The sequence below is a fragment of the Cupriavidus sp. C3SS-1 genome, assembly GCF_057073755.1.
In genome coordinates this window covers 1,635,247-1,691,542 of sequence record NZ_CP172700.1, presented here as the reverse complement: position 1 = coordinate 1,691,542, position 56,296 = coordinate 1,635,247, and the positions used below count along the sequence as shown (strand labels likewise).

At 67.9% G+C, this 56,296-nt stretch carries 49 protein-coding genes and 1 pseudogene (2 of these 50 running past the window's edge); 28 read left to right on the top strand and 22 right to left on the bottom strand.

Annotated features, from left to right (window positions below):
- Positions 1-356, top strand: partial view of a Bug family tripartite tricarboxylate transporter substrate binding protein gene (locus tag ACIGJC_RS23850; RefSeq protein ID WP_483711871.1) — the 3' portion only. Its footprint begins 622 nt before the window's first position; 356 of the gene's 978 nt are visible here — the last part of the coding sequence; its start codon lies off the left edge, out of view; its stop codon occupies positions 354-356.
- Between the two features lie 95 nt (positions 357-451).
- Here ACIGJC_RS23850 and ACIGJC_RS23845 read toward each other — a convergent pair whose 3' ends face one another.
- Entirely contained in the window at positions 452-2,194 is a 1,743-nt protein-coding gene (locus ACIGJC_RS23845; protein WP_483711870.1) for a sigma-54 interaction domain-containing protein, read from the bottom strand.
- Positions 2,195-2,370: 176 nt separating this feature from the next.
- Between ACIGJC_RS23845 and ACIGJC_RS23840 the strand changes: the two genes are divergently transcribed.
- From ACIGJC_RS23840 to ACIGJC_RS23820, 5 genes are all read left to right on the top strand, one after another.
- Positions 2,371-3,918 (top strand): acyl-CoA carboxylase subunit beta, encoded by a 1,548-nt coding sequence (locus ACIGJC_RS23840; RefSeq protein WP_483711869.1) that lies wholly within the window; start codon positions 2,371-2,373, stop codon positions 3,916-3,918.
- 65 nt (positions 3,919-3,983) lie between these two features.
- Entirely contained in the window at positions 3,984-7,298 is a 3,315-nt protein-coding gene (locus ACIGJC_RS23835; RefSeq protein WP_483711868.1) for an acetyl-CoA carboxylase family protein, read from the top strand.
- Positions 7,299-7,350: 52 nt separating this feature from the next.
- Positions 7,351-9,813, top strand: coding sequence for a CaiB/BaiF CoA-transferase family protein (locus tag ACIGJC_RS23830; protein WP_483711867.1), 2,463 nt, complete (start codon positions 7,351-7,353; stop codon positions 9,811-9,813).
- 45 nt (positions 9,814-9,858) lie between these two features.
- Positions 9,859-10,881 (top strand): Bug family tripartite tricarboxylate transporter substrate binding protein, encoded by a 1,023-nt coding sequence (locus ACIGJC_RS23825; RefSeq protein WP_483711866.1) that lies wholly within the window; start codon positions 9,859-9,861, stop codon positions 10,879-10,881.
- A 117-nt stretch (positions 10,882-10,998) separates the two neighbouring features.
- The gene (locus ACIGJC_RS23820) at positions 10,999-11,754 is read left to right on the top strand and encodes a TetR/AcrR family transcriptional regulator (RefSeq protein ID WP_483711865.1); all 756 of its coding nucleotides are present in this window, start codon (positions 10,999-11,001) and stop codon (positions 11,752-11,754) included.
- Between the two features lie 27 nt (positions 11,755-11,781).
- On the opposite strand, the gene ACIGJC_RS23815 is transcribed toward ACIGJC_RS23820, so the two are convergent.
- Positions 11,782-13,113 (bottom strand): DUF1254 domain-containing protein, encoded by a 1,332-nt coding sequence (locus tag ACIGJC_RS23815; protein WP_483711864.1) that lies wholly within the window; start codon positions 13,111-13,113, stop codon positions 11,782-11,784.
- Positions 13,114-13,363: 250 nt separating this feature from the next.
- Here ACIGJC_RS23815 and ACIGJC_RS23810 point away from each other — a divergent pair, with 250 nt between their 5' ends.
- Complete coding sequence (locus ACIGJC_RS23810) at positions 13,364-14,344, top strand: Bug family tripartite tricarboxylate transporter substrate binding protein (protein ID WP_483714371.1); 981 nt, start codon at positions 13,364-13,366, stop codon at positions 14,342-14,344.
- 43 nt (positions 14,345-14,387) lie between these two features.
- Here ACIGJC_RS23810 and ACIGJC_RS23805 read toward each other — a convergent pair whose 3' ends face one another.
- From ACIGJC_RS23805 to ACIGJC_RS23785, 5 genes and pseudogenes are all read right to left on the bottom strand, one after another.
- Positions 14,388-15,041: a DUF2894 domain-containing protein gene (locus tag ACIGJC_RS23805; RefSeq protein ID WP_483711863.1), complete on the bottom strand. Its 654-nt coding sequence runs from the start codon at positions 15,039-15,041 to the stop codon at positions 14,388-14,390.
- Entirely contained in the window at positions 15,034-15,684 is a 651-nt protein-coding gene (locus ACIGJC_RS23800; RefSeq protein WP_483711862.1) for an OmpA family protein, read from the bottom strand. The genes ACIGJC_RS23805 and ACIGJC_RS23800 overlap by 8 nt, the downstream gene beginning before the upstream one ends.
- On the bottom strand, positions 15,681-18,818 hold the full coding sequence (locus ACIGJC_RS23795; RefSeq protein ID WP_483711861.1) for a DUF802 domain-containing protein: 3,138 nt from the start codon (positions 18,816-18,818) through the stop codon (positions 15,681-15,683). The genes ACIGJC_RS23800 and ACIGJC_RS23795 overlap by 4 nt, the downstream gene beginning before the upstream one ends.
- 10 nt (positions 18,819-18,828) lie before the next feature.
- Positions 18,829-19,560: a DUF3348 domain-containing protein gene (locus ACIGJC_RS23790; RefSeq protein WP_483711860.1), complete on the bottom strand. Its 732-nt coding sequence runs from the start codon at positions 19,558-19,560 to the stop codon at positions 18,829-18,831.
- 179 nt (positions 19,561-19,739) lie between these two features.
- Positions 19,740-21,532, bottom strand: a pseudogene (locus tag ACIGJC_RS23785) (cytochrome c biogenesis protein DipZ).
- Positions 21,533-21,738: 206 nt separating this feature from the next.
- On the opposite strand from ACIGJC_RS23785, the gene ACIGJC_RS23780 reads away from it, so the two are divergent.
- The 4 genes from ACIGJC_RS23780 (at position 21,739) to ACIGJC_RS23765 (ending at position 24,788) form a co-directional block, all read left to right on the top strand.
- Complete coding sequence (locus tag ACIGJC_RS23780) at positions 21,739-22,482, top strand: response regulator (protein ID WP_483711859.1); 744 nt, start codon at positions 21,739-21,741, stop codon at positions 22,480-22,482.
- Positions 22,483-22,517: 35 nt separating this feature from the next.
- Positions 22,518-23,786, top strand: a complete 1,269-nt coding sequence (locus tag ACIGJC_RS23775) for an ATP-binding protein (protein ID WP_483714370.1) — start codon at positions 22,518-22,520, stop codon at positions 23,784-23,786.
- Positions 23,787-24,002: 216 nt separating this feature from the next.
- Positions 24,003-24,602, top strand: a complete 600-nt coding sequence (locus tag ACIGJC_RS23770; protein ID WP_483711858.1) for a thioredoxin family protein — start codon at positions 24,003-24,005, stop codon at positions 24,600-24,602.
- 51 nt (positions 24,603-24,653) lie between these two features.
- Positions 24,654-24,788, top strand: a complete 135-nt coding sequence (locus tag ACIGJC_RS23765) for a hypothetical protein (protein WP_483711857.1) — start codon at positions 24,654-24,656, stop codon at positions 24,786-24,788.
- Positions 24,789-24,865: 77 nt separating this feature from the next.
- Here the strand turns inward: ACIGJC_RS23765 and ACIGJC_RS23760 are convergent, their stop codons facing one another.
- Entirely contained in the window at positions 24,866-25,159 is a 294-nt protein-coding gene (locus ACIGJC_RS23760) for a GYD domain-containing protein (RefSeq protein WP_483711856.1), read from the bottom strand.
- Positions 25,160-25,407: 248 nt separating this feature from the next.
- On the bottom strand, positions 25,408-25,920 hold the full coding sequence (locus ACIGJC_RS23755; RefSeq protein ID WP_483711855.1) for a MarR family winged helix-turn-helix transcriptional regulator: 513 nt from the start codon (positions 25,918-25,920) through the stop codon (positions 25,408-25,410).
- A gap of 136 nt (positions 25,921-26,056) precedes the next feature.
- On the opposite strand from ACIGJC_RS23755, the gene badH reads away from it, so the two are divergent.
- Genes badH through aliA form a run of 4 tightly spaced genes read left to right on the top strand, consistent with a single transcriptional unit; the run spans position 26,057 to position 30,528 of the window.
- Complete coding sequence (gene badH / locus ACIGJC_RS23750; protein WP_483711854.1) at positions 26,057-26,824, top strand: 2-hydroxycyclohexanecarboxyl-CoA dehydrogenase; 768 nt, start codon at positions 26,057-26,059, stop codon at positions 26,822-26,824.
- A 42-nt stretch (positions 26,825-26,866) separates the two neighbouring features.
- Positions 26,867-27,649: a 2-ketocyclohexanecarboxyl-CoA hydrolase gene (badI, locus tag ACIGJC_RS23745; RefSeq protein WP_483711853.1), complete on the top strand. Its 783-nt coding sequence runs from the start codon at positions 26,867-26,869 to the stop codon at positions 27,647-27,649.
- Between the two features lie 29 nt (positions 27,650-27,678).
- On the top strand, positions 27,679-28,830 hold the full coding sequence (aliB, locus tag ACIGJC_RS23740; protein WP_483711852.1) for a cyclohexanecarboxyl-CoA dehydrogenase: 1,152 nt from the start codon (positions 27,679-27,681) through the stop codon (positions 28,828-28,830).
- Between the two features lie 48 nt (positions 28,831-28,878).
- Positions 28,879-30,528 (top strand): cyclohexanecarboxylate-CoA ligase, encoded by a 1,650-nt coding sequence (gene aliA / locus ACIGJC_RS23735; protein WP_483711851.1) that lies wholly within the window; start codon positions 28,879-28,881, stop codon positions 30,526-30,528.
- A gap of 73 nt (positions 30,529-30,601) precedes the next feature.
- Here aliA and ACIGJC_RS23730 read toward each other — a convergent pair whose 3' ends face one another.
- The 3 genes from ACIGJC_RS23730 to ACIGJC_RS23720 form a co-directional block, all read right to left on the bottom strand.
- Positions 30,602-30,904 carry a DUF2917 domain-containing protein gene (locus ACIGJC_RS23730; RefSeq protein WP_483711850.1) on the bottom strand — a complete coding sequence of 101 codons (303 nt, stop codon included), beginning with the start codon at positions 30,902-30,904 and terminating at the stop codon, positions 30,602-30,604.
- A 36-nt stretch (positions 30,905-30,940) separates the two neighbouring features.
- Positions 30,941-31,864 carry an alpha/beta fold hydrolase gene (locus ACIGJC_RS23725; protein WP_483714369.1) on the bottom strand — a complete coding sequence of 308 codons (924 nt, stop codon included), beginning with the start codon at positions 31,862-31,864 and terminating at the stop codon, positions 30,941-30,943.
- Between the two features lie 189 nt (positions 31,865-32,053).
- Positions 32,054-32,662 carry a TetR/AcrR family transcriptional regulator gene (locus tag ACIGJC_RS23720; RefSeq protein WP_483711849.1) on the bottom strand — a complete coding sequence of 203 codons (609 nt, stop codon included), beginning with the start codon at positions 32,660-32,662 and terminating at the stop codon, positions 32,054-32,056.
- A gap of 297 nt (positions 32,663-32,959) precedes the next feature.
- On the opposite strand from ACIGJC_RS23720, the gene ACIGJC_RS23715 reads away from it, so the two are divergent.
- The 4 genes from ACIGJC_RS23715 (at position 32,960) to fahA (ending at position 38,273) form a co-directional block, all read left to right on the top strand.
- Entirely contained in the window at positions 32,960-33,334 is a 375-nt protein-coding gene (locus tag ACIGJC_RS23715; protein ID WP_211946536.1) for a helix-turn-helix domain-containing protein, read from the top strand.
- Positions 33,335-33,843: 509 nt separating this feature from the next.
- Positions 33,844-35,547 (top strand): FAD-dependent oxidoreductase, encoded by a 1,704-nt coding sequence (locus tag ACIGJC_RS23710; protein ID WP_483711848.1) that lies wholly within the window; start codon positions 33,844-33,846, stop codon positions 35,545-35,547.
- A 57-nt stretch (positions 35,548-35,604) separates the two neighbouring features.
- On the top strand, positions 35,605-36,924 hold the full coding sequence (gene hmgA, locus ACIGJC_RS23705; RefSeq protein ID WP_483711847.1) for a homogentisate 1,2-dioxygenase: 1,320 nt from the start codon (positions 35,605-35,607) through the stop codon (positions 36,922-36,924).
- An 80-nt stretch (positions 36,925-37,004) separates the two neighbouring features.
- Positions 37,005-38,273: a fumarylacetoacetase gene (fahA, locus tag ACIGJC_RS23700; protein ID WP_483711846.1), complete on the top strand. Its 1,269-nt coding sequence runs from the start codon at positions 37,005-37,007 to the stop codon at positions 38,271-38,273.
- Between the two features lie 15 nt (positions 38,274-38,288).
- Here fahA and ACIGJC_RS23695 read toward each other — a convergent pair whose 3' ends face one another.
- From ACIGJC_RS23695 to ACIGJC_RS23655, 9 genes are all read right to left on the bottom strand, one after another.
- Positions 38,289-38,684: an ApeP family dehydratase gene (locus ACIGJC_RS23695; protein WP_483714368.1), complete on the bottom strand. Its 396-nt coding sequence runs from the start codon at positions 38,682-38,684 to the stop codon at positions 38,289-38,291.
- Between the two features lie 67 nt (positions 38,685-38,751).
- Positions 38,752-39,579, bottom strand: a complete 828-nt coding sequence (locus tag ACIGJC_RS23690; protein WP_483711845.1) for a beta-ketoacyl synthase chain length factor — start codon at positions 39,577-39,579, stop codon at positions 38,752-38,754.
- Positions 39,576-40,781, bottom strand: a complete 1,206-nt coding sequence (locus tag ACIGJC_RS23685) for a beta-ketoacyl-[acyl-carrier-protein] synthase family protein (RefSeq protein ID WP_483711844.1) — start codon at positions 40,779-40,781, stop codon at positions 39,576-39,578. The genes ACIGJC_RS23690 and ACIGJC_RS23685 overlap by 4 nt, the downstream gene beginning before the upstream one ends.
- 41 nt (positions 40,782-40,822) lie before the next feature.
- Positions 40,823-41,617 (bottom strand): polysaccharide deacetylase family protein, encoded by a 795-nt coding sequence (locus ACIGJC_RS23680; protein WP_483711843.1) that lies wholly within the window; start codon positions 41,615-41,617, stop codon positions 40,823-40,825.
- 85 nt (positions 41,618-41,702) lie between these two features.
- Complete coding sequence (locus ACIGJC_RS23675) at positions 41,703-44,135, bottom strand: MMPL family transporter (protein ID WP_483711842.1); 2,433 nt, start codon at positions 44,133-44,135, stop codon at positions 41,703-41,705.
- Positions 44,132-44,740: a LolA-related protein gene (locus ACIGJC_RS23670; protein ID WP_483711841.1), complete on the bottom strand. Its 609-nt coding sequence runs from the start codon at positions 44,738-44,740 to the stop codon at positions 44,132-44,134. The genes ACIGJC_RS23675 and ACIGJC_RS23670 overlap by 4 nt, the downstream gene beginning before the upstream one ends.
- Before the next feature lie 4 nt (positions 44,741-44,744).
- Entirely contained in the window at positions 44,745-45,716 is a 972-nt protein-coding gene (locus ACIGJC_RS23665; protein ID WP_483711840.1) for an LpxL/LpxP family acyltransferase, read from the bottom strand.
- Positions 45,710-47,431 carry an AMP-binding protein gene (locus tag ACIGJC_RS23660; protein ID WP_483711839.1) on the bottom strand — a complete coding sequence of 574 codons (1,722 nt, stop codon included), beginning with the start codon at positions 47,429-47,431 and terminating at the stop codon, positions 45,710-45,712. Before ACIGJC_RS23660 ends, ACIGJC_RS23665 begins: the two co-directional genes overlap by 7 nt.
- A 13-nt stretch (positions 47,432-47,444) precedes the next feature.
- On the bottom strand, positions 47,445-48,158 hold the full coding sequence (locus tag ACIGJC_RS23655) for a COG4648 family protein (protein ID WP_483711838.1): 714 nt from the start codon (positions 48,156-48,158) through the stop codon (positions 47,445-47,447).
- 252 nt (positions 48,159-48,410) lie between these two features.
- On the opposite strand from ACIGJC_RS23655, the gene ACIGJC_RS23650 reads away from it, so the two are divergent.
- From ACIGJC_RS23650 to ACIGJC_RS23635, 4 genes are all read left to right on the top strand, one after another.
- A complete protein-coding gene (locus ACIGJC_RS23650; RefSeq protein ID WP_483711837.1) occupies positions 48,411-48,671 on the top strand; it encodes a phosphopantetheine-binding protein in 261 nt (86 codons plus the stop codon).
- A gap of 40 nt (positions 48,672-48,711) precedes the next feature.
- Positions 48,712-49,461 (top strand): 3-oxoacyl-ACP reductase FabG, encoded by a 750-nt coding sequence (fabG, locus tag ACIGJC_RS23645; protein ID WP_483711836.1) that lies wholly within the window; start codon positions 48,712-48,714, stop codon positions 49,459-49,461.
- A 13-nt stretch (positions 49,462-49,474) separates the two neighbouring features.
- Positions 49,475-50,275, top strand: coding sequence for a glycosyltransferase family 2 protein (locus ACIGJC_RS23640; protein ID WP_483714367.1), 801 nt, complete (start codon positions 49,475-49,477; stop codon positions 50,273-50,275).
- Positions 50,276-50,409: 134 nt separating this feature from the next.
- Entirely contained in the window at positions 50,410-50,913 is a 504-nt protein-coding gene (locus ACIGJC_RS23635) for a cupin domain-containing protein (RefSeq protein ID WP_483711835.1), read from the top strand.
- Positions 50,914-50,953: 40 nt separating this feature from the next.
- Here ACIGJC_RS23635 and ACIGJC_RS23630 read toward each other — a convergent pair whose 3' ends face one another.
- Entirely contained in the window at positions 50,954-52,381 is a 1,428-nt protein-coding gene (locus ACIGJC_RS23630; RefSeq protein ID WP_483714366.1) for an aminotransferase-like domain-containing protein, read from the bottom strand.
- 276 nt (positions 52,382-52,657) lie between these two features.
- Between ACIGJC_RS23630 and ACIGJC_RS23625 the strand changes: the two genes are divergently transcribed.
- The 5 genes in view from ACIGJC_RS23625 to ACIGJC_RS23605 are tightly spaced (at most 23 nt apart) and all read left to right on the top strand, a layout consistent with a single transcriptional unit that may run on beyond the window.
- Positions 52,658-54,250 carry a cbb3-type cytochrome c oxidase subunit I gene (locus ACIGJC_RS23625; protein WP_483711834.1) on the top strand — a complete coding sequence of 531 codons (1,593 nt, stop codon included), beginning with the start codon at positions 52,658-52,660 and terminating at the stop codon, positions 54,248-54,250.
- Between the two features lie 23 nt (positions 54,251-54,273).
- Positions 54,274-54,951, top strand: a complete 678-nt coding sequence (locus ACIGJC_RS23620) for a cbb3-type cytochrome c oxidase subunit II (RefSeq protein WP_483711833.1) — start codon at positions 54,274-54,276, stop codon at positions 54,949-54,951.
- Positions 54,914-55,516, top strand: coding sequence for a c-type cytochrome (locus ACIGJC_RS23615; protein ID WP_483711832.1), 603 nt, complete (start codon positions 54,914-54,916; stop codon positions 55,514-55,516). The genes ACIGJC_RS23620 and ACIGJC_RS23615 overlap by 38 nt, the downstream gene beginning before the upstream one ends.
- Positions 55,516-56,142, top strand: coding sequence for an SCO family protein (locus ACIGJC_RS23610; RefSeq protein WP_483711831.1), 627 nt, complete (start codon positions 55,516-55,518; stop codon positions 56,140-56,142). The genes ACIGJC_RS23615 and ACIGJC_RS23610 overlap by 1 nt, the downstream gene beginning before the upstream one ends.
- Positions 56,129-56,296, top strand: partial view of a hypothetical protein gene (locus ACIGJC_RS23605; protein WP_483711830.1) — the 5' end (the start) only. The gene runs 408 nt beyond the window's last position; 168 of the gene's 576 nt are visible here — the first part of the coding sequence; it begins with the start codon at positions 56,129-56,131; the stop codon falls past the right edge of the window. Before ACIGJC_RS23610 ends, ACIGJC_RS23605 begins: the two co-directional genes overlap by 14 nt.

Here is a 56,296-nt window from a genome sequence, read left to right as displayed (position 1 = left end):
TCGTCGCCGCGCTGCCGCATATCCAGGCCGGCAAGCTGCGCGCCATCGCGGTCGGTTCGCCGCAGCGCGTGGCCATGCTGCCGGACGTCAAGACGATCGCCGAGCAGGGCTTCAAGGGCTATGACGCGGTGTCGTGGGGCGGCCTGTTGGCGCCTCCGGGTACGCCGAAGGACATCGTGGACCGCGTCTCGACCGAAGTCGGCAAGATCCTGGCGGACAAGGATGTCCAGGACAAGCTGCTGAAGGCCGGCGCTATCGCCAGCTATCAGAATCCGGCGCAGATGGGGCAGCGTATCCGCCAGGATTACGCCAAGTGGGGCAAGGTGATCCGCGAGAAGGGGATCGCGGTCGAGTAAGGGGTGTTGGGGGTGTCATTACCAACACCCTCAAAATACCCGTATGTTTGCTCCCCTCTCCCACGCAGTGGGAGAGGGGAGAAACCCGTCAGCCTTCACCGCCCCGGCCCGCGCTCCAGAATCTTGTACAGATGCGAGCGCGAGATCCGCAGTTGCTCGGCGGCACGCTTCTTGTTGCCGCCATGGCGCGCAATCGCGTCAACCACAGCCGCATAGGCAAGCTCGCTCATGCCCCCAGCCGCCTCGTTCACCGGCAACGTCGCCGCTGAGGCAGGCACGCCAATTGCGTCAGCATCTTCATGCGGATACGCCCGCGCCAGCGGGTGCACCGCCGCATCGCTCTCCACACCCGCCAGCCCGCGCGCCGCTTCGCCGCGCGCAAAATCCACGACGCGCAGCGTGCGGCCGTCGCAGAACACCAGCGCTTCCTCGATGCGCTGGCGCAACTGACGCACGTTGCCGGGCCAGGGCTGGCCCGCGAGATGCCGCGCCACATCGAGATCGATCTTCGGCAAAGGCACGCCGTTGCGCGCGCAGAACGCGCTGACGAAATGCTGTAGCAACGCGGGAATGTCCTCTCGCCGCTGGCGTAGCGCAGGAATGCGCAGCACCACGCCGCTGAGCCGATAGTAAAGATCGAGACGGAACCGTCCCGCATCGATCAGCGCGGGCACATCGCGATTGGTGGCCGAGATCAGCCGGAAATCCACCCGCTGCGCGCGGCGGCTGCCGAGACGTTCGACCATATGGTCTTCCAGCACGCGCAGCAGCTTGACCTGCATCTCCATCGGGATGTCCGCGACCTCATCGAGGAAAACAGTGCCGCCGGCCGCGAGTTCGAGCTTGCCGGCCTGTCCCTGGCGATGGCTTCCGGTGAAGGCGCCGGGCGCGTGGCCGAACAGTTCTGATTCGATCAGCGTGGCGGGCAGCGCCGCCAGGTTGAGGCTGACCAGCGGGCGTTCGCCCACCGGTTCGCGTCCGGCACCGTGGATGGCGTTTGCCACGAGCTCCTTGCCCGTGCCGCTTTCGCCGAGGATCAGCACCGGCACGTCGAGCCGTGCCACGGTCTGGATCTCGCGGCGCAGGCGCTGCATCGGCGCGCTTTCGCCGATCAGGCCCAGCGCCGGCTGCGTGTCGCGCAGGCCGTCCAGTTCGCGCTGATAGCGTGCGACCTGCGAGCGCAGTTCGGACAGCTCGTCGTGCATGCGGACCATGGCCTCCGGACCCTTGAACAGGACCTGGCCGATGGCCCCGACCACCTCGCCGTCCTGCCGGATCGGAATGCGGTTGACCACGCGCGTGATGCCGTTCATCTGCTGCAGCTGCCCGATCTCCGCCTTGCCGCTCGCCGCCACCTGCGGCAGCCGCGAATTCGGGATGACCCTGGCGGCCGGGCGCCCGATGCCTTCACCGGCGTCCAGACCCAGGAACTTCTCGTGTACGGGACTGATGAAGCGCACGCGGCCGTCCCGGTCTGCCACGGTGATGGCCTGGTAGGGGTCGGTCAGGAAGTGGTCGAGGATCGCGCTGGCGAAAGGCACCGTGCCAAGGAAGTCGAACAGCACCGCGTGCGTGTCCGCGCGGTGCAGCAGGATCAACTGATTGCCGCCGTCCTCCAGGCACAGGCCGATGTAGCGGTGCTCCCCTGCGTCCACCGGAAACAACCGGCGGCCATGAGCACGATCCGTGGCCCGGTCACAGGCGGTCTCGGCGGCATCGGCCGTGGCGGAGTCGGCACAGACGCCGACCGCTGCGACACGTACACCATCCGAACCGCGAACCACGGCGCCAAGCGCACGGGCGGCTGAGGTTGTCCCTTGTGTTGCTGTTGAGGACATGGGTTGTCTCCGCGTGTGTCCTCACTGCGGACACATTCTGTCTTTGTAGCGGACATCTTAGATGCCATGAAGAAAATCCTCAATGAAATCAAGACGAGCCGGAGTGTCTTCAACATGGCACGGGTCGTGCGGTAGTGAACGCGACACATCCATCTTGAAGACCCCCGGAGACAACCGTGACCTGGCAACCCGAAATCGACGAACTGGCCTACCGCCGGCGGCTTGCCGAGCGCATGGGCGGCGAAGACAAGGTCGCGCGCCACCGCGAGGCCGGCAAGTTGACTGTGCGGGAGCGCATCGCCCGGATCGCCGATGAAGGATCGTTCCGCGAGGTCGGCGGCCTCAGCGGCAGCGGCCGCTATGACAGCAATGGCCGGCTTGTGGACCTTGTGCCCTCCAACCTGGTTATGGGCCGCGCGCAGGTCGGCCGACGGCCGGTCGTGCTGGTCGGCGACGATTTCACCGTGCGCGGCGGCGCCAATGACGGCGCGGTGGGAGACAAGCTGATCCACGCCGAGAAGATGGCGCATGACCTGCGCCTGCCGATGATCCGGCTGGTCGACGGCACCGGCGGTGGCGGCTCGGTGCGCAATATCGAGATCAAGGGCCATACGCTGATCCCCACCATGAAGGTCTGGCAACACGTGGTGCAGAACATGTCCGTGGTGCCGGTGGTGTCGCTGGCGCTCGGATCGGTCGCGGGCATGGGCGCGGCACGCGTTGCCGCCAGCCATTACTCGGTGATGGTCAGCGAGACCTCGCAGCTCTTTACCGAAGGCCCACCCGTGGTGGCGCGTATCGGCCAGCAGCTCACCAAGGGCGAGCTGGGCGGCAGCCATATCCACACGCGCAATGGCGTGGTGGATGACGAAGTCGCCAGCGAGCAGGAGGCTTTCGAACACGCACGCCGCTTCCTGTCCTACCTGCCAGCGTCGGTCCATGAATTGCCGCCGCGCACCCAGTCCACCGATGATGCCGCGCGCCGCGACGAGTGGCTGCTTGCCGCCATTCCGCGCGATGGCCGTGCCGTCTACAAGATCCGCCCGATCGTGCAGGCGCTGGTGGACGACGGCTCCTTCTTCGAGACCGGCCGGCAGTGGGGCTGCGCCATCGTGACCGGTCTGGCGCGGCTGGACGGCTGGCCCGTGGCGGTGATCGCCAGCGACCCGTACTTCCACGGCGGTGGCTGGGATAGCGCCACCGCCGAGAAATTCACGCGCTTCGTCGACCTGGCGCAGACCTTCCACCTTCCCGTGGTCAACCTGGTTGATACCGCCGGCTTCCAGATCGGCCTGGAAGCGGAGCAGGCCGGGACCATGCGCCATGGCGTGCGCGCGCTGGCCGCGGTGTACCAGGCGACCGTGCCGTGGTGCTCGGTCATCCTGCGCCGGGCGTATGGCATGTCCGCCGCCGCGCACCAGCACATGGGGCGCTTCAACTGCCGCTACGCCTGGCCTTCGGCCAACTGGGGCGCGATGCCGATCGAAGGGGGCCTTGAAGTCGCCTACAAGGCCGAGATCGAAGGCGCCGACGACCCGGTGCAGAAGCGCGCCGAGATCGAGCAGCGCGTGCGCAGCCTGACCTCCCCATTCCGCAGCGCGGAGGCCTTCGTGATCGAGGACATCATCGACCCGCGCGAAACCCGCACGCTGCTGTGCGAGTTCGCCAACCTGGCCGCGCCGCTGCGCGAAGCCGGCATCAGCCGGTTCGGCATCCGGCCCTGAGCAAGATTCACACACCGTTGGACCGGCCGCAGAAGCCGGGCCGCAATCTGTACAAGGAGACCGAATTGAAGAAGCTGCTGATCGCCAACCGCGGCGAGATTGCATTGCGCGTCCTGCGCGCCGCACGTGACCTGGAAATCGCCACCGTCGCGGTGTATTCGCAGGACGATGCCAGCGCGCGGCACCGCATGCTGGCCGACGAGGCCATTGCCCTCGACGGCTGGGGGCCGGCCGCGTACATCGACATCGCGGGGATCATTGCCGCGGCGAAGACTTCCGGCAGCGATGCGATCCATCCGGGCTATGGGTTCCTGAGCGAGCGAGCGGACTTTGCACAGGCTTGCGTCGACGCGGGCATCACCTTTGTCGGACCGACCATCGAGCAACTCGCCCTGTTTGGCGACAAGGGCCGGGCGCTCGAACTGGCGATGGACAGCGACGTCCCCGTGATGCCGGCAACGCGCGGCAGTGCATCGCTCGACGAGATCACCAGATTCTTTGACGCGCAGGGCGACGCCGGCGTGGTCATCAAGGCGGTCGGCGGCGGCGGTGGCCGCGGCATGCGCGTGGTGCGGCGGCGCGAGGAACTGGCCGAAGCCTATGCACGCTGCCGGTCCGAGGCGGCCTCCGCCTTTGGTGTCGATGCGCTCTATGCCGAGCGGCTGGTCAGCCGCGCGCGCCACATCGAAGTGCAGATTGCCGGCGACGGTGCCCATGTCATTGCGCTGGGCGAGCGCGACTGTACCTTGCAGCGCCGCTTCCAAAAGCTCGTCGAAATCGCGCCAAGCCCTGTTCTCCGGCCGCAGTTGCGCGAGGGCATCATCAAGGCCGCGCTGCGGCTCGCACGCCGCGTGAACTACCGCAGCCTTGGGACCTTCGAGTTCCTGGTCGAGGAAACCGCAGCGGGCGAGCAGAAGGACTTTGTCTTCATCGAGGCCAATCCGCGCCTGCAAGTCGAGCACACGATCACCGAGCAGGTCACTGGCGTGGATCTCGTAGCGCTGCAGATCGGGCTGGCTGCGCGACGCACGCTTGGCGAGCTTGGCCTCGACGCCGCCGCGCCACCTCAGCCGAAGGGCTATGCAATCCAGGTCCGCGTCAATGCGGAAATCACCGATGCACAGGGCCTGGCGCGGCCAGCGCATGGCCGGCTGGAACGCTTCGACCCGCCTTCCGGTCCCGACGTGCGCGTCGATTCGCATGGCTACACGGGCTACGAGCCGTCGCCCAACTTCGATACCCTGCTGGCCAAGCTGATCGTGACCAGCGCGGCCCCGAAGTTCGATGCCGCGGTACGACGCCTGCAGCGCAGCCTTGCGGAGTTCCGCATTGTCGGCGTGCCGACCAATATCGACCTGCTGCGCGCACTGGTGCAGCGCGATGACTTCCTTGCGCAAGACGTGCATACGCGGCACTTCGAAGCGATCTTGCCGGAACTGGCGGCATCGGCCGCGGCCATCGCGGACGCCGGGCGTGCGCACGAGGCGATGCTTGGCGGCGCAGCGCGCCCAGCGTCGCACACGCCCCGCGCATCGGAGCCCGAGGAAGAACTGGAAGACGGGCTGGTCGCGATCCGCGCGCCGTTGACCGGCCGCGTGGTGGAGATCTCCGTCGCAATTGACGAGATCGTCAAGCCCGGCCAGACCGTGGCGGTGCTCGATGCCATGAAGATGGAGCACGCGATTGCGGCCGAGTGCGGCGCACGCGTGGTCGACCTGCGGCTGGAGAAAGGCGCGCTGGCGTCGGAAGCCCAGATCCTGATCGTGCTGGAGCAGGTTGAAGCCGATGGCGTATCGGTTGTAGCGGCTCAGAAGGTCGATCCGCACGCGATCCGCGCGGACCTGCAGCGCGTGCTGGACCGACATGCCATCCTCGAAGACGCGGCGCGCCCCGACGCTGTCGCCCGGCGCCGTTCTCGCGGCCAGCGCACCGCCCGCGAGAACGTGGCCGACCTGTGCGATGCGGATTCCTTTGTGGAATACGGCGCGCTGGCGCTCGCGGCGCAATCGTCGCGCCGCACCAGAGAGGACCTGATCGCCAACACGCCCGCTGACGGCCTCATCACCGGCATTGGCAGCATCAATGGCGCGCTCGTCGGCACGGACCGCGCGCGCAGTGCGGTGATGGCGTACGACGCGACGGTGCTTGCCGGCACGCAGGGTAAGCGCAATCACATCAAGACCGACCGCATTGTCGAGGTCGCGCTGCGCGATGAACTGCCGCTCGTACTGTTTGCCGAAGGCGGTGGCGGCCGTCCCGGCGACGTGGATTTCCCCTCGGTGTCCGGCCTCTACCAGCCGTCGTTCGCCGCGTTCGCGGAGCTGAGCGGCGAGGTGCCGGTGGTCGGCATCGTGTCGGGCCGGTGCTTCGCGGGCAATGCCGCGTTCCTCGGCTGCTGCGATGTGATCATTGCCGACAAGTCCGCGAACATCGGCATGGCTGGGCCGGCGATGATCGAAGGCGGCGGCCTCGGCATCTTCCGTCCCGAAGAGGTAGGCCCCGCGCCCGTGCAGTTTGCCAATGGCGTGATCGACGTGCTGGTCGAGAACGAGGCCGAAGCCGTGCAGGTCGCCAGGCACTACCTGTCGATGTTCCAGGGGCGCGTCGAACACTGGAGCGCGCCGGACCCGCTGGCGCTGCGCCATGTCGTGCCCGAGAACCGCCTGCGCGTGTACGACACCCGCAAGGCCATTGAAGGCATTGCCGACGCGGGCAGCGTGCTGATGCTGCGCGGCGGCTTCGGCGCCGGCATCCACACGGCGCTGGCGCGCGTGGAAGGGCGGCCCGTGGGCATCATGGCCAACAACCCCTATCACCTTGGCGGCGCCATCGATGCCGATGCGGCCGACAAGGCGTCGCGTTTCATGCAGCTGTGCGATGCGCATGGGCTGCCGATCGTCTCGCTGATCGACACGCCGGGATTCATGGTCGGCCCCGAGTGCGAGGCGCGTGCGCAGGTGCGCCATGTATCGCGCATGTTCCTGACGGCGGCCAAGCTGCGCGTCGCGCTGCTGGCGGTGACCTTGCGCAAGGGCTATGGCCTGGGCGCGATGGCCATGGCGGGCGGCGGCTTCCGCTCGGCGAACTTCACCGTGTCGTGGCCCACTGGCGAGTTCGGCCCGATGGGTCTGGAAGGCGCGGTCCGGCTGGGCTTCAAGAAGGAGCTGGAAGCGGTGCCGGACGGCCCCGAACGCAAGGCGCTGTTCGAGCAGCTGGTCGCGCAGTCGTACGAACGCGGCCACGCGATCAACACGGCTGCGGCGGTGGAGATCGATGCCGTGATCGACCCGGCCCAGACGCGCAAGTGGATCGCGCAGGGCATTGCGTCGGCCGAGGTGCGCAGCCGCCGCGAACGCCGCGGGTTCGTCGACGCGTGGTAAGCGCGATGGCAGAGGCATCACGGTATCCGTCCATCACAGCCAGGGAGTTTCCATGATCATGAAAGAACCTGACCCGGCGCAGCTCGCGCTGGGCGGGCTGCGCGTACTCGAGATCGGCACCGGTGCGGCGCTGGCGTACGCGGGCAAGCTGTTCTCCGACTTCGGCGCCGAAGTCATCAAGGTCGAAAGTCCGGCGGGCGACGCGTGGCGGCAGATGCCGCCGCTGGTCAGCGTGCCCGGCGCCGCCCAGCCGGAAAGCGCGCTGTTCGCGTGGCTGAACACCAACAAGCGCAGCGTCACCGCCGATGCGGCAGACGCCGATGACAACGCATGGCTGGCACACCTCGCGCGCACTTGCGACGTGGTGCTCGACGCGCGCGCCCTGGATGAAGGGCCGGGCATCGTTGCCACGCCGGTCTGGTCAGGCGCGGCCGGCGGCCATGAGCCGGTCGAGGTAGCCCTCACCTGGTTCGGGGAGAGCGGCCCCTACAGCGGGTATGCGGGCGCGGAAGCTGTGTGCCGGGGCCTTGCCGGCGCGATCCACGGCAGTGGTCCGCCAGACGGTCCGCCCCATATGCCGCACGACGTGCAGACCGCGATCGTGGTCGGCCTGAGCGCGTTTTCGGCCGCTGTCGCCGGTCTTATCGGCAGCGCGCAGGGCAGCCGCCGGTACGTGCTCAGTGAACACGAATGCGCCTTCAGCGTAGTCGAGATGGAGGCCGGCATGGTACCCGACAAGCGCCACCCGTTGCGTCGTCTTGGCGTCAACCGCTTCTGCGGTACGCATCCGGCCGGCATCTTCGAGACCGCGCAAGGCTGGATCGGCATCTTCACGCACACGCTGCCGCAGTGGAAGGCGCTGTGCGACGCGATCGGGCGCCCTGAACTCGGCGGCGATCCGCGCTTCGCGAACGGCCAGGAACGCATGGCGCGGGCGGACGAGATCGACGATCTGCTGATTCCGGCCTTCCGGACGCGTACGGCAAGGGAATGGTTCGAGATCCTCGGGGACAAGAAGCATCCGACGGTCATCGTGCCGACGATGGACGAGTTGCTGCGCCAGGACGTCCATCGTCAGCGCCATGCGTTCGTGCCGGTCGAAGCCGCGGGCGTTACGTTTGAAGGCCCGGTCGTGCCGCTGCGTCTCGATGCAGCGGGACCGTTGCATGGCGGTCCCGCGCCAATGAAGGGGGCTCACGATGCCTTCTATCGGGCAGCCGGACTGGATCATCAGCCGCACCGGACACTGCGCAGAACCTCCTGCGCGGAGCTGCCCTTGCAAGGTGTGCGCGTGGTCGACCTGACGATGGGCTGGGCGGGTCCGCTTGCATCCCGGACGCTGGCCGACTTCGGCGCGGAGATCATCAAGGTCGAGAGCACCGGCTATCCCGACTGGTGGCGCGGCGCAAACTTCACCGAGGAGTTCTATCGCGAACGGCTGTACGAGAAGAACACCAACTTCAACCTGATGAACCGCAACAAGCTCGGCATCACGCTGGACCTGACGCGGCCCGAGGGCAGGCAGTTGCTGCTCGACCTGGTGGCGGGCGCCGATGCCGTTATCGAAAACTACTCGGCCGAAGTCCTGCCGAAGCTCGGGCTCGACTACGAGGCGCTGCGCGCCGTCAACGAGCGCCTGGTCATGGTGTCGATGCCAGCGTTCGGGCTTGGCAACGCGTGGAGCAACACGCGCGCGTATGGCGGCACGCTGGAACAGGCCAGCGGGCTGCCGCTCCACACCGGGCACCCGGATGGACCGCCGGCCATGACGTCCTACGCCTACGGCGATCCGATCGGCGGACTGAATGCCGGCGCCGCGATGCTGCTCGCGCTGTTCGCGCAGCAGTCGACTGGCAAGGGCCGGCATCTCAACCTGTCGCAGGTCGAGGCCATGTTGCCGATGGCCGTACCGTTCATCATCGAGCAATCGGTCAGCGGCGCGGTATCGCCGCGCCAGGGCAACCGCCATCCGTTGAATGTGCCGCACGGCTGCTTCCGTTGCGCGGGCGACGATGCGTGGATCGTACTGACCGTCACTGATGCGGAATGGCCCGGCCTGTGCCGCGCCATCGGCAGCGACGATCTGGGTGCGGATGCGCAGCTTGCCCACGCAAGGGGGCGCCGTGCGCAGCAGGACAGGATCGACGCAGCCATCGCGGCGTGGAGCGCGGGCCGCGATCCGGAGGACGCCATGCGCGTGCTGCAGCAGGGCGGGGTTGCCGCAGGCGTGGTTCGCCCCATGTCGCAGGTGCTGCAGGACGCTCACCTTCGCGCACGGGGCTTCTGGCGTGACTTGCAGCGCGCCCACAGTGGCACGTACACCGCCAGCACACCGTGGTTCCGCACCTGCCACGACGCCATGCCGGTCCGCAGCGCGTCGCCGACGCTGGGGCAGCACACCGAAGAGGTGCTCGCCCGCGTGCTGGGGCTCGGCGCGGCGCGGATCGCGGAACTCGAACGCATGGGCATCACCGGCAAGACCGCGCAGCCGAAGTCATCAGGCAAGGCCGCGTAGGTCGACAAGGCATTCAGGAACACCCAGCAAAAACAGGAGACAAGCATGCAGGAACTCAATTTTTCTATGCGCTGCCGCCGGGCGTCAGGCCGCTTCAGAGTGGCTGCTGCCGCGCTGGTCGCGTTGACTTGCACGATCGCGGGGCCGGCCGCCGCCCAGAGTGCGAACTGGCCGAACAAGCCCATCCGGATGATCGTGCCGTTCCCGGCCGGATCGTTCACCGACACGGTGGCGCGCGTGCTGTCCGAGCACCTGAGCAAGTCGCTCGGCCAGCCGGTGATCGTCGACAACAAGGCCGGCGCGAACGGGCTGATCGGCGTGGCCGAGGCTGCCCGCGCGGCGCCGGACGGCTACACGCTGCTGGTCACCAATTCCAGCAGCATCACCATCAACCACCAGGTCTACAAGAAGAGCAACTACAAGCCGAAGGACTTCACGCCGGTCACGCTGGTGCTGGAGGCGCCGTTCATCCTCGTCACGAATCCGGAGTGGTCGCAGAAGAACGCAGTCGGCACGTTGCCGGAGCTGGTGAAGTTCGCCACGCAGAATCCGGGCAAGATCAGCTACGGCTCGGCCGGTCCCGGCAACATCGCGCACCTGAGCTTTGCGATGCTGAATAACCGGACGAAGATCAAGACCACGCATATCCCATACAAGTCCGCCGCCCAGGCGGAGATGGCCGTGATGAGCGGGGAGCTCGAGACCGCTTTCGACACCTGGAGCGCGCTGCCGCAGATCAAGGTCGGCAAGCTCAGGCCGCTCGCCGTCAGTTCGTCCAAGCGCATGACGCAACTGCCGGATGTGCCGACGCTGGAGGAGCTTGGCATTGCGCCGTTCAACGTGACGTTCTGGATCGGCATGCTCGCCCCGGCCGGCACGCCGCCGCAGATTGTCCAGAAGCTCAATACCATCACGCATGGCCTGCTTGAGGACAGCAAGGCGAAGGCGGCGCTGGGGCAGCAGGGCGAGGTGGTGATGATCGACCCGGCCACGTTCGCGAAGCGCATCGAGAAAGAGGACGCGAGCTGGGGAACCGTGATCCAGCGAGAGGGGATTACGCTGGAGTGACCCCCGCACGGCAGTCAAGGCAGCGGCTCAAGGGCCGCCGCCTTCATATTGCCAAAGCGATTGCCTGAACTCTGTCCAACTCCGATAATCATTCACCTCCCATCCAGATTCCCAGGCATGAGCCGCATCCGCACCCTGAGTTCCCTCGTTGCCGAGGCCGGCCAGCCGGCTCGCAGCAAAGCCAAGGCCGTGCCGGCGGAGCCTGCGCCGTCGGCCGGCCCGCAGCAAAGCGAGACCGCGATGCGCATGCTGGAAATCGCGGAGCGGTTGTTTGCCGAGCACGGCATCGAACAGGTGCCCCTGCGGCAGATCGTGGTCGAATCCGGCCAGCGCAACCGCTCGGCATTGCACTACCATTTCGGCTCGCGTGAAGCACTGGTTGCCCATCTGCTCAATATGCGGCTGGCCCATATCAACGTGCTGCGCAACGCCCATCTGGACGAAGTCGAGGCCGACGGCAAAGCGGGCGACGTCCGCGCGATCGTGTATGCGTCGATCAGCGCGCTGGCCGATACCGTCGTCACGACTACGTGGGGAGGAAGCTACCTGCAGGTTGCCGCGCAGACCATGTTCAGCCCGACGCTGTTCAGCGCGGACCTGCTCGACAAGAACGCGCTGACCGGCCTGGTCCGCACGCGGAAAATGATCATGGCGGCATTGCCTGATGTGCCGGCGAAGGTGATGGACTACCGCCTGATGTGGTTCAACCACGGCACGGTCTTCTCGCTCGCGGACTGGTACCAGCGCGCGCGCGGCGAACACCGCGCGCCGCCGGTCGACGAACTGGCCGACTATTGCACTGCGGGGCTCACCGGGCCCGTGACACGGACTTCCGGCGGCACCCGCCGCGGCGGCAAGGCGCGCACGGACTGAGCGGCAGCGGCGACCCCGCTACGGTCTTTACGACACGCCGTTGACGCGCCGGATCGGCGGATAGGCGAAGCTCTTGTCCAGGTGCGACTGGCGCGGCACGTACAGCCGCAGCGTGACGTAGAACGGCTCGGCGGGCGCCGGCAGCCAGTTGCCCCGCAGCGCCAGCGCATCCGGCGCGCGCTCGCCCAGGAACAGGCGCAGGCTCCCATCCGCTTCATGACGCAGGTCCGGTGAGCGGTCCCCCAGCGAATACCGGCACAGCGCGTTCTCCACCAGCATGCAGTCGGACTTGCGGTAAACCGTGAGGGACCAGAACGCGTCCACCTGCGGCAGTCCGCTGGCAGGAAAAACCAGTTCGTAGTCGCAGCGGCCATCCAGTGGCTGCCCTTCGCCATCGCAATCCGCGATCAGGTACATCGCTTCTTCCATGCCCAGCGCGCCGATGTAGTTGCGCGCGACCAGCGCACGTTCCAGGTAGCGTTCGCCGAATGTCGACAGCAACTCGACCGGCAGCGACCAGCCGCCGCCGAGGTCAGACGGAATCGGCGCACCCAGTTCGGCCTCGAGTTCGGATAAGGCAGCGGCCATTGCGCTGCGCTGTGCCTCATCGGGTTCCATCGCGTCGCAGTCTGCGCCGATGCCGACGGCTGCAAAGCGGGCCACATGGACCGCCTGGCTGGCCGGCGGCGGGTTGTCGCGCAGCATCCGGTTGACCACGGCGGTAAAGCGCAGCGGGTCGCCCACGCGCTCGCCGGGCTGCATGCCCACGTCGAACGCGCGCGCGGCCGGCGTGCCGTCGAGGCGCGTCAGGCTGACGGCATCCTGCAAGTGATGCACGGCTGGCAGGTCCGCTTCGCCATCGACCAGCCAGCGGCCGATCATCCAGACTGCGTCGGTCGGGCACGCCAGCGGCTGCATGCCGGGCGGGATCTCGCCTTGCCAGCGCGGCCCGTGGAGCAGATAGCGGCCCGCGCCGGTGCCGGTGGTCCGGCTGCCGACCGCATCGAACGGGTTGGTGTAGGCGTCGAGCAGGCCGAGCACGTAATAGCGCCCGCCCGTGTCCGGCACGCTGAGGCAGACCGGTCCTTCGGACAGGTCGAGCCAGGCGTTGGTATAGAGCGTGTCGTTGTTGGGCGTAACCACCTGACGGTGCTGCGGCCCAAGCAGGACGCGCGTGTGGAAAAGCTGGTTGACCCAGCGCAGCGGGGTGTCGGGGGTGTCGCCGGCAAAGACCCCGTCGGGGCCGCGGCGCGGGCACGTTGCGGCGCGCATGCGTGCCATCTCGTAAAGCGGATAGGTGTACACGACGGCATCGCGCAACAGCGCGGCGCGATCGGAAGAGGGATGCGGGGCGTTCATGGCGATCAGGTTCCCAGGCGATTTTAATCTATCGTATTAAACGGTCGGGGACAGCTTAGGCGGCGGGCGCTGATGCGGGCATTGGGGTTTCCACCATCCCGCTCGGCGCAATCGCTCTGCTACATTTTCCGTCAGTGATTAATGCGTCGTATTAAAATGGGCGGCCCGGCACTGCCGGCGCTGCCCTGCCAGTGGAGACAGCATGACGATTCACAGCGCAGTCAGCGCCGTCCGGCGCCGTACCTTGTCGATGTCCATGCGCACGCTGGGGGCGGCGGCCCTGGCGCTGACGCTGCTGCCGTGCGCGGGGCAGGCCATCGAAGCTGCCTATCCAGCCAAGCCGATCCGCATGGTGGTGCCGTATCCGCCCGGCGGGTTGACCGATACGCTCGCGCGCACGGTGGCCGACGGCTTGTCGCGCCGGCTGGGCCAGCCCGTGGTGGTCGAGAACCGCGCCGGGGCAGGCGGCGGCATCGGTACCGATTACGTCGCCAAGTCGGCACCGGACGGCTACACCTTGCTGATGACGATTCCGGGGCCCATCACGGCCAATATCGTGCTCTACAAGCGGCTGCCCTATGACCCGCGCACCGACTTGCGGCCGATTTCCGACGTGGCCGTCGCGCGCACGGTGATGGCTGTGAACGCATCGGTGCCAGTGAAGACGGTGGCCGAACTGATTGCCTATGCGAAGGCGCACCCGGGCAAGCTGGTGATGGGTTCCTGGGGGCCGGGCACTCAACCGCATACGATTCAGGCGTATCTCGGCAAGACTTACGGGATCGACATGCTGCATGTGCCGTACCGGGGCGAGGGACCCATGATCACGGACCTGCTCGGCGGCCAGGTGAACCTGACGGTGGGCTCGGTCACTTCGCTGAGGCAGCACATTGCCGATGGCCGGCTGCGGGCGCTGGCGGTAGTAGGCGCCAGCCGTGCGCGCGCGCTGCCGGACGTGCCGACTTTTGCCGAGGCCGGCTACAAGGACAGTGCATTCGCGCTGGTCGGCCCCGTGACGCTGATGGCGCCTGCGAAAACACCCGATGCGCTGATCGAGCGACTGGGCCGCGAGGTCAGCGCGCTGGTCAGGAGCGCCACGGTGAGCAAGAAGATCGACGAGATGGGGGCGGAGCCGCTGGGCAACTTGCCTGGGGAAGCGGTGAGCGCCTACAAGGCATATTTGCCGGTGGTTCTGAAGCTGACGGCGGACACGGGAGTGTCGCTGGAGTGATTCGCGTGCCGGCACACCGCATGCGCCGGCGATTGCCAGCCGCTTATTTGCGCGCCCTGGCGCGCACGGCTTTCTTCACCACGCCGGCACGGGGCGCTTCCTTGACGGCCGCGGCGCCGCCGCCATGCATCTGTTCCAGCCACGTCAGCGCATCGACATAGGACAGGAACTGCTCGAAGTATGCGGGCGACATCTCGCGCATCAGCGTCAGCGAGCGATGCACGAGATGGCTGGAATTGAGCGGACCCGCATGCTCGGGCACCCGCTCCAGCGATTGCTGCAACTGCTGGCTCGCGCTGACGCGCGTCCAGGTATCCCGGAAGTAATCGATCAGCTTCGGCTCGGCTCGCAATGCGTCGCGCGGAGCGCTGCGCGGCGCTGCGCCAGGAGCTGGGGCAGCATCGGGCAGCGGGGCCTGGCTCGCGATGTAGTCGACTACCTCCGCCAGCGCGCCGCGCGTGGGCAGGCGTGGTCGAGGCGCATCGCCGGTGTCCCGGGATGCCTCGCTTTCCACGGCCGCACCGTATGCGCTGACCAGTTCGGACAGCCGGCCTTCGAGCAGGCGGCGCGCATCGCCACTGTGGCCAGCCGCGCGCCGTGCCATCGCTTCGATCAGGCGAAACCGGACCGGGTCGACGCGGTCGGCGCCGCGTTCGCGCCAGGCGGCCAGCGTGTCGAGCACGGCGTCGTTAGCCATGCGGCTTCCCCGTGCCCATGGACACGCGCGGAACGGGGGCGATTTCCACCCGCCGGTTGCGGGCGCGGCCGGCTTCATCGGCGTTCGACGTTACCGGCTGCTCGGCGCCGAACGCGGCCGAGAACACTGAGGCGGCCGGGATGCCCGCATCGATCAGCGCGCGCGTCACCGTCAAGGCGCGCTGGGCGGACAGCTCCCAGTTGTCGGCAAACCGGCGGTTGCGTTCGCGCACCTGCTGGTCGTCGGTGAAGCCGCTCACCATCAGGATCTCGTCGCGCGAGCGCAGGTAGGCCGACAGCGGCCCGGCCAGGCTCTTCAGCACGTCACGGCCCTGCGGCTGGAGCTGGTCGGAGTTGAGTGCGAACAGCACGCTGCCATTGATGCCGATGCGGCCGTTCACCAGCGTCACGCGCCCAGCGGCGAGTGGGGCCGCCAGCGCCTTTTCCAGGCTTTCGCGGCGCTGCATTTCTTCCTGGCGCTGCTTCGCTTCCTTCTCCAGCCTGGACGTGAGCTCCATCTGGGCGCCGATGACGCCCAGCAGGATCAGCACGAATGCGCCCAGCACCACCGACATCAGGTCGCCAAAGACGGCCCAGGTCGGTACGGACGGCTCGACGCCTGCGTCGATGTCGTCGTCTCTCATGCCGCCTCTGCGTTGGATGCCTGCTGTCCGGCAAGCTGCTGCAGGTCGTCAAGCACCTGCTTCTGCGAGCGCATGCTGAGGTCGACGACCTCGCGCGCCTGCGCCACGTAGTAGGCCAGCTGCTCGTCGCTGCGCGCCATGGATTTGTCGAGCGCGGTCTCGATGCGCTCCAGATGCGCCATCAGCTTGTCGTTGGACTCGCTGAACATCTGCACGGCCACGCCCAGCGCCTCGCCAAGGCTGGCCACTTCGACGGCGCTGCCCGTGACCTGCGCAGCCACGGTGGCGAGCTTGCCGGTTTCCGATTCGACCTGGTCGTGGAAGCGCGTGCCGACACGGTCGAGCAGGTCGGCCGTGGTGGCAACGAGGCTGTCCACGGCCTCGCGCTGCTCGGTGGAAGCATGGTTGACCGCATCGAGCAGCGTGCCCAGCGTTTCGAGCAGGCGGCCGCGCTCTTCGAGCATCGTGTTGTCGCGGGCCATGCTGTCGGTAAGCTTCTGGCGCAATTCGGCGATGACCTCGGCCGCCGCCTTGGGCGCTTCGGTGGCGGCCTGCACCAGGCGGGAGACCTCGGCGATGGCGTGGCTGGCCTGTGCCTGCGTCTGGGCCGCGATGTCGCGCGTGGTCCGGGCCAGCGTATTGCAGAGTTCCTGCTGGCGGTTGGTCGTGTGCGTCGTGGTCTGCTCCCATTCCTGTCGCAGCGACGCGGCCATGCTGCCGAGCGTCTCGGTCCAGGCGGTCATGCGCTGCTCGTCGCGCGCGGCCATTTCGGCCTGCAAGGCGACGGCGGCCTTCGGGGCCTGCTCGGCGGCCTGCACGAGGCGGTCGATTTCGGCGATGGTGGTGCTGGCGTGCGTGCGCGCTTCGGCCGAAATATCGCGTGCCGTCTGGGCCAGTGCGTCGGTGATGGCCTGCTGGCGGTCAGCGGATTGCGCGCTCCCCTGTTCGATCTGGGCGCGCAGCGTTGCGGCCATGCCGGCTAGTGCCTCGGTCCATGCGGCCAGGCGCTGCTGATCGCGCGAAGCCAGTTCTTCCTGGAGCGCGACCGCGGCCTTCGGGGCCAACTCGGCGGCCTGCACCAGGCGGTCGATTTCGGCGATGGTGCTGCTCGCGTGCGTGCGCGCCTCGGCGGACATAGCGCGAGCGGTTTGCGCCAGCGTTTCGGTGATCTGTTCCTGATGGCTGGCGGCGTTCGCGCTGGCCTGCTCCATCTGCGCGCGCAGCGTCGCGGCCATGCCAGCCAGTGCCTCGGTCCATGCGGCCAGGCGCTGCTGGTCGCGAGACGCCAGTTCTTCCTGCAGCGCGACGGCAGCCTTCGGGGCCAACTCGGCGGCCTGCACGAGGCGGTCGATCTCTGCGATGGTGCTGCTGGCGTGCGTGCGCGCCTCGGCGGACATAGCGCGCGCGGTCTGCGCCAGCGTTTCGGTGATCTGCTGCTGGTGGCCGGCGGCATTCGCGCTGGCCTGTTCCATCTGCGTGCGCAGCGTCGCGGCCATGCCGGCCAGTGCCTCGGTCCATGCGGCCAGGCGCTGCTGGTCGCGAGCGGCCAGTTCTTCCTGCAGGGCAACGGCAGCCTTGGGGGCCTGCTCGGCCGCTTGCACCAGGCGCTCGATCTCGGCGACGGTGCTGCTGGCATGCGCGCGAACTTCCGCCGACATGTCGCGCGTGGTCTGCGCCAGGGCGTCGGCGATTTCCTGGTGGCGGCTTGCGGTGTGCGCGCTCGCCTGTTCCATCTCGCTGCGCAGGGTGTTGGCGATGGCGCCAAGCGTTTGCGCCCAGACCTGCAGCCGCTGTGCATCCTGTGCCGACAGTTCCTGCTTCAGTTCGGCATGCGAGCCGGCCAGCGCCCGCACCATCGAGGCCGCGTGCTGCTCGAACGCTGCCGCCGCACTGGCGATGGCTTGCTGGCTGTCGCCGGCGATTTTCTCGCTGACGCGCGCTTGCTGCGCCAGCGCAGCATTCCAGGTTCCGGCGGCGCTGGCCGCCGTGGCGTCCAGGCGGGCGGCCACGCTTTCCAGCAGGGCCGCCGAGCGTTCATCGAAAGTCTGCGTGAAGCCTTCGAGCGTGGCGCGCAGGTCGCCGGCCTGTGCTTCGCTGGTGCGCTGATGACCGGCCAGCGCCTGCTTCCACAAATCCGCGACGGTCGCCGTGCTGTCCTCGAAGCGGCTCGACAGGCCATCGAGCTGTTGCTTCACGGCGTCCGAGACCGTGGTGTGCAGGGCCGCCGTTTCGCGTGCGATGCCCGCCATGGTGAATTCGACGGCAGGCTGGATGGCCGCGCTGGCGGTGCGTGCGCTGTCGGCGATGCTCTGCGTCAGCGATTGCCGCACGGCATCGGCCAGCCGGCCGTACGCGGCGTCGGTGCGGTCATGGAACGCGGCCTGGCTGGTGGCGAGCCGTTCGGACATGGCCTGGTGCTGCTGTTCCATGGTGGTCATCATGCCCTGCAGCCGGTCGACCAGCGTGGGCATCACGTCCGCCTGCCGCTGCAGCAGGCGGAACGCTTCTTCGCGCTGGTGGTTGCGCGAAAACGGGCGCAGCGTGGTGGCGATGCGGGCGTCGAGCGCCTGCGCGGCCTCGATGCGCTCGCGCCGGCACAGCGTGGAAAGCAGGCCCAGCATGGCCGAGGTGGCGACACCGGCCACCGACGTGCCGAACGCAAAGCCCAGGCCTTTGACCGGGGCGGCCAGCGATGCGCGGATGGCATCGAGGTCCGCAGCGCCTTCCAGCGCGATGCCGGTGCCCCGAAGCGTCGCGACCATGCCAAGGAACGTGCCGAACATGCCCAGCAGGACCAGCAGGCCGACCAGGTACGGCGTCAGGGCCGGGCCGGGCAGGGCGGCGCGCTCGCCTTCGACGCGCAGGCGCACGGCATTGCGCAGGCCCGGAGGCAGCAAGTCGACCCATGCGCCAAGGCTGGCGGGGGCTTCGGACAGTCCCGCAACGGCTTGGGCCAGCGTGCCCGTGGCCTGGTGGTAGCGCTTGAGTTCGAACGCACCGGCCAGGTAGAAGCCGCCGATCAGCAGCGTGACGGCCAGCGCCAGCGCGTTGGTGCCCGCGTAGCCGGCGCCAATCCAGCCCACGACGGCCAGGCCTGCCAGGAAAACGACGATTTGGATAAGGGTTCTGGTCATAGTGGTTGGGTTAGCTGTCACGCAGCGCCGCCAGCAAGGCTTCGACGGGTTGGTAACGGATGTCCAGCTCGGCGCGCAGCACGCTCTGCATATCGTTCTGGAAGACGGCGAGCCAGGCACCGGGCGTCACGGGCGCCGGGACGCCCGTCGGCCGCGCCCCGGCCAGCGCGGCTTCCTCGGCCTTGCGCAGGCGCGTGAAGTGCGCTTCGAGCATGCCCGGAATGGTTCCCAGCAGCGCCTGTTCGCGCGCCCCCAGCACGCGTTCCATGACGCCATCTACCATCGCCAGCCGTGCCATGCCGGAGGACCGGGACGCCAGCACCGTGCGCAGGCGAGCGCGCAGGCTGGCGATTTCCGTCTCCATGGTCTGCTGCGAAGTGACGTATCGCTGGCGGAACGCTGCATAGTCGATGACGGTGCCTGCCGGCTCTGGCAGCGCCTGGCGCGGGCGTCCGCGTGGCCGGCTGCCGGCCGCCTTGTCATCGGCAATGGCCGTGGCCAGCGCGGTGCGCACGCGGGCGCACTCGGCTTCCTCGGCCCCGGCCGCGTGCGTTCCGGCCGAGGCCGGCGGATTGCCGTTCAGCGCCGCGGACAGGGCGATCGCCTCCGTCCAGCCGAGCCATTGGCTGAGCTGGGCCGAAAGCGACTGGCCGGATTCGGGGGCGTCATTGCCTGTCAGGCGAACCAGCAGGCGGATCAGCGTCGGACCGCTGAAGCCTGCGCGCCGGGGTGCTTGGAGCATATCGCCAGAGCGAAAAATCCAGCATTTTACTCGGACGCGGGTGCGATTTCGCCGCATTTGTGGCCAGACCGGACTGGCTGGCCCCAAAGCGGCGATTTGATGGGGCGGTTCACGCAGGCTTTGCCTTTGCCCGCCGCCCGAAAACGAGCGCGAAACCGCCGCGAAATGCGCAGGGGAGGCTAGCCGAACGTGAATGCGTAAGCCTGTGCGCCGGGGTCCAGGAAGCGGATTTCGAACGTATGCTCGCCCACCTCGCCGGCCTGCCGCACCAGTTGGTAGAGCCGTGTCTGCGTGACGGCGCCGTTGCCGCCTGCATCGGTATCGGCGCCATGGCTCGCGCCAGGCGGCTTGCCGTCGATCGTCACCACGAAGCGGACCGCCCGGCCATTCGCCGCTGGCCCCAGCACCAGGTGCAGGTCGCGCGCGTGGAAGCGGTAGCGGATGGCGCCATCGGCCCGGTCCAGCGTGGCCTGCTCGGGGCCGATGGTCCATTGGCCGGACAGGCCCCACTCGTTCAGGAGCAGCTTGCCCACGGTATACTGCCGAGATGCGTCTTGCCGCATCGCGCCCGGCGAGGCGAAATTCACCGCCTGGCTGTAGCCGATATAGGTTTCGTCGGAGCGGACATTGCGCAGGTCCGGCGCCGCCTGTGCGCCGCCCGCTTCGGGCTTGACGACATCGCCAGTCATGGCGCGGTGACCGGCTTCGGCCAGCAGGGTCTGGACGACCCGTTCCGATGTTGCGTAGTCGCCCTCGCCAAACTGGTGGTGGCGGATATTGCCGCGCGCGTCGACAAAGTAGGCGGCCGGCCAGTAATTGTTATGGAACGCGCGCCAGATGCGGTAATCGCTGTCCACGGCCACGGGAAAGGGAAGTCCGCCACCGCGCGACGCACGTTGTCCGGCGACTGCTCGAACGCGAACTCGGGCGTATGCACGCCGACCACCGTCAGGCCCTGGTCCTTGTACTTGTCAGCCCATGCGCGCAGGTAGGGCAGCGTGCGGATGCAGTTGATGCAGGAATAAGTCCAGAAGTAGACCAGCGTGACCTTGCCCTGCAGTTGTTCGCGCGACAACGGCGGCGAATTGAGCCATTGCGTAGCGCCGTCGAGCGGCGGCAACCGGCCTTCCACGCGCAGGCCGCCCGGGAAGCCCACGCCGGTGTCATGGGCGGCCAGCAGCATGTCGGTGCGGCGGCCCGGACCTGCGGTGTCGTTGGTGTCGTTGGCGGCCTGCGGCGCGGGCCGGTCTTTGTGCAAGGCGTCGACCAGCGCCTGTTCGAGCCGCACCGGGCCGCTTGCGGGCAACTGTGCAAGCAGGCCGGTATCGGTGCCGAGTCCGATCGCCAGCACGCCGCCGAGCACGCCGGCACCCAACCCGCGGCGCAGCCACTGGCTCGCGCCCAGGGATCGCTTCATGAGCGCGAAGACGCGTCCGCCGAGGCCCAGCGCCGCCGCCAGCGAGGTCGCCGCGCCAGCGGCATAGGCCGCGAGCGGCAGGGACGTCGAGACACTGGCGCCATGCAGCGCGGCCCCGGTCAACACCAGGCCGAGGATCGGCCCGGCGCAAGGCGCCCACAGCAGCCCGGTGGCGATGCCGAGCAGCAGCGATCCCCAGGGCGAGTCGGAGGCCGGCCCGGATGCGCTGCCGCCCGCCAGCCGGTTGCCGAGCGCCACGACGGGGCGCGCGAGCATCTCCGCCACGCGGGGCAACAGCAGCGACAGCCCGAAGACGGCCAGCAGCGCCAGCGCGCCGATGCGGCCATAGGCATTGGCGCGCACGGCCCACGCGCCACCGGCCGACGCCAGCGAGGCCACCGCGGCAAAGGTCAGCGCCATGCCCGCCAGCAACGGCAGCCGGCTGCGCACGAATGGCTGCCCGGCCCGGCTGAGGACAAAGGGCAGGACGGGCAGGATGCAGGGGCTCAGGATGGTGAGGACTCCACCCAGGTAGGCAAGGATCAGCAAGGTCATGACGGGTGCCCTTTCGCTCGGGATTGGCTTGGCCCCTATCAGACCGGGCCGGAGTCGCCGCCATGTGTCGCCATGGCGCGGTTTTGTACCGCTTTGTGCGGCCGCAGCCGCCAGATACATGGCGATACACGCAAGACGGGCCACCCTCATACAATGCTGGCAAAGCAGGCTGCCCGATCCCTTCCACTTTTGCCGAGGCCACAACGATGGACGCACACGTCGACCACATCCTGATCGTCGATGACGACCGCGAGATCCGCGAACTGGTCTCCGCCTATCTGACCAAGAACGGCCTGCGCACGACGGTCGCGCCGGATGGGCGGCATATGCGGGCGTTCCTGGAGGCCAACACCGTCGACCTGATCGTCCTGGACGTGATGATGCCCGGCGACGACGGGCTGGTGCTGTGCCGCGAGCTGCGGGCCGGCAAGCACAAGGCGACGCCGATCCTGATGCTGACCGCGCGCGACGACGAAACCGACCGTATCGTCGGCCTCGAGATGGGCGCCGACGACTACCTGGCCAAGCCGTTCGCGGCGCGCGAGCTGCTCGCGCGCATCAAGGCGGTGCTGCGCCGCACGCGCATGCTGCCGCCCAACCTGCAGATCACCGAGGCCGCGGAAATCCTCGCGTTCGGCGACTGGCAGCTCGATACCACCGCGCGCCACCTGATCGACCAGGAGGGCACCATTGTCGCGCTGAGCGGGGCCGAATACCGGCTGCTGCGCGTATTTGTCGACCATCCCCAGCGCGTGCTGAACCGCGACCAGCTGCTGAACCTGACGCAGGGCCGCGAGGCCGAGATGTTCGAGCGCTCGATCGACCTGCTGGTCAGCCGCCTGCGGCAGCGACTCCATGACGATGCGCGCGAACCCAGGCACATCAAGACGGTGCGCAACGAGGGCTATGTGTTCGCCGTGCCCGTCGAGATCCGGGAGGCACGCCAGTGACGTTGCCCGCACGCCACTGGGCGTGGCCCCGCACGATGGGGGCGCGGCTGTTCCTGATCCTGTTCGCCGGGCTGCTGATCGCCCACGGCCTGTCGTTCGCCGTGCTGTTTTCGGAACGCTATATCTCGGCGCGCCAGGTGATGCTGGGCACGCTGGAAACCGACGTCTCCACGTCCATTGCCATTCTGGACCGGCTGCCGGCCAACGAGCGGCCGCAGTGGCTGCCTCGCCTGAACCGGGGCAACTATCAGTACATCCTTGGGCCGGGCCAGCCCGGCATCCCCGAGATGTCCCAGCGGGGACAGGACATTGCCGACCGCATTATGGAGGCCAGCGGCGGCCGCTTTTCGGTCAAGGTGGAATCCATTCCGGGCGACGGCAAGCAGTTGCAGGCGCACCTGACGCTCAGCGACGGCAGCCCGCTGACCATCGACGTGCATCCGCGCATGACACCGATCGCGCAATGGCTGCCCTATGTGCTGGTGGTCCAGCTGTTGCTGCTGGTGCTGTGCTGCTGGTTCGCGGTGCGGCTGTCGATCCGCCCGCTGGTGCAGTTGGCCGATGCCGCCGATGCGCTCGAACCGAACGCGAAGACGGCGCCGCTCGACGAGAGCGGCCCGACCGAGCTGGCGCGCGCGGCGCGCGCGTTCAATGCCATGCGCGAGCGCATCGCAACGTTTGTGGAAGAACGCGTGCAGATCCTTGCCGCGATCTCCCATGACTTGCAGACGCCCATCACGCGCATGAAGCTGCGTGCCGAGATGGCCGAGGAATCCGAGGAGAAGCGCAAGATGGTGAGCGACCTGGCGGAGATCCAGACGCTGGTGCGCGAAGGGCTTGCCTATGCGCGCTCGGCGCACGGCGGCGGCGAGAAGACTTCGCGCATCGACCTCGGGTCGTTTGTCGAGAGCCTGGTCTATGACTACCAGGACACCGGCAAGGCGGTCACGGTGCAGCAAAGCATCGGCTGTGCCATCGAAACGCGCCCACAGGCGCTGCGCCGCATCCTGACCAACCTGATCGACAATGCGATCAAGTTTGGCGGGGCGGCGGAACTGAATGTGCGCCGCGACCAGGATGCCGTGGTCATCGAAGTGCTGGATCGCGGTGCCGGCATTCCGGAAGACAAGCTGGACGCGGTCTTGCAGCCGTTTGTCCGGCTGGAGAATTCACGCAGCCGCGAGACCGGCGGCACCGGGCTGGGCCTGGCCATTGCGCAGCAGCTCGCGGTGGCGATAGGCGGGTCGCTGCGGCTGCGCAATCGCGAAGGCGGCGGGCTGGCGGCGGAAGTCAGGCTGGGCTGAACAGGCGTCGGGAGACGCGCAAGGCCGCGCCGGGGCCTTTGTATGCGGCTGTATCACAGCCGCCCGGCGATACGTGGGCACACGCACCGGGCCGCTACGCAACAAGCGCGCGATACATCGGTCGACTTCAATGGAGGTGTGCCAGCGCGATGGACGCGCCGGCCACATTGCCCCAACGACCAGAGAGCGCGACCGGCGTCGCGTCCCAGCTCAATCATGCGCACCTTCCTTCGCGCCGCCATGGCAGCGGCCCTCCTCATTGCCATCTATGTCTTCGGCACCGGGTTCAGTGCCTCCGCCGGCCCGGCCGTCGCGGACCCGGGCAAGGCGCCCGAGTTCACGGACATCGACCACTGGCTGAATTCGCCACCGTTGTCGATGCGAGAGCTGCGCGGCAAGGTCGTGCTGGTCGACTTCTGGACCTACTCGTGCATCAACTGCATCCACACGCTGCCTTACGTGAAGCAGTGGCATGAGAAGTACAAGGACCAGGGGCTGGTCGTGGTCGGCGTGCACACGCCGGAGTTCGCCTTCGAGAAATCGACGGCCAATGTGCAGGAGGCCATCAAGCGCTTCGGCATCCGCTATCCGGTCGCGCAGGACAACGCGTATGCCACATGGTCGGCATTCCACAACCAGTATTGGCCCGCCACCTACCTTATCGATGCGCAGGGCCGCATCGTTTACCACCACTATGGCGAAGGCAACTATGCCGAAACCGAGGCGGTGATCCAGAAGCTGCTGGCGCAGCGCGCGTCACCGCCCGAGGATGCAAAGTCGAAATCGGTCGTTGGGCCGGGGGCCGATCGTTCATAGACTTCAGGCAGGGCCGGCGGATTCACCGTGCGGCCGTTGCAAGGAGTGTGCGTGGCGGATGTGCTCGACTGGATTACCGTGATCGGCGCGGCCGTTGTCGTGTATGCGGCCCTGCGCTACCCGATTTATCCGCCCGGCTTCTACGACGACGAGCCTTCCCGGTCGAGGGCGCGGCAGTCCCAATGAGGCCGCAAGCAGAAAGCGCCTGACACACGCCCGTGCCGGCGCTTTCCGCTGTATCACTGCATCAAGGCGTCAACCCGTCAACGCACCTTGCCGAGAATGCCCTGCATTTCGTCGGCATTGAACGCGCGCAGCGTTTGCGTGCGCACATTGCCCTGCGCGCCGATGGACATGCCGAAGGCGGTGATCGCCGCGTCATCCGATGCTTCCAGTACCAGCGCGATGTCATAGGCGCCGAGCGTCCAGTAGATGTCCTTTACCTGCACGCCGAATTGCGCCCCCATTTCGCGCACCGCGGCGGCGCGTTTTGTGGTTTCCTTCACGGTACGGATGCCCTGGTCGGTGAAGGTTGCCAGCACGAGATATCGGTTCATGGTGTGTCTCCGGCTAGATGGAACGGCGCCGCCGGCGCAACTGGCGTTGACGGTGGCTAGGGGCTTTGGAGGCAGGAGGCAGAGCGATGAAGCCATCGCGCCTTGCGGGATAAGGCCCCCTCGCACCTGAGCAATCCCGGCATCACGCAAGTTGCAAGCCACTCGCCGTACCAGGCGGCTTTCCGGTATTCAGGGCTGGCGCGCAGCACGGTTTGCGGCTCGCGCCGTTGCACACGCGATACGGCGGGTCAGTCGCTTTCCGCATCTGCCGCACCGGTGTCGAGTCCCTGCATGTTGTCCAGCAGCTTGAGCAGGTAATGCAGCGTGTGCGTCAGGTCGTTCGTGGAAAAGCCCTCTAGCGCGCGCTCGTAGTAGTCGCGGATCTTCGGCTGCGCCTGGTGCAGCCACACCTCGCGTCCCGTTTCGCTCATCCGCACCAGCCTGGACCGCCGGTCGCGCCCGTCGGGCGCCAGGCTCACGTGGCCGTCCCGCTCCATGCGGCTGACCAGCCCGGACAGGTTCTGGCGGCTAACCATCAGGTAGCGCGCCAGGTCGCCCACGCTCATGCCGTTGGCGGCCTCCGGCCGCGACAGCGCACCCAGGACCGCCCACTGCTGCGTGGTCAGCCCCTCCGCTTCCACGGCGCGCGAACCGGTCTTATGCAACATGTTTGCGCATTGATAGAGGCGGAAGAACAGCCGATTGGCCAGTTCCATCCGCGCGTCTGGGGCGATTGCGTCGCCAAATTCCGGGTTAACCATGATGCCATCCAATGATCGAGAGCCTTGCGCACTGACGCGACACCACCTAGTATATGTCAATATATTGACCTAATTCAGTGACGATGCGTGACGCGCTGGCGGCACGATATCACTGGAGACCTCGTGGGAGAAAGCTGTGCAAGGACTCAAGGGCAAGACGGTCATCGTGACCGGGGGTGGCGGCGGTATCGGCGGCGCAACGTGTTTGCGCTTTGCGCGGGAAGGCGCGGCAGTGGGCGTGCTGGATCTCAGCGTGGAGGCGGCACGGAAGGTGGCGGCGCGCATCGCTGAGGCCGGCGGGCGCGCGCTGGCAATATCTTGCGACATCACCGACCGGGCCAGCGTGGATGCGGCGGTGGCAGCGGTGCAGCAAGAGTTCGGTCCCGTCGACGTGCTGGTCAACAACGCGGGTTGGGATGTGTTCAAGCCCTTTACGCGAACCGAACCGGCGCAATGGGAGCGCCTGATCGCCATCAACCTGACCGGCGCGCTGCATATGCATCACGCGGTGCTGCCCGGCATGGTGGAACGCAAGCAGGGACGCATCATCAACATCGCCTCGGACGCGGCGCGCGTCGGGTCATCCGGCGAAGCCGTCTATGCCGCGTGCAAGGGCGGGCTGGTGTCGTTCTCCAAGACTATCGCTCGCGAGCATGCGCGCCACGGCATCACGGTCAACGTGGTGTGCCCGGGGCCGACGCAGACCGCGCTGTTCGAAGACTACAAGCAGGGCGCCGGCAACCCCGAGAAGCTGGTGGAAGCGTTCACGCGCTCGATTCCGCTGGGCCGCATCGGCCAACCCGACGACCTGCCCGGCGCGATTGCCTTCTTTGCCAGCGACGACGCGGCATTCATCACCGGACAGGTACTCAGCGTGTCCGGCGGCCTGACCATGAACGGCTGATTGCCGGCTCTGCACAAGGTATCCGACAGGAGACAGAACATCATGCAATACGAAGACATCCTCTATGAAGTCCGCAACGGCGCGGCCTGGATCATCATCAATCGCCCCGAGAAGATGAACGCGTTCCGCGGCCGCACTTGCGACGAGCTGATCCACGCGATCAACCGCGCCGGCTACGACCGCGAGATCGGCGCGATCGTGCTCGCGGGAGCCGGAGACAAGGCCTTCTGCACCGGCGGCGACCAGTCCGCGCATGAAGGCCAGTATGACGGCCGCGGCACCATCGGCCTGCCGATGGAAGAACTGCATAACGCCATCCGCGACGTGCCCAAGCCCGTCATCGCGCGCGTGCAGGGCTATGCCGTGGGCGGCGGCAACGTGCTGTGCACGATCTGCGATTTCACCATTGCCTCCGAAAAGGCCGTGTTCGGGCAGGTCGGGCCGAAGGTCGGCTCGGTCGACCCGGGCTATGGCACGGCCTTCCTGGCTCGCGTCGTCGGCGAAAAGAAGGCGCGAGAAATCTGGTACCTGTGCCGCCGCTATCCGGCCGCCGAGGCGCTGGCGATGGGGCTGATCAACGCCGTGGTGCCGCACGGGCAGCTCGATGCCGAGGTGCAGAAGTGGTGCGACGAGATCATGGAGAAGAGCCCGACCGCCATCGCCATCGCCAAGCGCTCTTTCAACATGGACACGGCCCACCAGAGCGGTATCGCCGGCATGGGCATGTATGCGCTGAAGCTCTATTACGACACCGAGGAATCGCGCGAGGGCGTCAGGGCCTTCCAGGAAAAGCGCAAGCCCGAGTTCCGCAAGTACGCGAAGTAATTCACCGGCAGGCAGACCGAGCAGACATCATGAATCCCTACCTCAATGAAGACCTGCAGGCGCTGGCGGAGCATGCGCGCCGGTTCGCGGATGAGCGCATCGCGCCTGGTTTCCTGGAGCGCGACAAGACGCGAGTACTTGACCGCACGCTGATGCGGCAGATGGGCGAGATGGGCTTTATCGGCCCGGAACTGCCGGAGGATTGCGGCGGGCAGGGCATGGGTTGCCTGGCCGCCGGGGTGATCCACGAGGCCGTCGCGCGCGCTGACCTGAGCATGTCGTACGTCAACCTGCTGGCCTCGCTCAACGGGCAAATCCTCGCGCAGCATGCGTTGCCCGAGGTGGGGAAGCCCTGGCTGCGGCGGCTCACGCGCGGCGAGGCCCTGCTGGCGATCGCGCTGACCGAGCCCCGCGGCGGGTCGGACGCGGCGAGCCTGCGCCTGCGCATGGAGCGCGTGGGCGACAGCTTTGTGCTCAATGGCGAGAAGACGTCGATTTCCGCGGCGGACCAGGCCGATGCGGCCGTGGTCTTTGCGCGTACCGGCAGTGTCGAGGATGGCGCGCGCGGCATCTCGGCCGTGCTGGTGCCAATGGACCTGCCGGGGGTCACGCGCAGCCGCTTCGATTGCCATGGCCAGCGTGCGATCGGGCGCGGCTCGATCTTCTTCGAGAACGTACGCGTGCCGGCGGTTCACTTGCTGGGCAGCGAAGGCCAGGGCTTTGTCCAGGTGATGCAGGGCTTCGATTTCTCGCGCGCGCTGATCGGCCTGCAGGTGCTTGCGGTAGCGCAGGCGGCGCTCGACGAGACCTGGGAGTACGTGGCGGAGCGCCAGGCCTTTGGCAAGCCGCTGTCGGCATTCCAGGGCGTATCGCATCCGCTCGCGGATTTCGAGACGCAGGTCACGGCCGCGCGCCTGCTGTGCCTGCAGACGCTGTGGCTCAAGGACCAGGGGCTGCCGCACACGGCCGAAGCGGCCATGTGCAAGTGGTGGGCGCCGCGGCTGGCCTACGACGTGGTGCACCAGTGCTTGCTGTCGTTCGGGCATGGCGGCTATGACCGCGGCGTGATGGAGCAGCGCCTGCGCGATGTGCTGGGCTTCCAGATTGGCGACGGCACGGCCCAGATCATGAAGACCATCATCGCGCGCGGCCGAGCCGGGCGCGCCGCGGTGCCGGCCTGAAGCAGCGGGCAGGCCGGGCTATCCAGACAAGAACACAGGAGACAAGCCATGGATTTCGACGCGGTACTGATTGCGCCGCGCCGCGCGGCGAGCGTGGCGGCGGGGCTGTGGCACGACCGCACCATCAATGACTATTTCGATGCCAGCGTGGCGCGGTCGCCGGACGCGGCCGCGTTGACGTCGCTGCAGGTGGAAAGTGGGGCGATCAGGCGCTTCACGTGGCGGCAACTCGATGCGGTGGTCGCGCGTATCGCCGTGGGGCTGAGCCGGCTCGGGATCGCACGCAACGATGTGGTGTCTTGCCAGTTGCCCAATGGCTGGGAAGTCACGGCGCTGTACCTGGCTTGCGCGCGCATCGGCGCGGTGCTCAACCCGCTGATGCCGATCTTCCGCGAGCGCGAGCTGGCGTTCATGCTGGCGCACGCGGGCAGCCAGGTCGTGGTCGTGCCACGGCGGTTCCGCGGCTTTGACCATGCGGCGATGCTGGACGGGTTGCGCGGATCGTTGCCGGACTTGCGCCATGTGGTGGTGGCAGGGAGTGATGGCGCCGACGGGTTTGAGGCCATGCTGTGCGGGCCCGATCGAGAGGAAGATCCCGACGCGCGCGCCATCCTGACGCGCCATCGTCCGGGCCCGGACGACGTCACGCAGCTGATCTATACGTCCGGCACCACGGGGGAGCCCAAGGGCGTGATGCATACGGCCAACACGCTGCTGTCGAATATCCTTCCGTATGCGGAGCGGCTGCACCTGGGTGCCGGCGACGTGGTGCTGATGGCTTCGCCGATGGCACACCAGACCGGCTTCATGTACGGCCTGATGATGCCGGTGGTGCTCGGCGCGCAGGCGGTGCTGCAGGACATCTGGGATCCGGTGCAAGCGGCGCGGCTGATCCGCGAAGCGGGTGTCACCTTCACCATGGGATCGACACCCTTCCTGACCGATCTGGCCCGCACGGTGGCGGAAGGCGAACCCGTGCCGAGCCTGCGTACTTTCCTGTGCGCGGGGGCGCCGATTCCCGGTGCGCTGGTGGAGCGCGCCCGCGCGGCGCTGGGCGCCAGCATCGTCTCGGCCTGGGGCATGACCGAGAACGGCGCGGTGACGACCACGCTGCCCGATGATGAGGAAACGCGCGCGTCGACGACCGATGGCGTGCCGTTGCCCGGCGTCGAGGTGAAGGTGGTGGACGGGCTCGACGCTTCCTTGCCTGCTGGCGAAATCGGGCGGCTGCTGGTGCGGGCTTGCTCGAATTTCGGCGGCTACCTCAAGCGGTCCCGGTTGAACGCCACGGATGCCGAGGGCTGGTTCGACACCGGCGACCTGGCGCGCATCGATGCGCAAGGCTATGTGCGCATCGCGGGGCGCAGCAAGGACGTGATCATCCGCGGCGGCGAGAACATTCCGGTGGTGGAGATCGAAACGCTGCTGTATCGGCATCCCGCCGTGTCACAGGTCGCCATCGTCGCGTATCCGGACGAGCGGCTGGGTGAGCGTGCCTGTGCCGTGGTCGTGCCCAGGGAAGGGCAGGGTTTCGACAAGCAGGCGATGGTGGATTTCCTGAAGGCGCAGAAGGTGGCGCTGCAGTACATCCCGGAGCGATTGCTGGTGTGCGACGCGTTGCCGGCGACGCCTTCGGGCAAGGTCCAGAAGTTCAAGCTACGCGAAATGCTTCAGGCGCCGACGATCGCAGGTCAATAAAGCAATTAACCGACAAGAGGTCCGCCCATCTGCACGAGCGGGGCGACGCAATGCGTCGTCCCGCCAACGGGCGCTAGCGACCAGCGGGGAAGGGTTGGGTCAGCCCTAGCAGGCGCCTGAAGCGGCTGCGCCAGGTGCTTCCCGTCGTGGCGCCTGATCGGCAGCGCGTCACGCGCAAGGTGGCCGGGGTGACGGCGTATAGCTCCACGCGGCTGGCTTCGGGCAGCGTAAAGCTCTCGCTGGCGGCCAGCGAGGTGTCTTTCGGATCGCCGTCGCGGATGAGCCACAGCTCGCCTTCGGTGCAGCGCACCGCGACGCTTTCGCCCGGATCCGCTACTACGCGCAGCGACGCGCGGGCGGGCAGGGTGGCTGTCATGTCGTTGCTGACCAGGAACATGGCGGTTCTCCCGTTTCACTGCAAAGCCAGGTCTGGCAGCACCAGCCGTGGTACAGGTTGCTCGGCCACCGGTCGGATGAAGCTGGCGATGCGGGCGATGACACTGGCGTCCTGCAGGATGCGCCGGTGCCCCAGGCCCTCCGTCGTCACCAGTTGCGATTGCGGCCACGCGCCGGCAATGGCGGCGCCGTCCTCCCAGCGCACTTCGCGGTCGTGCCGGTCATGGACGATCAAGGTCGGCGGCACGGGCCGGGTCCGGCCCACCTCCGGCACGTTGAAGGCGGACCACGGCATGCCCAGCCATTGCTCGCTGGCGCGCTGCATGCGCGCGAGCACGCGTGGACCGATGCCGAGCCGCCAGGCCAGGGTCGCGCAGGCAGCCTGCATATCGGCCGGGGGCCCCAGCATGACGGCGGCGCGCACGGGCAGGCCTTCGCGAATCGCCAGCGCGGCGGCGGCACTGCCGAGCGAATGCGAAACCACCGCATGCACCGGGCCCGCGTGCCACGCTGCCGCCAGCAGCGAGCGCGACATCTCCAGCACGGAAGTCTGTGTGCTGCCGCGCACGCCGGCATCCGAGGCGCCATGCGACAGCGCATCGAATGCCACCACGCGCATGCCGGCTGCCAGCAGCCCATCGACAACGGCATGCCACTGGCCTGCATGGCCGCCCCAGCCGTGAGCCAGAAGCACGACAGGGCCCTTGTTGCCCCAGCGGTAGATGCGCACGCGCCGGCTCGGCCCGTGGCCAACGACCAACGCCCAGTCGGCACGCGCGCGCTCGACTACGCGCAGCGCGGCGCCGTTCGGGATCGCATGCCGGGGGCCAAACCACAGCCTTTCCAGCGCTCGCGCGGTGCCGACCGGGTCGAGCAGGCTGCCGGCCTGCCAGCGCAGTCGCGTCAGGGCGTCCTTCGCCCATTGGCCCGGAGCCGTGATCTTCTCGGCGGAGCCTGACGTCGATGATGAAAGTCCCTGCCTCACAACACACCTCCAGCGGATTGGGCGCGCGGATCGGTCCCGATCAGGCGGTTCGTGCCTGGTGGCGTCTGCGCTGTTATAAAGAACGACCAGTCGTGCTTTTTTTGGGGAAATCGCGTGCCGTCGTTCGGGATCCTTCGTGGGTAGTCAGTTCGCCGTCGGCGTCCGCGGACGGGCGCGTTCAAGCAGGCCGGCAAATGCGCGGCGCGCCATGGCTTCGGCGTCGGCGCGGCCCAGCAGCTTGGACGATTGCTGGAACGACATGCCGATGCCCACCATGTCGAAGGCGAACTGGCGTGCGTCGACCTCCGGCGCCAGCTGGCCTTCCTCGATGCCGTCCGTCACCACGCGGGCGATGGTGCTGTGCCAGTCCTTCAGCGACTGCACCACCTGGTCGCGGATCGCGCCCGGCTTGTCGCGGTATTCCTGGCCAAGCGCCATGAACAGGCAGCGCCCCTGGGTCACCGTGCCGCCCAGCCATTCCAGGTAGCCCTCGAAGAGCGCCTCCAGCCGCGGTACGCCGCGCGGCTGGCGCATGGCGGGTCGCGCGACCATCGCGGCGAAACGTTCCGTGGCCAGCTCCAGCACGGCCTGCTGCAGCGCTTCCTTCGACTTGAAGTGCGCGTAGAGCCCGCTCTTGGACATATTCGTGTCCGCCGCCAGGCTCGCCAGCGACAATTGTTCGAATCCGACCCGGGCAGCGGTGTCGAGCGCCTGCGCGATGATGGCGTTGCGCGTAAGTTGGCCTTTTTGCATGAAATGCAGAATAGCACGACCGGTCGGTTTGTCAATCAAGTCATTCCTGCTTTAGCGGGAGTCACTCACTTTGTGGTCCTCTCGCGTCAACGCAATCGGTACATCGTCGTTAGTCTCAGGGCGGTGCGACGATGCAGTGCAGTATTCGACCCATTGACAGCGAGCGTTTGTGCCGGAAAACCTCGTTGCAAGAAATCTGCACAAAGTGTTTGGGCAGTTACATACGGAATGCTTTGCGTGCTCTATACTCGAATGCACGTCCGCGCACTTTTTTTTCACTGGTGACTGGAGACCGACATGAACAGTACAGCCGTGCCAAGAGGCGCTAGCGAACCGTTCCGGCAACTGCGGGCGTTGCGTCGAGCGCGCAAGCTGAAGCAGGAAGACGTTGCCCGCAAGGCGGGGATTTCGCGAGAAGCTTACCTGCGTGCAGAGTCTGGCCAGGCCGATCCGCGCATGTCGACCTTCCTGGCGGCATGCGAAGCCCTCGGGCTCGAAGTCGTCCTGGCGCCGCAGCATCTTGCTGCCGACGTAAACGCATTCATCGCCAGCCGCAATGGCGGCGTCACGGCAGCCTCGATGGCCGGCCAGCCGGCCGCCGCGAGCGCACCGGCGACCGCGGCCAGCCCGGCTACCGGTGGCTTCGGCTCCGGTACAGGCGAGGGGCACTAGCCGGCCTCCTGATGACCCTGCCCGACCGGCCACGTTCCAGACGTGGCCGGCGGAAGCAGGGAACGCCGGACAGGGGGGCAGCAACCGGCACAGTACGAACTGGACTGTGCCGGTTGCTGTTGTCTGGATTTCGGCGTTTTTTCGTTCCTGAACACGATCCCCATATCAGGCGGCGGCGGCCTGCTGCTGCCAGTATCGCCTCGCCTTAGGCCGCCATGCGGCTCGCAAATGCCTCCGCCGCGCTGAGCCATGGGTCACTATTCCTGAAGTGACTCGACCCGCGCCTGCGAAGCCGCAGCGCTTGGTGCTCCAATAACCCCCGCATCGCCCTTTTCCCGACTAGAACATCCTTGAGGCCGTCTTATCGGCAACGGTTTGACACGTCCGTTGCTGACGATTACGATATGGTAAATGCATTACGCATGCCGTAATTTTGCCTGAGGAGTCCTGCAAGGACAAAACTCCCAGGACCGCGGCACAGCCGGATACCGGCGTGACCAGGAGACACCGTGGACACCAGCTCCCAGCCCCGTACCTTCGCGTACCAGCCTTGTGCCGAACAGCGCATGCCGCTGGAAGGGCGCGGTTTGCCTGGGTCGCATCCTGTTGCGATCGTGGGTGCGGGTCCGGTCGGGTTGGCCACGGCGATCGATCTCGCGCAGCGGGGCGTGCCGGTGGTCTTGCTGGACGACGACTGCGCGCTGGCCAGCGGTTCACGCGCGATCTGTTTCGCCAAGCGCACGCTCGATATCCTGGATCGCCTCGGTTGTGGCGAAGGCATTGCCGCAAAGGGCGTCAGCTGGCATGTCGGCAAGGTGTTCTTCGACGCGTCGCTGGTGTACCAGTTCGACCTCCTGCCGGAAAGCGGACACCGACGGCCGGCCTTCGTCAATCTGCAGCAGTACTACCTGGAAGGCTTCCTGGTCGACCGCGCCGCGGAACTGCCGGGCATCGACCTGCGCTGGCGGCACCGCGTCTGCGGCGTGGAGCAGGACCAGGATGGCGTCCGGCTGACCGTCGAGACGCCGGATGGCTGCTACCGGTTGCACGCGCGTTACGTGGTGGCCGCCGACGGCGCGCACAGCGCCGTGCGGGCGCTGATGGGACTCGAAAGCAAGGGCCGCGTCTTTCGCGACCGCTTCCTGATTGCCGACGTGAAGATGTCGGCGCCATTCCCCGCCGAACGCTGGTTCTGGTTCGACCCGCCTTTCAACCGCGGCCAGTCGGCGCTGCTTCACCGACAGCCCGATGACGTCTGGCGTATCGATTTCCAGCTTGGCTGGGACGCGGACCCCGACACGGAGAAGCAGCCGGAGCGCGTCATGCCGCGCATCCGCGCGATGCTGGGCGACGATGTCGATGTCACCCTGGAGTGGGTCAGCGTCTACACCTTCTGCTGCCAGCGCATGGATGCCTTTCGCCATGGCCGCGTGCTGTTTGCCGGCGACGCCGCGCACCGGGTGTCGCCATTCGGCGCTCGCGGCGCCAACAGCGGCGTGCAGGATGCGGAGAACCTGGCGTGGAAGCTGGCGCTGGTCCTGCAAGCTCGTGCCCCGGACGCGCTGCTGGACACCTACGCCAGTGAACGCGAGGCCGCGGCCGACGAGAACATCCGGCATGCAACGCGGTCGACCGATTTCATCACGCCCAAGAGCGCGGTGAGCCGTACGTTCCGCGACGCCGTGCTGCGGCTTGCCCGCCATCATGCGTTCGCGCGGCAACTGGTCAACAGCGGCCGGCTGTCACAGCCAACGGTGCTGGATGGCTCGCCGCTCAATACGCCCGATGCCGACAGCTTTGCCGGCGCCATGGTGCCGGGCACTGCCTGTGCCGATGCGCCAGTCTCCGCCGGCACGCCCGCCCGGGCTGCGTGGCTGCTTGGCGAAATGGGCGCGGGCTTTACGCTGATGGTGTTCGGCAACGGGGAGGGCGTTTCGCTGGAAGCGCTTGCCGCCGCGCCGGTGCCGTTGGCCGTGCTGTGCGTCGTTCCCGCAGGCGAGCACTGCGTGGACCCGACAGGCCTGCATGCCGTGACCGATACCGAAGGCCTGGCCGCGCGTCGCTATGACGCCCACCCAGGCACCTGTTACCTGCTGCGCCCCGACCAGCACGTCTGTGCGCGCTGGCGCCGTTTTTCCGCGGATGCCGTGCTCCGCGCCCTGCAACAGGCGATCGGCATGCCGACCGCCGACCATGACCATGCCACGGCCTAGCACGGCATGCCTCCCGACTCCGCCACGAACCTCCCGACCCCCGACGCTGATCCGACCATGAACCTCACGCACACCCAGCTGGCCGAACACGGCTACATGTCCGGCTTTGCCAACGAATTCGCCACCGAGGCGCTGCCGGGCGCACTGCCCGTGGGCCAGAACTCGCCGCAGCGCGCGCCGTATGGCCTGTATGCCGAGCAGCTGTCCGGCACGGCCTTCACCGCGCCGCGCGCCCATAACCGACGTTCGTGGCTGTATCGCATCCGTCCGGGCGCCGTGCACAAGCCGTTCACGATGGTGGAGCAGTCGCGCTTCCTGAGCCGCTTCGACGAAATCCCGGCGTCGCCGAACCAGATGCGCTGGAGCCCGCCGGCCATGCCGGCCACGCCGACGGATTTCATCGACGGCATCGTCACCATGGCCGGCAACGGCGGCCCGGAAGCCATGACCGGCTGCGGCATCCACCTGTACCTGGCCAACCAGTCGATGCAGGACCGCTTCTTCTACAACGCCGACGGCGAAATGCTCATCGTGCCGCAAGAGGGCCGCGTGCGCTTCGTGACGGAACTGGGCAAGCTCGATGTCGAGCCGCAGGAGATCGTGGTGATCCCGCGCGGCGTGCGCTTTCGCGTGGAACTGCTGGACGGCACGGCCCGCGGCTATATCTGCGAGAACTACGGCGCGCTGTTCAAGCTGCCGGACCTGGGCGTGATCGGCTCCAACGGCCTGGCCAACCCGCGCGACTTCATGACGCCGGTGGCCGCCTACGAGGACCGCGAAGGCGATTTCGAACTGGTCGCCAAGTTCCAGGGCAACCTGTGGCGCGCCGATATCGGCCATTCGCCGCTCGACGTGGTGGCCTGGCATGGCAACTTCGCGCCTTACAAGTACGATCTGCGCCGCTTCAACACCATCGGCTCGATCAGCTTCGATCATCCGGACCCGTCGATCTTCCTGGTGCTGCAGTCGCCGTCGGACACGCCGGGCGTGGACACCATCGACTTCGTCATCTTCGGACCGCGCTGGCTGGCGATGCAGAACTCGTTCCGTCCGCCCTGGTTCCACCGCAATATCGCCAGCGAGTTCATGGGCCTGATCACCGGCGTGTACGACGCCAAGGCCGATGGCTTCGCACCGGGCGGCGCCAGCCTGCACAACTGCATGAGCGGCCACGGCCCCGATGCCGATACGTTCGCCAAGGCGACCTCGGCCGATACGTCCACGCCGCATCACATCACCGACACCATGGCGTTCATGTTCGAGACGCCTGGCGTGATCCGGCCCACGCCTTACGCGGAGCGCTCGGCATCGCTGCAGCAGGACTACTACACCTGCTGGCAAGGGCTGAAGAAGCATTTCAATCCGAACGAGCGCTGAGCAGGCCAGGCGCCACATACCTAAAACGAACAACGGCAGGCGGCAGCGTCCGCTTGCCACAGACATTTCCGGAGTACCTTATGACCGCCCCGACCACCAGCTGGATTGAATCCGCCAACGACGGCAAGACCCATTTCCCCCTGCAGAACCTGCCGTTCGGCATCTTCTCCGTGAAAGGCCAGGCCGCGCGCGTTGGCGTGGCAATCGGCAATGTTGTGCTGGACCTCGCCGCACTCGACGAAGCCGGCCTGCTGCCCGCGGCAGCCAAGGGCAGCTTTGCCGCCGCCAGCCTGAACCGCTTTATCGCGCTGGGCAAGCCGGTGTGGTCGGCAACCCGCCAGCGCCTGACGGCGCTGCTGTCGGACGCCGACGCCGCCCTGCGCGACAACGCCGCGCTGCGCGATCGCGCGCTCGTGCCGATGGACCAGGTCACGCTGCACCTGCCCGTCGAAATCCCGGGCTATACCGATTTCTATTCGTCCAAGGAGCACGCCACCAACGTCGGCCGCATGTTCCGCGACCCGGAAAACGCGCTGCTGCCGAACTGGCTGGAAATCCCCATCGGCTATAACGGCCGCGCCAGCTCCGTGGTGGTGAGCGGTACCGACCTGCGCCGTCCGAACGGCCAGATCAAGCTGCCCAACGAGGCGCGTCCGGTCTTCGGGCCGTGCCGCAAGCTGGACTTCGAACTCGAAGTCGGCTTTATCGTCGGCAAGGAATCCGCGCTGGGCGAGCCGGTCAGCACCGCCGATGCGCCGGACCACATGTTCGGCATGGTGCTGCTCAACGACTGGAGCGCGCGCGACATCCAGCAGTGGGAATACGTGCCGCTCGGACCGTTCAACTCCAAGGGCTTCGGTACCTCGATTTCGCCGTGGGTGGTGACCATGGAAGCGCTGGAGCCGTTCCGCCGCGACAATCCCGCGCAGTCGCCGGAGCCGCTGGCGTACCTGCAGCAGCACAGCAAGAACGCCTACGACATCGCGCTCGAAGTGGCCCTGCGCCCGCAAGGCGCCGCTGCGCCGAGCACGATCTGCCGCACCAACTTCAAGGCGATGTACTGGACCATGGCGCAGCAGCTGGCGCACCACACGGTGTCGGGCTGCAATGTGCGCGTGGGCGACCTGATGGGCTCGGGCACGATCAGCGGCACCACGCCGGATTCCTACGGCAGCCTGCTGGAACTGACGCGCAACGGCGCCGAGCCGCTCAAGCTGGCCGACGGCAGCAGCCGCGCCTTCCTCGAGGACGGCGACGAAATCATCATGAGCGGGTTTGCACAGGGCAACGGCTTTGTCGTGGGCTTCGGCGAAGTCTCCGGCAAGATCCTGCCTGCGCCCAAGGCCTAAGCCGGACCAGGCGGATCAGGCGGTGCCGGGCAGCGCCACGTCGAGAATGACCGCCGCCCGGCCGGAAAGCAATCGCTTGCCGCCACCGCTGACTTCAAACGTGTAAAGCACGTTGGCGCCTTCGCCGCTGACGCGATGCGCTTCGATGGTCAGCGGTCCGTCAATATCGTCGAGCCGTTCGACGTCCAGCACCAGCTTGCGCACGCTGGCCAGGTAGCCCATGCGCGGCCGCCGCGCGCCTTGCTGCAGCACTGCGCCATGCACGGCCATGGCCTGCGCCGCGTATTCCACGCCGCACACGGTGGCCAGCCGGCCATGCGCGCGCAGCGGATTGTCGGCGCTGCGGTGGCTCGTGGCCTCGCAGCGGATGAATTCCGCATTCCAGTCGAGCACGCTGTCGAGCAGGCACATGCTGCCCTGATGAGGGATTCGGGCCGCGATCCAGGCGTGGTCCAGCGGCGTGTGCGGCGCTGGCACGTTATCCGCCAGTCCCAGGCCGCGCCGCTGGTTGCACGGCGACTTGCAGCTGCAGGTCTTCCAGATAATCGATCACGACCGTGCCGGCCGGCTGCATGGCGACAGCGCGCAGCAACGGCAGCGCGCGCGCAGTCGGTATCGAGCGGCGCAGGTTCTCCAGCGCGGCATCGTCCATCTGCGTCACGGGGGCGTGCGCCAATCCCACTTCAATCCGTGCCAGCGATCGTTCCGACGCGCGCGGCGACAACAGCAGCGCCACGCCGAACGGCGCGGCGATGGGCCGCAGCGTGCGCAGCGGTTCCGGGTAATCGGAGTCGTAGGCGATCAGCAGGCACGGCTCCTGGTCGGCGGACACCTGGGCGGCCGCTTCCAGCAGGCCGGCGGCGAAGCTCGCGTCCAGCGCGCTCAGCACATTGGCCGGGCGCATGGCGCGCGTGGCAATCGACCAGTACCCGGCCGCGACGTTGTGGACCGAGTTGTGGAAGCGCGTGGGCGACATCAGCGGCTCGGGCTGCGCCAGGGCTTCGCAGATCGCGTGGAAGTTGTGGCCGTCCGCGCTCGACGACGTGATTACCGTGGGCAGGTCCGAAGCCTCCATGCCGCCAGCGTCCACGGCCTGTTGCCCGATGCCAAGCGCGAGCCTGACGGCGGTGCCGCTGCGGCGCCGCTCGGCCGGCGGCAGGATGGCGGGCGGCGCCAGTTCGGTCGGCGCGGGCTGGTAGGGCTCGCGGCCGGCGAGCACGCCTCCGGCCTGTGCCCAGTTGCCGAGCCCCGGGCCCAGCACGCCGATGCCTTCGATAAAGGCGAGAAGCGGTGCGCCCATGGTCATTGCCCGCCGGTTGCGCGCCCGAGCAGCAGGCTGCAGTTGGAACCGCCAAAACCGAACGCGTTGCTCAGCACATGCCGCAGCGGCTGTTCGCGGCTGGCGAGGCGGTAGTCGAGCGCCAGCGCCGGATCCACCTGCGTGGTGTTGATGCCGCCCGGCAGCAGGCCATGGCGCAGCGCCAGCGCACAGATCACCGCTTCGAGCGCGCCCGCGGCGCCGAGCGTATGTCCGGTGGCGCCTTTGGTGGAGCTGCACGGCGTACCCGGCAATAGCGCGTTGAGCGCGCGCGCCTCGGCGGCGTCATTGGCGCGCGTGGCGGTGCCGTGCAGGTTGACGTAGTCGACCTGTGCCGGCGCGACGCCGGCACTGGCCAGCGCCTGCGCCATGGCCATGCGCGCGCCCAGCCCCTCGGGATGCGGCGCGGACATGTGGTGGGCGTCGCTCGATTCACCGATGCCAAGTAGCAGGACGGCGCCTTCCGGTGCCTGTTCCGATTCCGGCGCGCGCTCGACCAGCACGAACGCTGCGGCTTCTCCGATCGAGATGCCGTTGCGGTCGGCGTCGGACGGCCGGCACGGCTGGTCCGACAGCAGTTCCAGCGAATCGAATCCATACAGCGTGGTGTGGCACAGCGAGTCCACGCCGCCGACCACGGCCGCGTCGATCAGTCCCGCCTCCATCAGGCGGCGTGCCGAGGCAAAGACCTTCGCCCCCGACGAGCATGCCGACGACACGGCGGCGGCCGGCCCTTTCAGCCCGAAATACGCGCGCACGAAGCCGGGCAGCGAATATGGACTGTGGGTGCCTGCATAGCTGAACCCCGGGGGCAGTGCCCCGGTCTGCGGGTCGCGCTGGCGGTAGGCCAGTTCGGTCTGCAGCACGCCGGCTGTACTGGTGCCGAGGAACACCCCGATACGGTCCGCGCCATACCGCGCCACGGCTTCCCTGACACGATCGGCGAAGCCGTCCTGTTCCAGCGCTAGGAACGCGAGGCGATTGTTGCGGCATTCAAAGTCCGCCAGCGCAGGGGGAAGGGTGACAGCCTCCACGCCCGGGACTTCTCCGGTCCAGGTATCGAGGCGGACGTCTGCGAACCGGCAGGGCGCCAGGCCGCCGCGTTGTTCGCGCAGGGCGCTCAACGTGTCGTCAAGCCCGGTGCCGATGCAACTGGTGGCAGTGAAATGCGAGAGATGGAGCGGCGACACAGGGTGTGGGAAGTGGGATGCGCAGGGGTGAGGCCATTGTATCAAGCCGTGTGCGGGTCCTTTGCCGCCATGCCGGCGGGCAGTGTCACGCATTGCAGCCCGGCGTTGGCAATGGCCGCCAGCAGGCCGGGCAGCACCGTCGTGCAGTGCGGCCTGCCGGCAGTGTCGACGCCACTGTTGCCATCGTGCAGCAGCAGCACGTCGCCGGCGCCCAGGTCGCGCGTGAGCAGCCGGGCGACGCTGGCCGCGCGGTCGCCGTTGCGCGTGTCAAAGCCGCGACGGGTCCACGCGGCAAGCCGCAGGCCTTCGGCGCACAGCAGCGGTTCGAGTAACGGGTTGCGCAGGCCGGCGGGGGCGCGGAAGAAGCGCGGCGCTTGTCCTGTGATATCGGCCAGCAGTTGCTGCGCCTCGCGGATCTCCCGCCGCATGCGCCATGGCCCGAACAGCGCGAAATCGAGCCGGTGATGCATGCTGTGGTTTTCCACCGTGTGACCCCTGCGCACGATTTCGCGCACCAGTCCCGGATAGCGTGCCGCGCGTTCGCCGACGCAGAAGAAAGTGGCGTGCGCGCCCTGGACGTCGAGCAGGTCGAGCACGCGTGGCGTCATTTCCGGATGCGGGCCGTCGTCAAAGGTCAGGGCGACGCTGCGGCCTGCCGCGCGCGGCAGGCGCAGCACGTTCGGACCCAGCCAGGTGCTGCGCGGCCACAGTCCCACCGCCGCCAGCGTGGCATGGGTGGTGCCGACACCGGCCGCGGCCCATCCCAGCGTGGAAGGATCGGCCAGCACCGCGGCCGCTGCCCCCACATGCACCAGGCCCGCGCCGTACAGCAGCATGCCCGGCCTCCATTGGCGCGTGGGGACTGGCCGCTGATTGTGTGCCGGGACAGGCGGGTGGGTTGCAGGTTTCATCACAAACGTCTTACGGTTGTCCGGCCCTGGCGCGGCGGCGGTTCGCCGGCGCGCGCGCCAGGATGGCCGAGAAGCACAGCGCCAGTACCGCCCCGGGCCCGACGGTCAGCCCGAATGCCTTCAGCAGTGGCAGGTCCGACCAGGCCAGCAACCCGAAGGCCGCCACAGTGGTCAGGTTTGCCAGCAGCAGCGATACCAGTGTATGCGCCGAAATGGCCGTCGTCGGCCCCGTACTGGCCGCGCCATTGAAGAACAGCGCGTAGTTCGATCCCACCGCCACGAGCAGCAGCAGGCCCACCAGGTGCAGCAGGTTGAGCGGCTGTCCCAGCGCGGCCAGCCCGCCCATGACAGCCAGGGCGGCGGCAGCCAGTGGCAGCACGGTCGCCAGCACGCGCCTGGGCGAACGCAGCGCCACCGACAGCAGCACCAGGATGGCGAGCACGCCACCCAGCGACAGGTGCAGCGCTTCGCGCATATAGCCGCCGTAGAGCTGGTCCGATTCGCGCTTGAGGTCGACAAAGAGCGCATGGCTGACGCCGGCGCGGTCCAATGCCGCGCGTATCGGCTGGCTGTCCAGCACGTCGGTGGCTTTGGCCGACGCTGGCGCGCGCAGGGGCAGGGTGGCATTCCACTGGTCGCCGTGCCGCGTGAGCAGGGCATCGATGGCCAGCGCCATCGAAGTGCCTTTCAGGTCTTCGCGCCGCAGCGGCGCAGCCGTGCGGGCCTGGCCGGCCTCGGCCAGGAATGGGGCGAACAGCTCGCGGCGCACCGGTTGCTGCGCGACCGCCGCGTCCAAACGCCGCGCCAGCTCGTCAGGCTGCGGCAGGCTCGCCTGCCGCGCGCGCTGCGTGGCGGCGCTGGGCAGGTAGCGCGCCGGGCTCTCATAGCCGCCGATGACGCCGGAAGCGACCAGCGGGTCCAGTTGCCGCGCCACGCGCTCGGCGCCTTGCAGCACGGACTCCTGGTCCGGGCCGGACAGCACCACCAGGTAGCGCACATCGGGCGCGCCGAGATCGGCGCGCAGCGAGGCGTCGAGCGCCTGTTCCGCCGCCGGCACGGGACTCAGCGCCGACAGTTCGCGCCCCCACAAGGTTTCGTGGCGAGCCCACAGCACGGCACAGGCGGCCATGGCGATCACCGCGACCAGCCAGCGCAGCCGGCGGGCACGGGCCAGCAGCGCGGCCAGGCGCGTGCCGAGCGGCGTGACGTCGCGCAGGTGCAGGGTGGCCGGAACCAGGTGCGGCAGCACGAAGCGCGTGACGAGCGCGGCCGTGGCCAGGCCAGATATCGAGTACAGGCCCAGTTGCGCCAGCCCCGGAAAGCCCGACAGCAGCAGCGAGGCAAAGCCGCACACCGAGGTCAGCACGCCGAGCCGCACGGTCGGCCAGAAGCCGGCAATCCAGGCGCGGTTGTCGCGCTGCCCGCCACGCGTGTACTGCGCCGACTGGACGAACAGGTAGATGGAGTAGTCCACGGCTTCGCCGATCAGCGTGGTGCCGAAGCCGAGCGTCAGCCCGTGCACCATGCCGCCAAAGCCGAGGCTGACCGCCGCCACGCCGGCCAGCGCGCCGGACAGCACCGGAACCAGCCCGAGCACGAGCAGGGGCACCGACCGGTACACCACCAGCAGCAGCGTGACGATGATCGCAACGCCGATGGCAGACAGCCGTTCCACGTCGTGCCGGATCGTGTCGCGCGCCTTGACCGAGAACACGCCGGGCCCCGTCATCACGAGCCGGTACGGCCCCGCATTGGCTGCGTCGGCGAAGGCCTCGCGGATCGCGTCGATGGCCCTGGCCTGGCCATCGGTATCGGAACCCGCGCTGGCCGTCTGCGCGAGCAGCACGGCACGCCGGCCATCGCGCGAGACCCAGGCGCCGCCATGCATCGGCACGCGCTGCTGCGCGTCGAGCTGCGACATCACCGACATCACCTCGCCCGTGGGGTCGCGCGGCAACAGCGATTTGGTGAAGAGCCCGGCAGGAGAGGCCAGCAGGTCGAAGGTGTCCGCGACGGCCGCCGTGAGCCCCTGCTGCGAAAACCGTTCGGGCGTGACCGTCGGGCTCAGCAGGTAGCGGTGGTTGTAGAGATAGCGCTGGTCGGCCGCCTGGTTGACGGGCTCGCCGTTGCTGATGGCGGAGAAGCGCGCATCCTTGCGCAGGTGCGCGGCCATGGCGCGCGAGACGGCCGCGCGCCCGTCGGCATCGCCGCCTTCCACCCCAACCAGGATCAGGCGCGAGACCAGCCCTTCGCGCAACTGGTCGACCAGCAACTGCTGTTCGGCGCTTGGCATGCGCGGCAGGAAAGCCGACAGGTCGGCGGTAAAACTGGTGCGTGTGACGACGGCCGCGCAGCCCAGCAGCCAGGCCAGCCAGAGGACCACGGCCAGGCGCGCGGCCGGCAGGGCGGTTGGACGCGGCCCGCCGCGCGGCGCGGGCATCATGGCCTGGCGGCGGGGCGGATCTTCATGACCGAGTGGTCGCCGTCGGCCTGCCGGATTTCCACGCTGTCCAGCGCGTCATGGGCGCCTTCGATGCGCACCTGCGTGATGATGGCCGCCATGCGCGAATCGGCCGGCGTCAGGGTAAGCGTCCAGCGGCTCGCGCGGCCTTCCACGCCGAGCTTGTAGTAACGCTCAAGCGAGGAACGGTTGCCCGCCAGCGTGCCGCGGATGCTTTCGATAAAGGCGGCGATTTCCGGGTAGTTCTGCAGCGGCATGGTGAAACGCTTGCCGCCGCGCTCCACGGTCATCATGTCGCCATCGAGCACCAGGTTTTCAGGCTTGGGGGCGACTGTGCGCTTCTCCAGGTGGTCCGGCGCGACGAAGACGAGTTCGCCGCTCGATTCCACCGGGCGCTCCAGGATGGCCAGGTACTTCTTCTCGGTGAACTGCACGCGGCCGGACTTGCGCTGCGCGAGCGCGGACATGAGCTGGTCGACGCCCCAGGCTGCCGAGCCGCTGTCAGCGGCGAACGCGGGAATGGTCATGCCGGGCAACAGCGCAACACCCAGCACCAGGGCTGGCAGGATCAAGCGGATTCGGCGCATGGGGTCAGGGCTCGTTGCCGGGGGGCGGCTGCCCGGACAGCGGGGGGCCGGCGTGCCAGAAGTCGTAGAAGTTGAACCAGTTATAGGGCGCGCTGCGGCAGAACTGTTCGAGCAGCGCGACGTAGCGCTGCAGCGCACCTTGTACCTCCGCCTCGCGGCGCCCGCGCGGAACCTGCGAGAAATCGGCCAGCCGCACGAAGTGCACATCATAGCGATTGCCGCCGCGATACAGGCCCGTGATAAAGAACACGGGCCGGCGCAGCATTGCCGCCATGCGCAGCGGCCCGGTCGGGAAACCCGTCGGCGCGCCAAGGAAATCGCACTGCTGGACCGGGTCGGTGGCGCGCTGCGACAGCGTGCGGTCGGCCAGCATGCCGATCATGTAGCCGCGATCGAGGTAGTCGCGCACCTTGAGCATGGCGTCGACCTTGCCGAGCGTGATCATGTCGCGCCGCATGGCCGGGTTGATCGACTGCAGCACGTCGTTGAGCTTGTGGGCGTTCTCTTCGTACATGGTGATCGCGACGCGCATGTCCGGATGCTGGCGGCCCATCGCGCGGATCACTTCGAAGCTGCCCAGGTGCGCGCCGAGCAGGAACGCGCCCTGGCCGCGCGCAATGGTCTCTTCGAGCTGCTTCTCGCCGTGCAGGCGGATGTCGAACAGGTCGAAGCGTCCGTTGAGCAGGTAGATGCGGTCGTGGATCGTCGACGCGAACGTGAAGACGTGGCGGAAGCCGTCGATCCAGCCGGCCTCGCGGCCGAGCGCGCGGTCCATGTAGGCGCGCGATGCATGGCGCGCCGCCGGCGAGCACAGCGTGAAATAGGCCGCGATCAGCCGCAGCACCACGCGTCCGGCCGGTCGGCCGAGCGCCAGCGAGATCCAGGTCATGATGCGCAACAGCGTGACGTTGCTGCGCTCTTCGCGGCTGGACCAGTTGGCGTCCAGCGGCTGTGCCTTGCGCAGCCAGGTCAGCATGGCGATGCCTCCTGTCGGCCCTGGGCGGCCCGCATGGTCAGCGTGCCGCTGGCCACATCGCGCCCGCTCGCGCTCAACGTAAAGCGGAGGGAGGCCGGGCTGGCACCGGACGCTTCGGCCTGCCACTGGTGATCGACCTCGACGCGTTCACCGGGTCGGACCGGGCTGAGGAACTTGACCGTGCCGACCTGGGTGACCGCCACCTGGCGCCCCAGCGCCGCGCCGATCTGCAGGATGGCATGGTCCAGCAGCACGACGCCGGGCACCACTGGGTTGCCCGGGAAGTGGCCGGCCAAGGCCGGATGCCCGGCATCGATCACGAAGCCCGGTGCATGGCGTTGCGCAAGCTGGGCCGCGACCAGCGGCGCCAGCGCTTCGCGCGGCAGCTTGCCCGCGGCGTTGCGCGGCAGCTGGTCAACCAGGCAAAGCGGGCGGGGCAGGAAGGCGGCATCGATGCGCCCGCGCAGCGCTTGCAGGATCTTTGCGGGCGCCACGCCAGGGGCCACGGCCAGCGCCACCAGGCGCACCACGCGGCCGGCGACCTCGTCTTCGTGGACATCGTCGGGCAGGAAGAAGGTACCGTCCTGCACGCCTTCGATGCTCGCGAGCTGCTGGTTAAGGTAGGCAAGCGAGGTGCGCTTGCCCGCGATCTTGATCATGTCGGCCTTGCGGCCGTGGAGCCGGAAACGCGTGGCGTCGATCGGTTCGACGGCATCGCCGAGCGCGACGGGCTGGTCGATGTGCCCGCCGGAGGCCCACGTCACGGTTTCGAAGCCGGTGTCGGCGCAAGGGTCAAGACGGTTGTCCAGCGTGATGCCCGGCAGCGGCGTCCATGCCTCGGTGTCGGCCGTCGCCCGTGTGGCAAGCGCGCCGGTCTCGGTACTGCCATAGATCTCCAGCACAGGTGCCGCCAGGCCGGTCCGCGCCTGTTGCGCCAGGGGGCGGCCCAGCGGCGCGGTGGCGCAGAGCACCAGGTCGGCCGGCGGCAGATCGCCGGCTGCCTGCAGCAGCGCGCGCAGGTGCACCGGCGAAGTCACCAGCGTGCGTGGCCGCGGTGCGGCATGCAGGGCGGCGCGGATATCGGCCGGATAGAAGGCCGGGGCCGAAGCCAGTGCCGCGCCGCCTTGCAGCGCCAGCATGACGGTTGCTTCCAGGCCGAACATGTGCTGCGGCGGCAGCGTACCGACCAAGGTCCAGGCGCGGCCATCGAGCAGCCCGAGGCGCTGCGCCGTGGCGCGGGCGCCGCGTACCATCGCGCCCCAGGTCTTGGCGTGCGCGACGGGCTGGCCGGTCGAGCCGGACGTGAACACGTAGGCCATCAGGCGATCGGCGGGGATCTCGGGGATGGCCGCTTGCGTAGCAGACGGCGTGCGCTCGTCCGCGGCGGCATAGAAGAAGCGGGGCAGCGCCACGTCGCAATCGGCGTCGTCATGCAAGCAGAAGACATCAGGCGCGAAGGCCGCCAGCTGCCGCACCATGTCCGGCGTCTGCGACGGCGGCAGCAGGCTGACCTTGCCGCACAGCAGCGCGGCGCAGAGGCCGACCGCGAAGCGGTAACGGTCGGCGCATGCATTGAAGACATGATGGCCGGCAGGCAGCCGTGCGGCCAGCGCGTCGACGTCGGCCAGGAACCGGCTGGCCGTGATGGCCTGCCCGCTGGCGAGCGCGACGACGCTGTCGGATGACGGGTGCGAAAGCAGTGGGAACGTGGTCATGGGCAACCCGCGTTCAGTGCGACGCGCCGGCACGGCTGGCGCGCTCGGCCATGACGGCCCGGTAACCGCGCACGGCATCGAGCACGCCGGTATGCTTCGCCGCCGGCAGCAAGGCGCGGCGGCACGCGGCCTCGGCCACGAACATCAGCGCGACCAGCAAGGGCGTGCCGAGGTTGGCGAAGGTCGACCAGGCGGGCATCGGCGCCAGGGCGAACAGGATCAGCGATACGGCCGCCGTCAGCGCGAAAAACAGCGTCCAGGCCTGCGTGACACGGCTCGTGTAATGCCGCATGTCGGGCGACAGCGGCCCATGCACGGCCGCCGCGAACTCGGTGCACAGCGGCGTGCCGCCGCGGCGCAGCGTACGGCCGAACATCGCGGCGAGTGCCAGGTTCGCGCCAAAGTGCTGCAGGAAGTAAGTCCAGCCGAAATGGGCGGCCAATGGCATGCGGCCGACCCACAGGGCGATGCCGCAAGCGGCCAGAAGGATCAGCCAGGGCAGGCGCCGGGCACAGCGCCAGGCGGCGGCCAGGGCAATCAGCCCGAATGGCGCCAAGCCCAGCATCAGCGCCCCGACTTCGGCGCCCGGCGGCGTGTGCGCGGCGTGATGAAGAGCCGACTCATAGGCCAGGAAACCCACGGGCGCGGCAATCCAGCCAACGCGCTGAGTCAGCGGCGTGGCGTCGCAAGACGTTGCAGCGAGGTGGGGAAGGTGGCTCGAAGACATTGACGATTATTGTGGTGCAAAATACTCTTTTCTTGCCACCGAACCGGCACTTCGGGTGGTTTCCGGCGTGCCCGGACGGCAAGGCGAACGTTTTATACCTTAAAAGACCCGGCGGGCGCAGAGATGTTTCAGCAAAGTCGCTCCAATGTTGTTACTAAACTTCTCGTAGGTAGTGCGATGTGCCGCGCTTTGGTAGCATCGCCCCGCCATCTTCCGGCGCCTTTTGTGGCGCGGAAGAAGACCCTGACGAACATGAACGAACTCCAAACGGAACTCGCCAGCCTGATCATTGGCGAACTCGATATCGCGGACCTTAAACTGGATGAAGTCACGGCCGAAACGCCGCTGTATGGTGAAGGCTTCGGGCTCGATTCCATCGACATCCTCGAAATTGCGCTGCTGGTGTCCCGCAAGTACGGCGTGGAATTGCGCTCGGACAATCCCGACAACAAGACGATCTTCGCATCGCTGGGCAGCCTGGCCGACTATGTCGCTGCCAACCGCACGCGCTGAGCGCGGCGCAACTGGAAGTCCGCCAGACAGGGAGCAGCACATGGCGCAAGAAGGCACGCCGCAGGTCACGCGCAGGGTGGCGCTGGTCACCGGCGCGAGCGGTGCCATCGGCGGCGCCATCAGCCATGCGCTGGCGCGCGCCGGACATGAGGTCTGGGTACACGCCAACCGCAACCTGGACCAGGCGGAAGCCGTGGCGGCCACCATCCGCGCCGCGGGCGGCACCGCCAGCGCCATTGCCTTCGATGTGACCGATGCCGAGGCCACCGAGGCGGCGTTGCAGGGCATCCTCGCCCACGGAACCGTCCAGATCCTGGTCAACAACGCCGGCATCCATGACGATGCGCCGTTGCTCGGCATGAGCCGCGAACAGTGGCGCCGCGTGATCGAGGTCTCGCTGCACGGCTTTTTCCATGTTACCCAGCCGCTGCTGATGCCGATGATGCGCACGCGCTGGGGCCGCATCATCAATATGGCCTCGGTGGCAGGCGTGATGGGCAACCGCGGGCAAGCCAACTATGCCGCGGCCAAGGCCGGCCTGATCGGCGCCACGCGCTCGCTGGCGATGGAGATGGCGTCGCGCGGCGTGACGGTCAATGCCGTGGCGCCGGGCGTAATCGAATCCCCCATGTCGGAACTGGCGTTTCCCGCCGAACGCCTCCGCCAGATCGTGCCGGCGGGCCGCGCGGGCACGCCCGAGGACGTGGCGGGGATGGTGGCCTACCTCGCTTCCGATGCCGCAGCCTACGTGACCGGCCAGGTGCTGTCGGTCAATGGCGGCATGGCCTGAATATCTCGCAATCATGGCCGTGCCGTCTCCCACCCATCTGGTACTGATCCCGAGCTACAACCCGGGCGCCATGCTGCGGCAGACGCTGCGCGCCGCGCGCGAGGCCTGGTGTCCGGTCTGGGTGGTGGTGGATGGCAGCACCGACGGGAGCGTGGCGTGGTTGCAGGAGCAGGCCCGGAACGATGCCAGCCTGCGCGTGCTGGTCTTGCCGGAAAACCAGGGCAAGGGCGCCGCGGTAATGCACGGCATCGAGGCCGCCGCCGCGGAGGACTTCACCCATGTGCTGGTGATGGACTCCGATGGCCAGCACCCGGCACACCTGATCGGCGAGTTCATGGCGGTGTCGATGCGCGAGCCCGACGCGATGGTGCTTGGCCGGCCGGTATTCGACGCAAGCGCGCCGGTCGAACGCGTGTACTGGCGCCGCCTGTCCAATTTCTGGGCGGACATGGAGACGCTGTGGGCAGGCGTCGGCGACTCGCTGTACGGCTTCCGCGTCTATCCGATCGCGCCGTTGCGCGCCGTGATGCGGGAAAGCCGCTGGATGCGCCGCTTCGACTTCGACCCGGAAGTCGCCGTGCGCCTGTGCTGGCGCGGCGTGCGGCCCGTCAACCTCGACGCGCCGGTGCGCTACTTTGACCGGAGCGCGGGCGGCGTTTCCCATTTCCGCTATCTGCGCGACAACCTGCTGCTGGCCTGGATGCACCTGCGGCTGACGGCGGGCTGCCTGGTGCGCCTGCCGCGGCTGGTCTGGCGGCGCCTGCATGCGCCGGCCGGCGGCAACAACTCGCATCCGCCGAACCGGGCCGCCTGACAGGACCTGCCCGAACTGTTGCCGGTTGCGTCGGCATCGTCCTTCTGCACTACGATGGTTTCAGGCACTGCCCGGGGTGGCGATGCGGCGGCCATGCCGCGCGTGGCGGGTGCCAAGGCAAGAAGGAGAAGACCATGAAAGCGCATTCTTCGGACCATCGGTTGCAGCTTGCGTGGCTGGCGGCAGCGGCGCTCGCGTCATCGCTTGCGGCCGGGCTGGCCAGCGCCCAGGAGCCGGCCGCAGCCGGCATGGAGATGATCAATCCCGGCACGGTGAAATGGGGCGAGGCGCCGCCTTCGCTGCCCAAGGGGGCGAAGCTGGCCGTGCTCTATGGCGACCCGGGCAAGGACGGCCCGTTCGTCGTCCGGCTCAAGACGCCGGCCGGATACAAGGTGCCACCCCACTGGCATAGCCAGGCCGAGAACCTGACGGTGATCTCCGGGACGCTCTATCTGGGAGCCGGGGACAAGATGGACATGGGCCATGCCCACGCCCTGAAAACGGGCGGCTTCCACTACCTGCCCGCCAAGGCCCATCACTACGCGTTCAGCAAGACCGAGACGGTCGTGCAGATCCACGGCACCGGCCCGCTGGACATCAACTATCTGGACCCAAAGGACGATCCTGCCGGCAAGTGACAATGGCTTCCCGCGCCGATAGCCGAGCCGATACCAAGGGCTAGGGCCGCGCGCTGGCTACGGCACGGGCCAGCCGGCCGAGCGTGGCCAGCGCGGTTTCGGCGCGCTTGTCCCACTCATGCCCGTAGTTGAGCCGCATGCAATTGCGGAAGCCGGCCCGCGCCGAAAAGATCGGCCCCGGCGCAATGCTGATGCCGTGCGACAGTGCGAGCTGGTGGAGGGCCAGCGTATCGGTGCCTTCGGGCAGTTCGATCCACAGGAAGTAGCCGCCCGCCGGCCGCGTGGCGCGCGTCCCGGGTGGAAAGTGGCGCGCCACGGCCTGCGCCACGGCGTCCTGCCGCAGCATCAGCGCGTGCCGCAGCTGGCGCAGGTGGCGGTCATAGCCACCCTTTTCAAGGTAGGCGGCAATAGCGGCCTGCGCGGGCGCGGAGCCGGCCAGCGTAGTGGTCAGCTTGAGCCGTGCAACGTCGCGCGCAAAGCGGCCCGGTGCGGCCCAGCCCACGCGGTAGCCCGGAGCCAGGCATTTTGAAAACGACGCGCAGTGCATGACCAGGCCGGCCTTGTCGAACGCCTTGGCCGGCGTCGGGCGGCGCGTGCCGAAGTAAAGCTCGCCATACACATCGTCTTCGATCAGCGGCACCTCGTAGCGCGCCAGCAGTTCCACCAGCGCCTGCTTCTTGGCTTCGGGCATCAGCGAGCCGAGCGGGTTCTGGAAATTGGTCATCAGCCAGCACGCCTTGGGGCGGTGGCGCTGCAGCGCCTGTTCCAGCGCGCCCAGATCCATGCCCTCGCGCGGATGCGTGGGCACCTCGATCGCGGACAGGCCGCAGCGCTCCAGCGCCTGCAGCGCCGCGTAGAACGTGGGGCTTTCGATCACCACAGCATCGCCGGGGCGCGTGACCGCCATCAGGCACAGGTTCAGCGCTTCGAGCGCGCCGTTGGTGACGACGATCTCGTCGGCCTGCACGGTCAGGCCGTCGCCCAGGTAGCGCAGCGCGATCTGGCGACGCAGGCTCGCATTGCCGGGCGTCAGGTCGTCCACGCTGCTCCATGGGTCGAGCTTCTGCACCGTCGACGCCATGGTTTTGGCCAGCCGTTGCAGCGGAAAGAGCAGGGGACTGGGGAAGGCCGAGCCGAACGGCACCACGTCGCGCCGCATGGTCGATTCGAGCACCTTGAAAACCAGCTCGCTGACATCGATCGGTCCGGACTCCTCTGCCGGGGCGGAGGGTGTCTCCGCTTCAGGCGCCAACTGGCGCGAGCCCGTGGCGACGTAATACCCGGATCGCTGGCGCGCACGGATCAGGCCGCGCGCCTCGAGCAGGTAATAGGCCTGGAACACGGTCGACTGGCTCACGCCGCGGCCTGCGCTGGCCTGGCGCACCGACGGCAGGCGGTCGCCCAGCCGCAGTACGCCGGCATGGATCGACTGGGCGATGTCCTCGGCCAGTTCTTCATAGCGTGTCATCGGGCGCGCGCCGGTGGTCATCTGATCTTGTCCTTTTTGCGATTAGGGCAACTGTAATGGACGCTGAGGACAAGTACCAGATTGTGGCCTGGCCAGCCATGCGGATCCCGGGTCGAAGTGGCGCAACTGCGACAAACGGTCGCGCATTGGAATCCACTGCTCCGGTCATTTCCGACAGTTTTGCTTCTGTTGCACCGGTGGCAAGGCCTCTAGCATTGGCCGGCCAATTCCCGGATGCGGCCCGCCACGGACCGCGCCTGTCTCGCCCCCAAAGCCATGGACCCCACCAGCCTGCTGCTGCTTACCTTCCTGCTGTCGATCGGCGGTCTGTTCGCCTTTATCTGGTCCCTGAGGAAAGGCCTTTTCGATCTGGAGTCGAGTGGCGCCCGGACCATCTTTGCCAGCGGCGAGGTCGGCCGGCCCGAAGACCCGTCAGGGCCTGGCGCAACCCTGGCGCCCGACGCCGACCTTGCCGAAGAACTCGCGGCGCGCGCGCGGGCCGACCGCTCCAGCGCCTTGCCAGCCCTGATGCTCCTGAGTTGTGCCGTGGTCTGGCTGGTGGTCGCGTCCTTTGCGGGGCTGGTCAGCTCGCTCAAGCTGCACCTGCCGGACTTCCTGGTCACGCAGGCATGGCAATCGTTCGGCCGCATGCGCGTGCTGCACCTGAACGCGGTCGCCTATGGCTGGGCGCCGATGGGCCTGCTCGGCCTGGCGATCTGGATGATGCCGCGCCTGCTGCGCACGCCGCTGAGCGGGGGCCGCTTTGCGCTGGTCGGTACGTTGATCTGGAATGCCGGGCTCGTGGCCGGTCTGGGAGCGATTGCCAGCGGCATCAACGCAGGCATGGAATGGCTCGAGATCCCGTGGCAGATCGGCCTGCTGTTCGCCGTGGGCGGCATGCTGATCGGCGTGCCGCTGGTGCTGATGCTGCAGCGGCGCCAGGTGCATCACCTCTACGTGTCGGTGTGGTACATGGGCGCGGCGCTGTTCTGGTTTCCGGTGCTCTATATCGTCGCCAAGGTGCCGGGCGTGCATTTCGGCGTGGAACAGGCGACCATGAACTGGTGGTTCGGCCACAACGTGCTCGGGCTGTTCTACACGCCGCTGTCGATTGCCGCCGTGTACTACTTCCTGCCCAAGGTCATCGGCAAGCCGGTGCAGTCGTACAACCTGTCGCTGCTGGGCTTCTGGACGCTGGCGTTCTTCTACGGCCAGGTTGGCGCGCACCACCTGATCGGCGGGCCAATTCCCGGCTGGCTGATCACGCTTTCCATCGTGCAGAGCGTGATGATGATCATCCCCGTGGTGGCCTTTTCCGTGAACCAGCACCTGACGCTGAAGGGCCATTTCGGCGTGCTCAAGCGCTCGCCTACGCTGCGCTTCGTGGTGCTGGGCGCGATCATGTACACGCTGGCCTCGGTGCAGGGCTCGTTCGAGGCGCTGCGCTCGCTCAACGCCATCACGCACTTCACGCATTTCACCGTGGCGCACGCGCACCTGGGCATGTATGGCTTCGTGTCGATGGTGATCTTCGGCGGCATCTACTTCGCCATGCCGCGCATCGTCGACGCGCCGTGGCCGGAACCGGCGCTGATTTCCGCGCACTTCTGGCTGGTGGCTGGCGGGTTTGCGGTCTACCTCGTGACGCTGACGATCGGCGGCGTGCTGCAGGGGCTGGCGCTGCTGGACCCGGCGCGGCCATTCATGGAGTCGGTCGCGGTGACCCTGCCATGGTTGCAGGGCCGCTCGATCGGCGGCGCGCTGATGACGCTGGGCCACCTGGTGTTTGCCTGCCACTTCGCGCTGATGGCGTTCCGTCCGGCCACGCTGCGGCAGGGCGATCGCGTGGTTTCCGAATCCCTGGCCTGAACGACCGACGACGACCGACGACGATGGAAAACGAACTGAAGCTCGTAGGCGGCGCCATGGTGACGCTGTCGCTGGCCACCTGCGCCATGATCGTGGTGCCCTTCCTGCAACTCAAGGACGTGCCCGCGCCGAAGGAACTCGCGCCCTACACCAGCGCGCAATTGCGGGGCCGGCAGGTCTACATGGCCAACGGCTGCATCGCCTGCCATACCCAGCAGCCCAGTTCCACGGGCGCGGGCATTGCCGACGCGCAGCGCGGCTGGGGCCGGCCCTCGGTCGCGGCGGACTATCACTATGACGACCCGCCGCTGCTCGGCACCATGCGCACCGGCCCCGACCTGTTCAATATCGGCGTGCGCCAGCCCAGTGCCGACTGGCACCTCGGGCACCTGTACCAGCCGCGCGCGTATGTGCCGGGCAGCATCATGCCGGCCTATCCGTTCCTGTTCGAGACCAGGGACAGCGATGCCGTCGGCAAGGACGATCGCGTCGTTTCGCTGCCGCCCGGCGCCGCCCCGGCCGGGAAGGCCGTGGTCGCCACGCCGCAGGCACTGGACCTGGTGGCCTACCTCACCGGGCTGCGCCACACCTATCCCGTCCTGACCCCGACCGAAGCGAGCCTGGCCAAGGGCCTCGTACTCGCCGCCAGCACCACGAAGAACCATGCCGCAGATCAAGCCCCCAAGCAGCCACAAGACTGAACACGCCGACCCGCACGAGCAGCACAACCCGGTGCCGAAGATCGTGCTGGGCCTGGTCGCGGGACTGGTGGTCTGGGCCGCCAGCTATATCTGGACCGAGCGCGCCGACGGCCTCGCCCAGCTTGGCGATCGGCGCAATGCGCAGGCGCTGGCCCAGGGCGCTGCCGCTGGTGGTGCCCGCGTGGCCGACGGCAAGCAACTGTTCGCGGCCAACTGCCAGGCCTGCCACCAGGCCACCGGCCAGGGCCTGCCCGGCGTCTTCCCGCCACTGGCCGGATCGCCGCTGGTGACGGGTGATCCGGTGGTGCTGTCGCAGATCGTGCTGCACGGGCTGACCGGGCCCGTCGAGATCCTGGGCACGACCTATAACGGCGCCATGCCGGCCTTTGGCGAGCAACTCGGCGATGCCGAACTGGCCGCGGTGCTCACGCATATCCGCAGCGAGTGGGGCAACAAGGCGCCCGCCATCGACGCGGCGGCCGTTGGCGCGGCGCGCAAATGGAGCGCATCTCGCAAGGACCCTTGGCATAGCGACGAACTGCACAAGCTCGCCGGAGCGCAGTGATGCCGGGCGGCTGGCGGGGCACCCTGTTTGCGACTGCCCTCGCCAGCGCACTGGCGCTCTTCGCCTTTGCCCACGTGACACGCGGCTTCCGCGTTGTGACGTCGGATGGTGCAAGGCAATTCGACCTGGCGCGAGCCCCCGTTGCACTGCCGGATATCGAGCTGGCCGATGCGTCCGGACGCCGCTTCTCCCTGCGCCAAACCGGTAATGCGCAACGGCAGACGCTGGTCACTTTCATCTACACACACTGCCTCACGGTCTGCCGCAGCAGCGCGTCAGGGCAAGCCTACCTGCAAGCGCAGCTGATTGCGCGCGGCGTTGCCGGGCGCTACCAGTTGCTGGCCATCAGCTTCGATCCGGGCCGTGACACGCCTGAGGTACTGAGTGCCTATGGCCGCAAGCAGGGGACCGATCCCGCCGTCTGGCGCATGGCCACGGTGGCGGACGCCGCTGACTTGCCGGCCTTGCTGAAGGCGTTCGGCGTGGTCGTGCTGCCGGATGGCCGCGGCGATTACGTCCACAATGCCGCGCATTTCCTCATCGACGCGCAGGGCCGGCTCGCCCGCGCCTACGACATCGACCGCCCGGATGCGGTGCTGGCCGACATCGTCCATGCGCAGCGCTGAGCGGCCCGCGGTGGTCTGGCTGCCCGGCGCGGCGCTGGCCGTGCTGGCGCTGCTGCGCGGGTGGCTGGAGGCCTCGATGTTCCGGCATATGGCGATCGAACTGCCATCGCTCCTGGCACTCGGCATGGTTGCGGCCGCGTTGTGCGGCCGGTTT

What these genes read in the sequence shown, in the direction of transcription:
- ACIGJC_RS23640 (WP_483714367.1), top strand. Translation starts at nt 49,475, where the DNA reads ATGGCCGTGCCGTCTCCCACCCATCTGGTACTGATCCCGAGCTACAAC.
- hmgA (WP_483711847.1), top strand. Translation starts at nt 35,605, where the DNA reads ATGAACCTCACGCACACCCAGCTGGCCGAACACGGCTACATGTCCGGC.
- fahA (WP_483711846.1), top strand. Translation starts at nt 37,005, where the DNA reads ATGACCGCCCCGACCACCAGCTGGATTGAATCCGCCAACGACGGCAAG.
- ACIGJC_RS23620 (WP_483711833.1), top strand. Translation starts at nt 54,274, where the DNA reads ATGGAAAACGAACTGAAGCTCGTAGGCGGCGCCATGGTGACGCTGTCG.
- ACIGJC_RS23820 (WP_483711865.1), top strand. Translation starts at nt 10,999, where the DNA reads ATGAGCCGCATCCGCACCCTGAGTTCCCTCGTTGCCGAGGCCGGCCAG.
- ACIGJC_RS23665 (WP_483711840.1), bottom strand. Translation starts at nt 45,716, where the DNA reads ATGCTGACCTGGCTGCGCAAGGCACAGCCGCTGGACGCCAACTGGTCC.
- ACIGJC_RS23780 (WP_483711859.1), top strand. Translation starts at nt 21,739, where the DNA reads ATGGACGCACACGTCGACCACATCCTGATCGTCGATGACGACCGCGAG.
- ACIGJC_RS23655 (WP_483711838.1), bottom strand. Translation starts at nt 48,158, where the DNA reads ATGTCTTCGAGCCACCTTCCCCACCTCGCTGCAACGTCTTGCGACGCC.
- ACIGJC_RS23770 (WP_483711858.1), top strand. Translation starts at nt 24,003, where the DNA reads ATGCGCACCTTCCTTCGCGCCGCCATGGCAGCGGCCCTCCTCATTGCC.
- ACIGJC_RS23625 (WP_483711834.1), top strand. Translation starts at nt 52,658, where the DNA reads ATGGACCCCACCAGCCTGCTGCTGCTTACCTTCCTGCTGTCGATCGGC.
- ACIGJC_RS23715 (WP_211946536.1), top strand. Translation starts at nt 32,960, where the DNA reads ATGAACAGTACAGCCGTGCCAAGAGGCGCTAGCGAACCGTTCCGGCAA.
- ACIGJC_RS23815 (WP_483711864.1), bottom strand. Translation starts at nt 13,113, where the DNA reads ATGAACGCCCCGCATCCCTCTTCCGATCGCGCCGCGCTGTTGCGCGAT.
- ACIGJC_RS23670 (WP_483711841.1), bottom strand. Translation starts at nt 44,740, where the DNA reads ATGCGCCGAATCCGCTTGATCCTGCCAGCCCTGGTGCTGGGTGTTGCG.
- ACIGJC_RS23800 (WP_483711862.1), bottom strand. Translation starts at nt 15,684, where the DNA reads ATGAGAGACGACGACATCGACGCAGGCGTCGAGCCGTCCGTACCGACC.
- ACIGJC_RS23660 (WP_483711839.1), bottom strand. Translation starts at nt 47,431, where the DNA reads ATGACCACGTTCCCACTGCTTTCGCACCCGTCATCCGACAGCGTCGTC.
- aliA (WP_483711851.1), top strand. Translation starts at nt 28,879, where the DNA reads ATGGATTTCGACGCGGTACTGATTGCGCCGCGCCGCGCGGCGAGCGTG.
- ACIGJC_RS23830 (WP_483711867.1), top strand. Translation starts at nt 7,351, where the DNA reads ATGATCATGAAAGAACCTGACCCGGCGCAGCTCGCGCTGGGCGGGCTG.
- ACIGJC_RS23790 (WP_483711860.1), bottom strand. Translation starts at nt 19,560, where the DNA reads ATGCTCCAAGCACCCCGGCGCGCAGGCTTCAGCGGTCCGACGCTGATC.
- ACIGJC_RS23760 (WP_483711856.1), bottom strand. Translation starts at nt 25,159, where the DNA reads ATGAACCGATATCTCGTGCTGGCAACCTTCACCGACCAGGGCATCCGT.
- ACIGJC_RS23630 (WP_483714366.1), bottom strand. Translation starts at nt 52,381, where the DNA reads ATGACACGCTATGAAGAACTGGCCGAGGACATCGCCCAGTCGATCCAT.
- ACIGJC_RS23635 (WP_483711835.1), top strand. Translation starts at nt 50,410, where the DNA reads ATGAAAGCGCATTCTTCGGACCATCGGTTGCAGCTTGCGTGGCTGGCG.
- ACIGJC_RS23755 (WP_483711855.1), bottom strand. Translation starts at nt 25,920, where the DNA reads ATGGTTAACCCGGAATTTGGCGACGCAATCGCCCCAGACGCGCGGATG.
- ACIGJC_RS23615 (WP_483711832.1), top strand. Translation starts at nt 54,914, where the DNA reads ATGCCGCAGATCAAGCCCCCAAGCAGCCACAAGACTGAACACGCCGAC.
- ACIGJC_RS23805 (WP_483711863.1), bottom strand. Translation starts at nt 15,041, where the DNA reads ATGGCTAACGACGCCGTGCTCGACACGCTGGCCGCCTGGCGCGAACGC.
- fabG (WP_483711836.1), top strand. Translation starts at nt 48,712, where the DNA reads ATGGCGCAAGAAGGCACGCCGCAGGTCACGCGCAGGGTGGCGCTGGTC.
- ACIGJC_RS23795 (WP_483711861.1), bottom strand. Translation starts at nt 18,818, where the DNA reads ATGACCAGAACCCTTATCCAAATCGTCGTTTTCCTGGCAGGCCTGGCC.
- ACIGJC_RS23775 (WP_483714370.1), top strand. Translation starts at nt 22,518, where the DNA reads ATGGGGGCGCGGCTGTTCCTGATCCTGTTCGCCGGGCTGCTGATCGCC.
- ACIGJC_RS23810 (WP_483714371.1), top strand. Translation starts at nt 13,364, where the DNA reads ATGTCCATGCGCACGCTGGGGGCGGCGGCCCTGGCGCTGACGCTGCTG.
- ACIGJC_RS23680 (WP_483711843.1), bottom strand. Translation starts at nt 41,617, where the DNA reads ATGCTGCTGTACGGCGCGGGCCTGGTGCATGTGGGGGCAGCGGCCGCG.
- ACIGJC_RS23845 (WP_483711870.1), bottom strand. Translation starts at nt 2,194, where the DNA reads ATGTCCTCAACAGCAACACAAGGGACAACCTCAGCCGCCCGTGCGCTT.
- ACIGJC_RS23650 (WP_483711837.1), top strand. Translation starts at nt 48,411, where the DNA reads ATGAACGAACTCCAAACGGAACTCGCCAGCCTGATCATTGGCGAACTC.
- aliB (WP_483711852.1), top strand. Translation starts at nt 27,679, where the DNA reads ATGAATCCCTACCTCAATGAAGACCTGCAGGCGCTGGCGGAGCATGCG.
- ACIGJC_RS23610 (WP_483711831.1), top strand. Translation starts at nt 55,516, where the DNA reads ATGCCGGGCGGCTGGCGGGGCACCCTGTTTGCGACTGCCCTCGCCAGC.
- ACIGJC_RS23675 (WP_483711842.1), bottom strand. Translation starts at nt 44,135, where the DNA reads ATGATGCCCGCGCCGCGCGGCGGGCCGCGTCCAACCGCCCTGCCGGCC.
- ACIGJC_RS23720 (WP_483711849.1), bottom strand. Translation starts at nt 32,662, where the DNA reads ATGCAAAAAGGCCAACTTACGCGCAACGCCATCATCGCGCAGGCGCTC.
- ACIGJC_RS23730 (WP_483711850.1), bottom strand. Translation starts at nt 30,904, where the DNA reads ATGACAGCCACCCTGCCCGCCCGCGCGTCGCTGCGCGTAGTAGCGGAT.
- badI (WP_483711853.1), top strand. Translation starts at nt 26,867, where the DNA reads ATGCAATACGAAGACATCCTCTATGAAGTCCGCAACGGCGCGGCCTGG.
- ACIGJC_RS23690 (WP_483711845.1), bottom strand. Translation starts at nt 39,579, where the DNA reads ATGACCATGGGCGCACCGCTTCTCGCCTTTATCGAAGGCATCGGCGTG.
- ACIGJC_RS23695 (WP_483714368.1), bottom strand. Translation starts at nt 38,684, where the DNA reads ATGTGCCTGCTCGACAGCGTGCTCGACTGGAATGCGGAATTCATCCGC.
- ACIGJC_RS23825 (WP_483711866.1), top strand. Translation starts at nt 9,859, where the DNA reads ATGCAGGAACTCAATTTTTCTATGCGCTGCCGCCGGGCGTCAGGCCGC.